At 73.3% G+C, this 48,852-nt stretch carries 45 protein-coding genes and 3 pseudogenes; 15 read left to right on the forward strand and 33 right to left on the reverse strand.

What is annotated here, in order from left to right:
- Positions 1–387: pseudogene (locus ABQ292_RS11550) on the forward strand (hypothetical protein); the annotation flags it as partial.
- Between the two features lie 54 nt (positions 388–441).
- Here the strand turns inward: ABQ292_RS11550 and ABQ292_RS11555 are convergent.
- The 4 genes from ABQ292_RS11555 to ABQ292_RS11570 all read right to left on the reverse strand — a co-directional run bounded on the left by ABQ292_RS11555 (position 442) and on the right by ABQ292_RS11570 (position 5,123).
- On the reverse strand, positions 442–1,473 hold the full coding sequence (locus ABQ292_RS11555; protein WP_369206387.1) for an aldo/keto reductase: 1,032 nt from the start codon (positions 1,471–1,473) through the stop codon (positions 442–444).
- Positions 1,474–1,597: 124 nt separating this feature from the next.
- Positions 1,598–2,998: a TonB-dependent receptor gene (locus tag ABQ292_RS11560; protein ID WP_369206389.1), complete on the reverse strand. Its 1,401-nt coding sequence runs from the start codon at positions 2,996–2,998 to the stop codon at positions 1,598–1,600.
- An 84-nt stretch (positions 2,999–3,082) separates the two neighbouring features.
- Positions 3,083–4,183 carry an AmmeMemoRadiSam system radical SAM enzyme gene (gene amrS / locus ABQ292_RS11565; RefSeq protein WP_369206391.1) on the reverse strand — a complete coding sequence of 367 codons (1,101 nt, stop codon included), beginning with the start codon at positions 4,181–4,183 and terminating at the stop codon, positions 3,083–3,085.
- A 103-nt stretch (positions 4,184–4,286) separates the two neighbouring features.
- A complete protein-coding gene (locus ABQ292_RS11570; protein ID WP_369206393.1) occupies positions 4,287–5,123 on the reverse strand; it encodes an SRPBCC family protein in 837 nt (278 codons plus the stop codon).
- Positions 5,124–5,248: 125 nt separating this feature from the next.
- On the opposite strand from ABQ292_RS11570, the gene ABQ292_RS11575 reads away from it, so the two are divergent.
- Entirely contained in the window at positions 5,249–6,715 is a 1,467-nt protein-coding gene (locus ABQ292_RS11575; protein WP_369206395.1) for a protein adenylyltransferase SelO, read from the forward strand.
- Positions 6,716–6,780: 65 nt separating this feature from the next.
- Here the strand turns inward: ABQ292_RS11575 and ABQ292_RS11580 are convergent, their stop codons facing one another.
- Positions 6,781–7,812, reverse strand: a complete 1,032-nt coding sequence (locus ABQ292_RS11580; RefSeq protein ID WP_369206397.1) for an NAD(P)H-dependent flavin oxidoreductase — start codon at positions 7,810–7,812, stop codon at positions 6,781–6,783.
- A gap of 172 nt (positions 7,813–7,984) precedes the next feature.
- Here ABQ292_RS11580 and ABQ292_RS11585 point away from each other — a divergent pair, with 172 nt between their 5' ends.
- Positions 7,985–8,485, forward strand: coding sequence for an inorganic diphosphatase (locus tag ABQ292_RS11585; protein WP_369206399.1), 501 nt, complete (start codon positions 7,985–7,987; stop codon positions 8,483–8,485).
- A 6-nt stretch (positions 8,486–8,491) separates the two neighbouring features.
- On the opposite strand, the gene ABQ292_RS11590 is transcribed toward ABQ292_RS11585, so the two are convergent.
- The 5 genes from ABQ292_RS11590 to ABQ292_RS11610 all read right to left on the reverse strand — a co-directional run bounded on the left by ABQ292_RS11590 (position 8,492) and on the right by ABQ292_RS11610 (position 15,294).
- Positions 8,492–9,568 carry a DUF2855 family protein gene (locus ABQ292_RS11590; RefSeq protein ID WP_369206401.1) on the reverse strand — a complete coding sequence of 359 codons (1,077 nt, stop codon included), beginning with the start codon at positions 9,566–9,568 and terminating at the stop codon, positions 8,492–8,494.
- A 365-nt stretch (positions 9,569–9,933) separates the two neighbouring features.
- Positions 9,934–10,320 (reverse strand): CD225/dispanin family protein, encoded by a 387-nt coding sequence (locus ABQ292_RS11595; RefSeq protein ID WP_369206403.1) that lies wholly within the window; start codon positions 10,318–10,320, stop codon positions 9,934–9,936.
- 61 nt (positions 10,321–10,381) lie between these two features.
- Positions 10,382–11,227, reverse strand: coding sequence for a TIR domain-containing protein (locus ABQ292_RS11600; RefSeq protein WP_369206405.1), 846 nt, complete (start codon positions 11,225–11,227; stop codon positions 10,382–10,384).
- Between the two features lie 280 nt (positions 11,228–11,507).
- The gene (locus ABQ292_RS11605) at positions 11,508–12,344 is read right to left on the reverse strand and encodes a class I SAM-dependent methyltransferase (RefSeq protein ID WP_369206407.1); all 837 of its coding nucleotides are present in this window, start codon (positions 12,342–12,344) and stop codon (positions 11,508–11,510) included.
- 91 nt (positions 12,345–12,435) lie between these two features.
- Positions 12,436–15,294, reverse strand: coding sequence for an AfsR/SARP family transcriptional regulator (locus ABQ292_RS11610; RefSeq protein ID WP_369206409.1), 2,859 nt, complete (start codon positions 15,292–15,294; stop codon positions 12,436–12,438).
- A gap of 178 nt (positions 15,295–15,472) precedes the next feature.
- On the opposite strand from ABQ292_RS11610, the pseudogene ABQ292_RS11615 reads away from it, so the two are divergent.
- Positions 15,473–15,784, forward strand: a pseudogene (locus ABQ292_RS11615) (LLM class flavin-dependent oxidoreductase); the annotation flags it as partial.
- Positions 15,785–15,902: 118 nt separating this feature from the next.
- A complete protein-coding gene (locus ABQ292_RS11620; protein WP_369206411.1) occupies positions 15,903–16,466 on the forward strand; it encodes an LLM class flavin-dependent oxidoreductase in 564 nt (187 codons plus the stop codon).
- Here ABQ292_RS11620 and ABQ292_RS11625 read toward each other — a convergent pair.
- From ABQ292_RS11625 to ABQ292_RS11635, 3 genes are all read right to left on the reverse strand, one after another.
- Entirely contained in the window at positions 16,452–17,108 is a 657-nt protein-coding gene (locus ABQ292_RS11625; protein WP_369206413.1) for a pyridoxamine 5'-phosphate oxidase family protein, read from the reverse strand. The two genes, ABQ292_RS11620 and ABQ292_RS11625, sit on opposite strands and share 15 nt — an antisense overlap.
- Positions 17,109–17,125: 17 nt before the next feature.
- On the reverse strand, positions 17,126–18,544 hold the full coding sequence (locus tag ABQ292_RS11630; protein ID WP_369206415.1) for an aminotransferase class V-fold PLP-dependent enzyme: 1,419 nt from the start codon (positions 18,542–18,544) through the stop codon (positions 17,126–17,128).
- A 119-nt stretch (positions 18,545–18,663) separates the two neighbouring features.
- Positions 18,664–19,527, reverse strand: coding sequence for a class I SAM-dependent methyltransferase (locus tag ABQ292_RS11635; RefSeq protein ID WP_369206417.1), 864 nt, complete (start codon positions 19,525–19,527; stop codon positions 18,664–18,666).
- Positions 19,528–19,659: 132 nt separating this feature from the next.
- On the opposite strand from ABQ292_RS11635, the gene ABQ292_RS11640 reads away from it, so the two are divergent.
- Together ABQ292_RS11640 and ABQ292_RS11645 are read left to right on the forward strand one after the other, a co-directional pair.
- Entirely contained in the window at positions 19,660–22,503 is a 2,844-nt protein-coding gene (locus ABQ292_RS11640) for a helix-turn-helix transcriptional regulator (protein WP_369206419.1), read from the forward strand.
- Between the two features lie 497 nt (positions 22,504–23,000).
- Positions 23,001–23,405, forward strand: coding sequence for a hypothetical protein (locus ABQ292_RS11645; protein WP_369206421.1), 405 nt, complete (start codon positions 23,001–23,003; stop codon positions 23,403–23,405).
- Between the two features lie 140 nt (positions 23,406–23,545).
- On the opposite strand, the gene ABQ292_RS11650 is transcribed toward ABQ292_RS11645, so the two are convergent.
- From ABQ292_RS11650 to ABQ292_RS11700, 11 genes and pseudogenes are all read right to left on the reverse strand, one after another.
- Positions 23,546–24,235, reverse strand: a complete 690-nt coding sequence (locus tag ABQ292_RS11650; RefSeq protein ID WP_369206423.1) for a hypothetical protein — start codon at positions 24,233–24,235, stop codon at positions 23,546–23,548.
- 38 nt (positions 24,236–24,273) lie between these two features.
- Positions 24,274–24,459 (reverse strand): hypothetical protein, encoded by a 186-nt coding sequence (locus ABQ292_RS11655; protein ID WP_369206425.1) that lies wholly within the window; start codon positions 24,457–24,459, stop codon positions 24,274–24,276.
- 183 nt (positions 24,460–24,642) lie between these two features.
- Positions 24,643–25,056 carry a DUF6640 family protein gene (locus tag ABQ292_RS11660; RefSeq protein WP_369206427.1) on the reverse strand — a complete coding sequence of 138 codons (414 nt, stop codon included), beginning with the start codon at positions 25,054–25,056 and terminating at the stop codon, positions 24,643–24,645.
- A 190-nt stretch (positions 25,057–25,246) separates the two neighbouring features.
- Positions 25,247–27,433: an MMPL family transporter gene (locus tag ABQ292_RS11665; RefSeq protein ID WP_369206429.1), complete on the reverse strand. Its 2,187-nt coding sequence runs from the start codon at positions 27,431–27,433 to the stop codon at positions 25,247–25,249.
- Positions 27,434–27,712: 279 nt separating this feature from the next.
- Positions 27,713–28,213, reverse strand: a complete 501-nt coding sequence (locus ABQ292_RS11670) for a tryptophan-rich sensory protein (protein WP_369206431.1) — start codon at positions 28,211–28,213, stop codon at positions 27,713–27,715.
- A gap of 143 nt (positions 28,214–28,356) precedes the next feature.
- The gene (locus tag ABQ292_RS11675) at positions 28,357–28,881 is read right to left on the reverse strand and encodes a TetR/AcrR family transcriptional regulator (protein WP_369206433.1); all 525 of its coding nucleotides are present in this window, start codon (positions 28,879–28,881) and stop codon (positions 28,357–28,359) included.
- Positions 28,874–29,326 (reverse strand): SRPBCC family protein, encoded by a 453-nt coding sequence (locus ABQ292_RS11680; protein ID WP_369206435.1) that lies wholly within the window; start codon positions 29,324–29,326, stop codon positions 28,874–28,876. The genes ABQ292_RS11675 and ABQ292_RS11680 overlap by 8 nt, the downstream gene beginning before the upstream one ends.
- Positions 29,327–29,499: 173 nt before the next feature.
- On the reverse strand, positions 29,500–29,637 hold the full coding sequence (locus ABQ292_RS11685) for a hypothetical protein (protein WP_369206437.1): 138 nt from the start codon (positions 29,635–29,637) through the stop codon (positions 29,500–29,502).
- A 151-nt stretch (positions 29,638–29,788) separates the two neighbouring features.
- On the reverse strand, positions 29,789–30,055 hold the full coding sequence (locus tag ABQ292_RS11690; protein WP_369206439.1) for a DUF6510 family protein: 267 nt from the start codon (positions 30,053–30,055) through the stop codon (positions 29,789–29,791).
- A gap of 133 nt (positions 30,056–30,188) precedes the next feature.
- Positions 30,189–30,410: pseudogene (locus ABQ292_RS11695) on the reverse strand (hypothetical protein); the annotation flags it as partial.
- Positions 30,410–30,766 (reverse strand): FAD-binding oxidoreductase, encoded by a 357-nt coding sequence (locus ABQ292_RS11700; RefSeq protein WP_369206441.1) that lies wholly within the window; start codon positions 30,764–30,766, stop codon positions 30,410–30,412. The pseudogene ABQ292_RS11695 and the gene ABQ292_RS11700, both read right to left, overlap by 1 nt.
- A 206-nt stretch (positions 30,767–30,972) precedes the next feature.
- On the opposite strand from ABQ292_RS11700, the gene ABQ292_RS11705 reads away from it, so the two are divergent.
- The 4 genes from ABQ292_RS11705 (at position 30,973) to ABQ292_RS11720 (ending at position 34,548) form a co-directional block, all read left to right on the forward strand.
- Positions 30,973–31,416 (forward strand): VOC family protein, encoded by a 444-nt coding sequence (locus tag ABQ292_RS11705; protein WP_369206443.1) that lies wholly within the window; start codon positions 30,973–30,975, stop codon positions 31,414–31,416.
- Between the two features lie 302 nt (positions 31,417–31,718).
- Positions 31,719–31,958 carry a hypothetical protein gene (locus tag ABQ292_RS11710; RefSeq protein WP_369206445.1) on the forward strand — a complete coding sequence of 80 codons (240 nt, stop codon included), beginning with the start codon at positions 31,719–31,721 and terminating at the stop codon, positions 31,956–31,958.
- 123 nt (positions 31,959–32,081) lie between these two features.
- Positions 32,082–33,305: an epoxide hydrolase family protein gene (locus ABQ292_RS11715; protein ID WP_369206447.1), complete on the forward strand. Its 1,224-nt coding sequence runs from the start codon at positions 32,082–32,084 to the stop codon at positions 33,303–33,305.
- A gap of 376 nt (positions 33,306–33,681) precedes the next feature.
- Positions 33,682–34,548 carry an alpha/beta hydrolase gene (locus ABQ292_RS11720; protein WP_369206449.1) on the forward strand — a complete coding sequence of 289 codons (867 nt, stop codon included), beginning with the start codon at positions 33,682–33,684 and terminating at the stop codon, positions 34,546–34,548.
- A 925-nt stretch (positions 34,549–35,473) separates the two neighbouring features.
- Here ABQ292_RS11720 and ABQ292_RS11725 read toward each other — a convergent pair.
- From ABQ292_RS11725 to ABQ292_RS11745, 5 genes are all read right to left on the reverse strand, one after another.
- A complete protein-coding gene (locus ABQ292_RS11725) occupies positions 35,474–36,334 on the reverse strand; it encodes an inositol monophosphatase family protein (protein WP_369206451.1) in 861 nt (286 codons plus the stop codon).
- Positions 36,331–36,840, reverse strand: coding sequence for a GNAT family N-acetyltransferase (locus ABQ292_RS11730; RefSeq protein ID WP_369206453.1), 510 nt, complete (start codon positions 36,838–36,840; stop codon positions 36,331–36,333). The genes ABQ292_RS11725 and ABQ292_RS11730 overlap by 4 nt, the downstream gene beginning before the upstream one ends.
- A 420-nt stretch (positions 36,841–37,260) precedes the next feature.
- Entirely contained in the window at positions 37,261–37,881 is a 621-nt protein-coding gene (locus ABQ292_RS11735) for a dihydrofolate reductase family protein (RefSeq protein ID WP_369206455.1), read from the reverse strand.
- A complete protein-coding gene (locus tag ABQ292_RS11740; protein ID WP_369206457.1) occupies positions 37,881–38,387 on the reverse strand; it encodes an SRPBCC family protein in 507 nt (168 codons plus the stop codon). The genes ABQ292_RS11735 and ABQ292_RS11740 overlap by 1 nt, the downstream gene beginning before the upstream one ends.
- Before the next feature lie 3 nt (positions 38,388–38,390).
- Positions 38,391–38,732, reverse strand: a complete 342-nt coding sequence (locus tag ABQ292_RS11745; RefSeq protein WP_369206459.1) for an ArsR/SmtB family transcription factor — start codon at positions 38,730–38,732, stop codon at positions 38,391–38,393.
- Positions 38,733–39,256: 524 nt separating this feature from the next.
- Between ABQ292_RS11745 and ABQ292_RS11750 the strand changes: the two genes are divergently transcribed.
- Positions 39,257–39,385 (forward strand): hypothetical protein, encoded by a 129-nt coding sequence (locus ABQ292_RS11750; protein ID WP_369206461.1) that lies wholly within the window; start codon positions 39,257–39,259, stop codon positions 39,383–39,385.
- Positions 39,386–39,560: 175 nt separating this feature from the next.
- Here the strand turns inward: ABQ292_RS11750 and ABQ292_RS11755 are convergent, their stop codons facing one another.
- From ABQ292_RS11755 to ABQ292_RS11765, 3 genes are all read right to left on the reverse strand, one after another.
- Positions 39,561–40,253, reverse strand: a complete 693-nt coding sequence (locus tag ABQ292_RS11755) for a potassium channel family protein (protein WP_369206463.1) — start codon at positions 40,251–40,253, stop codon at positions 39,561–39,563.
- Positions 40,254–40,276: 23 nt separating this feature from the next.
- Positions 40,277–41,626 carry a TrkH family potassium uptake protein gene (locus tag ABQ292_RS11760; RefSeq protein ID WP_369206465.1) on the reverse strand — a complete coding sequence of 450 codons (1,350 nt, stop codon included), beginning with the start codon at positions 41,624–41,626 and terminating at the stop codon, positions 40,277–40,279.
- Positions 41,627–41,875: 249 nt separating this feature from the next.
- Positions 41,876–42,127 carry an arginase family protein gene (locus ABQ292_RS11765; protein ID WP_369206467.1) on the reverse strand — a complete coding sequence of 84 codons (252 nt, stop codon included), beginning with the start codon at positions 42,125–42,127 and terminating at the stop codon, positions 41,876–41,878.
- Positions 42,128–42,933: 806 nt separating this feature from the next.
- On the opposite strand from ABQ292_RS11765, the gene ABQ292_RS11770 reads away from it, so the two are divergent.
- Both ABQ292_RS11770 and ABQ292_RS11775 read left to right on the forward strand, forming a co-directional pair.
- Positions 42,934–43,194, forward strand: a complete 261-nt coding sequence (locus ABQ292_RS11770) for a hypothetical protein (protein WP_369206469.1) — start codon at positions 42,934–42,936, stop codon at positions 43,192–43,194.
- Positions 43,191–43,613, forward strand: coding sequence for a type II toxin-antitoxin system VapC family toxin (locus ABQ292_RS11775; protein ID WP_369206471.1), 423 nt, complete (start codon positions 43,191–43,193; stop codon positions 43,611–43,613). The genes ABQ292_RS11770 and ABQ292_RS11775 overlap by 4 nt, the downstream gene beginning before the upstream one ends.
- A 210-nt stretch (positions 43,614–43,823) precedes the next feature.
- Here the strand turns inward: ABQ292_RS11775 and mobF are convergent, their stop codons facing one another.
- Positions 43,824–47,468 (reverse strand): MobF family relaxase, encoded by a 3,645-nt coding sequence (gene mobF / locus ABQ292_RS11780; RefSeq protein ID WP_369206473.1) that lies wholly within the window; start codon positions 47,466–47,468, stop codon positions 43,824–43,826.
- A gap of 351 nt (positions 47,469–47,819) precedes the next feature.
- On the opposite strand from mobF, the gene ABQ292_RS11785 reads away from it, so the two are divergent.
- Positions 47,820–48,098, forward strand: coding sequence for a hypothetical protein (locus ABQ292_RS11785; protein ID WP_369206475.1), 279 nt, complete (start codon positions 47,820–47,822; stop codon positions 48,096–48,098).
- The last annotated feature ends 754 nt before the right edge of the window (positions 48,099–48,852 follow it).

The following is a 48,852-nucleotide window of genomic DNA, read 5'->3' on the forward strand; positions in this document are numbered from 1 at the left end:
GCAGCCGGTCCCCTGCTGGTGGCGACCGGTTCGGCGCTGCAGCACGGGACGAACGCCGGTGTGGAGGCCGCGCGCAGGGCCGTCGACGCCGGCGCCGTGCTCGCGGCCACCGCGGTGTCCAGGGCGGCCGAGGCCGGTGCCGAGCTCGGGCAGACGGGCCTGCGGGCGGCGATGCGGGCCGAGCGCAGGGTCGAGAAGGTCCCCGGGGCGGTCGCCAAGACCGCGCACCGGGTCGAGAAGCGCGCCAAGCGTGCTGCCCGGCTCACCTCCCTGGGCCTGGGCATGGGCACCGGCTACGTCCTCGGCGCGCAGGCCGGGCGGCCGCGGTACGAGCAGATCGTGCAGGCGGTCGGCAAGGCCACCCAGCGGGCCACCGGCCGGGCGTAGCCGCACCACGAGGGCAGGGCGGCCGGGTCCGGGACGGACCCGGCCGCTCCGTCGTCAGGCCCCGGACAGGTCGCGGCTGCGCTGCTCGGCGCCCACCTCGCCGTAGGGGTAGTCGGCCGCGCCCGGGTCGCTGACCGCGTCGAGCCGGGCGGTCTCCTCGCCGTCCAGCACGAGGTCGGCCGCGCCCATGTCGTCGCGCAGCTGCTCCGTCGTCCGGGCGCCCAGGATCACCGACGTCACCGCCGGCCGGGCGGCCAGCCAGGCGAGCGCCACCTGCGCCATCGACGCCCCGCGCGCCTCGGCGACGTCCTGCACCGCCTCCAGCACGTCCCAGGTCCGCTCCTTCGCGCCGACCCGGTCGTAGGCCTCCATGCCCCGGTCGGGGTCCTCGCCGAGCCGGGTGGCGCCCTCCGGCCGCTGGTCACGGGTGTACTTGCCCGACAGCCAGCCCCCGCCGAGGGGCCCCCACGGCAGCACCCCGAGCCCGTTCTCCAGGCAGGCCGGCACGATCTCGTACTCGATCTGGCGCACGAGCAGGCTGTACGACGGCTGCAGCGTGACCGGTACGGCCCAGTGCCGGCGCTCGGCGAGGTCGATCGCCTTCTGCACCTGCCAGCCGGTGAAGTTCGACAGGCCCGGGTAGGCGATCTTCCCGGCGTGCACGGCGTCGTCGAGGAAGCCCAGGGTCTCCTCCAGCGGGGTGTGCGGGTCCCAGGCGTGCAGCTGGTAGAGGTCGACGTGCTCGACGCCGAGCCGGCGCAGCGAGTCGTCGAGCGCCCGGCGCAGGTGGCGGCGCGAGTTGCCGACGCCGTTGGGCTCGGCGGCCATCGGCATCCGGCCCTTGGTGGCGAGGACGACGCGGTCGCGGACGTCGGCCGGGCGCGCGGCGAGCCACCGCCCGACGATCTCCTCCGACGCCCCGGCCGAGTAGACGTCGGCGGTGTCGACCAGCGTGCCGCCGGCCTCCACGAAGACGTCGAGCTGCTCGTGCGCCCCCGCCTCGTCGGTCTCGGCGCCGAAGGTCATCGTGCCCAGGCACAGGGACGAGACCGAGCAGCCGCTGCGGCCGAGGGTGCGGTACTCCACGACGGTGCTCCTGTCCTCGGCGGTCACGGCGCGCCCCGTCCGCGGGACGACGCGCGGGCACGCCCGACGCTGCCGCAGGGTGCGGGGATCCGCCACCGCGAGGCCGGGCGGTCGCGCGGACCCCTCAGCGGTCGCGCCGGTAGCCGAAGAAGCCGCGCTTCTTGATCAGCTCAGCGACCTCGGGCGGCACCATCGACTCCCACGTCTCGTCGTCCGTGGGGATCCGCTTGAGGACGTCCCGGCTGAGGATGGGCAGGTAGTCGGGCTTGTACTGGTCCAGGTGCACGAAGCTGCCGCGTCGCGCCAGGTAGTCGTAGAGCGGCTGCAGCTCCTCGTCGACCGCGACGGTCTCGACCGTGGTGACCTCGCCGTCGCGCAGCATCGGGTAGACGAAGAGCCTGAGGTCGTTCTTGAACAGACGGCCGAAGCTCTCGAGGATCCCGCCGGGCAGATCGGCGTGGCTGGCCTCGTCGAACAGCTCGAGCAGGCTCGGGACGCCCATGACCATCCCGATCCGGCCGTCGGTCCGCCAGGCGAGGTAGGCCGCGAGCCGGTGGTAGGCCACGTAGTCGGAGATGAGCACCGTCATCCCGCACGCGGCCAGCAGGTCCACCCGGGCGAGGAAGTCCCTGCGGTCGACGACGTCACCACCGGCGCGCAGGTTCGCCATGGTCAGCTCGGTGAGCGACAGGACCTCGCGGTCGGCGACGGCGGGATCGGCCTGGAACTCCGCCCGCGCGGCCTCGAGCATGTCGATGTTGACGACCGTGGGCGGGCGGAAGCTGCCGCGCTCGACCAGGATCGCCTTCTTGCGCAGCACCTCACTCGGCTGCAGGACCTGCCGGTCGGGCCCGAACATCGCCGCACCGCTCAGCCCCAGCTGCACGAGCTTGAGTGCCATGACCCGGTTGTCGACCGCCCGGAACTCGATCCCCTTCAGCTCGATCATGTCGATCTCGATGCGGCCGGTCGTCAGCTGGTCGAGCAGGCTCTCCACCAGGCGTTCCGGCTCGTGGTGGTGGAAGAAGGCGGCGTGCAGCAGGTTCACGCCCACGATCCCCAGCGCCTCCTGCTGCTGCGGGGCCTCGTCGTCGAGCATCCGCACGTGGACGACGACCTGGCTGGGCTCGTCACGCGGGTGGGACTGGAACTCCACGCCCATCCAGCCGTGGCACTCGTTCCCGCCGCGGTAGCTGCGCGCCACCACGGTGTCGGCGAAGGCGAAGAAGGCCGTCTCGTCGCCGCGCTGGTCACCCAGCCGGTCGACGTTCAGCTGGAACTCGTGGTCGAGCATCGCCTGCAGGCGGCCCTTGGAGACGTAGCGGTCGGCCTTGCCGTAGACGGCGTCGCTGACCGCCATGTCGTAGGCCGACATCGTCTTCGCCACCGTGCCCGCCGCGCCGCCCGCCCGGAAGAACCACCGGGCGACCTCCTGGCCGGCGCCGATCTCGGCGATCGTGCCGTACCAGCGGGGGTCGAGGTTGATCTGCAGCGCCTTCTGCAGGGTGTCGACGCCGGCGTCCATGGCCGCTCTCCTCGCGCAGGGTGGCGGCGAGCGTAGCCCCGCACGGGGAACGCCGTCGTGGGGACGACCCTCGTCCCGCAGGGGTCAGCTCGTGGCCAGGTGCACCGGGAGCCGCCGCGCTCCCCACCTGCCGACGGGTCCGTCGTAGCGACCCGGGACGGCGGTGCCGCACGCAGCACAGCGCCCGTCGTCGGTGAGCCGGTAGCGCCCGATGACGTACCAGTCCCGCTCCACGACCACCTCGCCGCAGCCGGGGCAGCTGGTGCGGCCGCCCTCGGCGTCGTGGACGTTGCCGGTGTAGACGAACCGCAGCCCGTGGCGCTGGGCGATCCCGCGGGCGCGGGTCAGCGTCGCGGGCGGCGTCGGTGGGACGTCGCGCATCTTGAAGTCCGGGTGGAACGCGGTGAAGTGCAGCGGGACGTCGGTCCCCAGCTCGTCGGCGATCCAGGCGCACTCGGCGTCGATCTCGGCGTCGGAGTCGTTGTACCCCGGGATGAGCAGGGTGGTGATCTCGAACCACACGTCGGTCTCGTGCCGCAGGTGCACCAGGGTGTCGAGCACCGGCTGGAGACGGGCGGCCGCGACCCGCCGGTAGAAGTCGTCGGTGAAGGCCTTGAGGTCGACGTTCGCGGCGTCGACGTGGGCGTACAGCTCCCGCCGCGCGTCGTCGTTCACGTGACCGGCGGTGACCAGCACGGCCTTGATCCCCCGGGCCCGGCAGGCGTCGGCGACGTCCACCGCGTACTCCAGGAAGACCGTCGGGTCGTTGTAGGTCATCGCGACGCTCCGGCACCCCAGTCGCTCGGCGGCCTCGGCGATGTCGTCGGGGCCGGCCGAGTCGGAGAGCCGGTCGATCTCGCGCGACTTGGAGATGTCCCAGTTCTGGCAGAACCGGCAGGACAGGTTGCAGCCGGCGGTCCCGAACGACAGCACCGCACTGCCCGGCAGGAAGTGGTTGAGCGGCTTCTTCTCGATCGGGTCCACGCAGAACCCGCTCGACCGCCCGTAGGACGTCAGCACCACCTGGTCGTCCACGCGGCCGCGCACGAAGCAGAGCCCTCGCTGCCCCTCGTGCAGCCGGCACTCCCGCGGACAGACGTCGCACTGCACCCGACCGTCGTCGAGCCGGTGCCAGTACCGGCCCGGCACCGTGAAGCGGTCCTCGAGGCTGATGTCGGCCGTCATGGCGCCTCCCCGCTCCCCACGATAGGCACCGCGGAGCCTCGCGGGAGGCGCCCCGCCCGGCGGTCGGTGGAGGAGACGTCGGCTCCTCCACCGACCGCCTGGATCAGCGGCTGCCGCCGCCGATCATCGGGTCGTCGCCGTCCGGGCGCACGCCCCGCTCGACGCCCTCGGTCGAGCTGGTGCCGGTGTAGCCCTCGGGGTCGGACTCCGGGACGAGCACGTCGTCGCGCACGACCGCGTCCGGCGGCGGCTGGTCGACGACGGTCACCTCCTGCGACTGGACGACGCCCTCCGGCCGCGCCGGCTGCTCGACCGGCTGCGCCTCCTCGTTACCGCCCGACGACGTGGCCACTGCCGCGGCCGCGGCAGCGACACCGGCCACCGCCGCCACGCCGGCGGCGACGGCCTTGCCCGAGACGCCGGCCTTGCCGCTGTCGCCGTGCGAGCCGTAGGCGTCCCCCGTGGTGGGCGTACCGACGTCGAGGTGCTCGTTGACCGAGCCGCGCCACGCACCGCTGGCGTAGCCCTGGTCCTCGATGAGGCTCTTGAACCGCTCGAGGTCGGACCTCACCTGCCGCTCGACGATGCCGAGCTTGTCGCCGACCTGCTCCACGAGGCCCTCGGGCTCGTACTCGAGCTCCAGGTGCACGATCGTCGACGTCGGCCCGGCGGGCTCGAACCGGACCGCGCCCGCGTTGGTCGCGCCGCCCGTGGCGGCCCAGGCGACCTTCCGGTCGGGCACCTGCTCGAGGACGGCGGCCTCCCACTCGCGCCGGACGCCCGCGATCTCGGCGACCCAGTGCAACCGGTTGTCCGTGAGCTGGCGGACCTCCTTGACCCCGCCCATGAAGTGGGGGAAGTCCTCGAACTGGGTCCACTGGTTGTAGGCCGTGGTCACCGGTACGTCGACCTGGATCGACTTCTCGACCTTCGTGGTCACTGTTCCTCCTCCGTTGCAGGACGCTGGCGCTGGACGTGACCGGCGTTACCCCTGGTCAGGCCTCGCAAGCGCGCAGTTCGTCGTCCGACCCGCCGGGCAGCGGACGGCGACGTACCGTCGGGAGGGTGAGCGTCGCCCCGGCCACCCACGTCCGCCTCGAGAGCCGCTTCGCGCGGGAGCTGCCGGAGATGGCGGTGCCGTGGCAGGCGGCCGACGCTCCCGAGCCGCGGCTGCTCGTGCTCAACGAGCCGCTGGCCACCGAGCTCGGGCTGGACCCCGAGTGGCTCCGCAGCGCCGAGGGGGTCGGCCTGCTGAGCGGCACGCTCGTGCCCGACGATGCCGCGCCGGTGGCGCAGGCCTACGCCGGGCACCAGTTCGGCGGCTTCGTGCCGCGGCTCGGCGACGGGCGCGCGCTGCTGCTGGGCGAGCTGACCGACGCCGAGGGCAGGCTGCGCGACCTGCACCTCAAGGGCTCCGGGCGGACGCCGTTCGCGCGCGGCGGCGCCGACGGCCTGGCCGCGGTGGGCCCGATGCTGCGCGAGTACGTGGTCAGCGAGGCGATGCACGCCCTCGGCCTCCCGACGACGCGGTCGCTCGCCGTCGTCGCGACGGGCCGGACGGTCCGCCGCAAGACACTGCTGCCGGGCGCCGTCCTGGCGCGGGTGGCGAGCAGCCACCTGCGGGTGGGGAGCTTCCAGTACGCGCGGGTGACCGACGACGTCGACCTGCTGCGGCGGCTGGCCGACGTCGCCATCGCCCGGCACCACCCCGGTGCCGCCGACGCAGACAACCGGTACCTGGCGCTGTTCGAGTCGGTGATCGCGGCGCAGGCGTCACTGGTGGCGCGGTGGATGCTCGTCGGGTTCGTGCACGGGGTGATGAACACCGACAACACGACGATCTCCGGCGAGACCATCGACTACGGGCCGTGCGCCTTCCTCGACGCGTTCGACCCGGCGACGGTGTACAGCTCCATCGACCACGGTGGGCGCTACGCCTACGGCAACCAGCCGATCGTGATGGAGTGGAACCTCGCGCGGTTCGCCGAGGCGCTGCTGCCGCTGCTCGCCGACGAGCAGGAGCAGGCGATCGGCCTGGCGGTCGGGGCGCTGGGCGGGTTCCGTCCGGCGTACAACGCGGCCTGGTCGGCCGGCATGCGGCGGAAGCTGGGCCTGCCTGAGGGTCTGGACGACGAGGTGGCGTCGTCGCTGCTCGACGACCTGCTGAAGCTGCTCACCGCCGACCGCGTCGACATGACGTCGTTCCACCGGGGACTGTCCGGTGCGGCGCGCGGTGCGGTCGAGCCGACGCGCGAGCTGTTCCTGGACCTCGCGGGCATCGACGGCTGGCTCGAGCGCTGGCGGGCGCTGGCGCCGGACGCCGACGCGATGGACCGGGTCAACCCCGTGTACACCCCGCGCAACCACCTCGTCGAGGAGGCACTGGAGGCCGCGACGGACGGCGACCTGGGGCCGGTGCAGCAGCTGCTCGAGGCCGTGACGAGGCCGTTCGACGAGCGGCCGGGCCTGGAGCGCTACGCCGCCCCGGCCCCGGAGACGTTCGGCTCCTACACGACCTTCTGCGGCACCTGAGGTCCGGTCCCGCCGCGCGGCGACCGGCGGGACGGCTCGGGAGCCGCGTCGGTGCGACCCGCCGGTCACCTCGCCCGGCTGGTGAGGGCCGCCTGCGCGTCGTCCGCGAGACGGCGGACCAGCTCGCCGGCGGGCAGGGCCTCGACGAGGGGATGGCCCTGACCGGCCCACAGGTTGATCACGTCCGGGTCCCCGGCCTTGCGGGCGGCGGCACGCAGCGGCGTCGTCAGGTGGTGCACCTGCGGGTAGGCCGCCGGAGCGGTGGCGGAGTGCTCGGCGAGGAACCGGTTGACCAGCCCGCGGGCACGCCGGCCGCTGAAGGCCCGGGTCAGCGCCGTCCGGTCGTACGTCGTGAGCGCCTCCCGGTGGACCGGGCTGGTGCCCGCCTCGGGGCAGCGCAAGAACGCCGTGCCCAGCTGCGCCGCCTCCGCGCCGGCGACGTGCACGGCGGCCACCGAGGGGCCGTCCACGAGCCCGCCCGCGGCGACCAGCGGTAGGTCCACGGCCCGGGCGACCAGGCGCAGCAGCGTCAGCAGGCCGTACTCGCCGGCGCCGTCCTGGTCGAGGAAGTCGCCCCGGTGCCCGCCCGCCTCGACGCCCTGCACGGTGAGCGCGTCCGCGCCGACGTCGCGGGCGGCGACCGCCTCCTGCGGCGTCGTGACGGTGACCAGCACCGTGGCGCCGGCGTGGTGCAGCGCGGCGACCATGTCGGGACGCGGCAGGCCGAAGGTGAACGACACGACCGGCACCCGCTCCTCGACGAGCAGGTCGACCTTCGCCTCCCAGGCGTCGTCGTCGGTCCTCGGCTCCCCCAGGTCGACGCCCCACCGCCCGGCGTCGGCCCGCAGCTCCCGCGCGTACCGGCGCACGGCGTCGGCGTCCCCGGGCGGTCCGGGGACGAAGACGTTGACGCCGAACCGCTCGCCGGTCAGCGCCCGGAGCGTGCCGATCTCGTCGGCCACCGCGGACGGCGTCCGGTAGCCGGCGGCGAGGAACCCGAGCCCGCCCGCCTCGGAGACCGCCGCGGCGAGCTCGGGTGTCGACGGGCCCCCCGCCATCGGCGCCTGCACGATCGGCCGCCGCAGCTCCAGCACCATGCCCACTCCCTCCGTCGCCGGATGCGCTCGCGTGCTTGCGAGCGCCGTGGCCGACGTCGCCATGCTGGCACCCGAGTTGACGCGTGGCGGGTGCTCGGTCAGGGTCGGCTGGCGCCGACCCGACCGCGACGGACGCCGTCGCACCGGGGGCCGGCCGCGTGAGGAGGCGTCCGTGCTGGTCGACGTGATCGTCGAGGTCCCCAAGGGGTCGCGGAACAGGTACGAGTACGACCAGCGGCTCGGCCGCATCCGGCTGGACCGGATGCTCTTCACCGCCACCGGCTACCCCGGCGACTACGGGTTCGTCCCCGACACCCTGGCCGAGGACGGCGACCCGATCGACGCGCTGCTGCTCCTCGCCGAGCCCACCTTCCCCGGCTGCATGGTCCGCGCCCGGGTCATCGCCGTGTTCTGGGTCGAGGACACGCGGGGCCCCGACGCCAAGCTGCTGTGCGTGCCGGCGACCGACCCGCGGCAGCTGCACCTGCAGGAACTGGAAGACGTGCCCATGCACCAGATCGCCGAGATCTGGCACTTCTTCGAGATCTACGAGGCGCTGTCGCCGGACAAGTCCGCCGAGACCCGCGGCTGGGAGCGCAAGGCGCAGGCCGTCGCGGCCCTGGAGGACGCCCGGCGCCGCTGGCTCGAGCAGTCCGCCGCGACCTCCGGCTGACGGCGCCTACAGGCTGACCACCAGTCCCCGGCGCGGGTCGACGTCCCCGTCCAGCAGCGCCGACCAGGCCCCGGCCAGGGCGTCGGCGCCGGTCACGTGCTCGAACCGGAGCAGCCCGGGCACCCGGTCGGTGACGAACGCCGCCCACGCCGCCCCGAGCCGGCGGGCGAACGCCGCCGCACCCGACGTGGCAGCCCCCTCCGCGGCCGCGTCCGGTGCGGAGAACACCACCGGCGCCGGACCCGGCAGCCCGCTGCTGTCGCCGGCCCGCGTCCAGTGCGTCGCACCGACCACGACCGAGACCCGCAGCACGTCCTGCGTGCGCTCGTGCACGGCCGCGCGGACCGCGGCGTCACCGGCGACGTCGACCAGGACGACGCCGCGGTCGACCGGCAGCGCGCCGACGTCGTCGTAGGCCAGCACCTGGTCGTAGAGGCCGAGCCCCGCGGTGTCGTCCACCCGCCCGGCCGACGTCAGCCCGATGACCGCCGGTGCGTCGTCGCGCGCCCGGATCGCCGTCGCGGTGCACCAGGCGGTCCGGCTCGACGCCGAGGTCAGCACCACCGCCCCGGCGCCGTGCCAGTCGCGCGCAGCGAGCTGGTCGGCCAGCAGCCACCCGGTCAGGAACAGCGGCCGCAGGACCGCCGCGGCGTCGTCGTGCTCGGGCGGGAAGCCGGTCTCCGGCCGGGCGCGCAGGTAGCGGGTGTAGACCGCCGGCAGGGATGCACGGGCGGCCGAGCGGTCGACGACGCCACCCCCGTCCGCGGCCACCTCCAGGGTGACCCGGCTCGACATCGGCCAGAACCCGAAGAAGCGGTCCCCCACGGCGACGCCGTCGACACCGGAGGCCGCCACCCGGCCGAAGCCCCAGGCGGGGACCCGACCCCAGCCGTCCGGCCCCGGGAAGTGGTCCCAGTAGCGCCACCGGTCGCCCAGGACGGCGTAGGTCAGGTTGTTGGCGGTGAGACCGAAGCGCTCGACGGCGAACTGCACCGTGCCCGCGGCCACGTCGGTCCGCGCCGGCTCACCGGCGTCGACGCGGACGACCCGCAGGTCGTCCCGCCGGACGAGGAGATCGACCACGTCGTGCACTCCTTCACAGTCGAGAGCAGACCTGCGCCGGGCATCCGGCACGGGCCGATGCGGACGCCGCCCTCACCGAGGCCGGTCAGCAGGATGGCCCACACCGAGCGCTTCGACGAGTCCCTGCTGCTGGAGAGTCAGGCCCGCCTCCGGGCGGCCCAGTGCCGTCGCGGGCTCGCCCGCGCAGCCCGAGCACGTCCGGGCGCACGTCGACCTCGGCAACCCGTGCGTCCCGCTGTGAACGCCGTCGGAGGGTCCCGGGGCGCACCCGTCCATCGACAGGGACCCCCGCGGCCGCGGGCAGCGGGGGTACCCGTCGTCGGGCGAGGCCGGCGCGGTCCGGTGTGCCGGACCAGTGGGGCGACTCAGTAGTAGTAGACGGTGCTCTCGCTCGCGGAGACCGCCGCGAGGATCACGATCAGGCCGATGACGATGCCCACGACGTCCAGGACCAACGCCGTGGTCGACGCCTTCTTCGCGCCCTGGACGTCCCCGTTGTCCCAACGGGTCGACACCTGCGCCGAGAAGTACAGGCCGATGCCACCGATCACGAGGGAGCAGAGGACCGCGACGATGGAGAGGGGCCAGTAGGCGGAGGGCTTGGCAGGTGCAGCGGTCGACGGCGGATAGCCGTACACCGAGGGCCCGCTCGGCTGCCCGTACGGCCCGGACGGGCCGGGAGGGGGCGGCGGAGGATAGCGGCGTCCCTGTTGGGTGCCGCTGCCGCCGTTGGGCTGTGGAGGCGTCTGCATGTTCACCTTGTCTCCTCATCTGTGCGGTGGTGATCTCAGGTGTGCGGCGTCGATCGCGGGCTCAGAAGTCGGGGTCCTCGACGACTGAGCCGTAGTCGGACGCGTAGTGGGTCCAGTCGCCGTCGAACCAGCGGAACTGGTGGCGGCGCGAAGGATCCGGGTACCACCCGGGCGGCGTGGTCACCGCCTCGCGCGGAGGACCTGCGACGGGGGTCTCTCCGCTGACGCGCTCCTGCTCGCTCTGCAGCAGCTTCCCCAGTTCGTGCCAGGTCGCGTAGTAGAGGTCACGTCGGCGGTGCAGGGTGCGCAGCAACTCGAGGGCGGCATCGTGCTCGCGCGGACGTCGGAGGGAGACCCGCAGCACGGCCACCAGCGAGAGCTGGTCCTCCAGCGACAGAGTCGGCGCCCGCACCTGGTCCGCCAGACCCGTCAGGTACGACACCGGGACCACTGGCGCGGGCGGTAAGGGCTGGGGCAGCGGAGGAGGCGGCCTGAGCCGGGAGAGGGCCGCAGCGAGCTGGAACGCGTTGAGCTGTGTGACCTGGGTGTAGTCGACGAGTTGGAGGGAGGCCAGATCCGGTGGCAGGAGGTCGGTGATGACCGGAGCGACCAGGACGGGCAACAGTGGCTTACCCAGCTGCCGAGCGTAGGTCCGTTCCTTCGCCGCCGCGTCCGACTCGAGCAGCGTCGGGGAGACCGCGATGATCATGGCGTCGCATGCGCGGATGCGTGCCAGGATCTCGTCCCACCAGTCCTGACCCCCATCGAGCCTGCGATCGATCCAGACCTGGTGGCGCAGGGTCTCGATGCCTTCCTGGACCATGCGCACAGCCTCGAGATCCGCCCGGGCGTACGACATGAACAGGCTCAACCGCCCTCGGGTCGTCGCCTGTTCGAGCGTCGTCATGACGTCCCCCCTCCGTCGTCCTCGGACCTCGATCCGGTGCCTCGTAGCCGCACGGCCCCGGCGACGACGAGGTCACAGGCGCGTACGTGGTCACGTCGGGTTCGGGAGCCCCCACCGACGGATCGGCCATGGGGAGTCCCACCCAGCAGAGGCGGGTCGGGGCTCTCAGATACGGGTGCTGCCACACGGCCGCCGGCCGGTTCGTGCACGGTGCGCCCGGCCTCGGTCAGCGGGCCGGCACCGGTTCCCCGGCGCCGGCCCGCGGGTGGGTGCGCGCCCCTCAGGCGCGGCGCGCGGTCAGGACCAGGTACTCCCAGTCCAGGACGGTCCCTCCGGCGCCACGGTCGTACCGCGCGGCGAGCGCGGCCAGGTCGCGGTCGAGCGCCGCCACCCGCTCGGGGTCGTCGGCGATGTTGCGGTAGGTGGCGATCGTCGGCCCGTAGACGGACTTCCAGTAGTCCCGCCACGCCTCCGGCGTCTCCCAGCCGCTCGTCGTCACGGTCCGCCGCCGCGCGACGACGTCGGTGACCCGGTCGCCGAACAGCCCGCGCACGTGCTGCTCGTCGCCCCACAGCGGCGGCGGCTGCGCGCCGGGCGGCGGCGGGGGCGCGTAGGGCTTCATCGTCCGGAACATCTCGCCGACGAACCCCTCCGGCGTCCAGCTGACGAGGCCGATCCGCCCGCCCGGGCGGCACACCCGCACCAGCTCGTCGGCGGCCTGCTGGTGGTGCGGCGCGAACATCACCCCGACGCAGGACAGGACGACGTCGAAGCTCGCGTCCGCGTAGGGCAGCGCCTCGGCGTCGGCCTCCTCCCACGCGAGCTCCGCGCCCGCGCGTGCCGCGAACTCGCGGCCGGCCGGGAACAGCTCCGGGGTGAGGTCGGAGGCCACGACCTCGGCGCCGGTCAGCGCGGCGGGGACGGCGGCGTTCCCGGTGCCCGCCGCGACGTCCAGGACGCGCTCGCCGCGGCGCACCCCGGCCGCGGCGACCAGGACACGCCCCAGCTCGGGGATCAGGTCCCTCGCCACGGCCGGGTAGTCCCCGAGCCCCCACATCGCGCGGTGCCTGGCCTTCAGTGCGCGATCCGCGGCGGTCGCGTCGACGGTGTCTGTCATGTGTCTGCTCCTCGTCGTCGTGCGGGTCGTCCCGCAGCGCGACGACGGTGGCCCCGGGGCGTTGCAGACCGTCTGCAACGCGGATGCAGGCTCATGCAGTGCCGGTCACGAGGTGCCCGGACACAATGCGGCCCAGCGCCGCGCGGGCGTGCGCGACCGCCGCGGCCTCGGCCGCCCGGGGGTCGCCCCGCGGCGCGTCCGGCGCCGGTCCGAGCGGTGAGGGCTTGCCGGCCGCCACGAGGTGGCCGTGCAGGACGGCGGCGTCCGCCGTCGCCGCCACCCGCTGCAGGAGCCGGGCCACGTAGCGCAGGTTGAGCCACTGCTGCGTGGCGTCGCCGACCCGGTCCCAGTGGGCGAGGACGGCGACCAGCGCGCGTGCGGCCACGACCGGGTCGCCGTGCACCGCCCGGGTGGCCGCCGCCTCCATCATCGCGATGCCCTGCCACCAGAAGTTGCGCACGGCGGCGGCCAGCTCCTCCGCCTCGTCGAACAGCGCCAGGGCGCGGTCGGGGTCGGACTTCTTGAGCACCAGCCCGAGCGCGTAGCGGGCCATCGACTGCGCCGTCGGGTTGGCAGTCGCCTCCGCGACGTCGAGGCTCTCCCGCGCGGCGGGGAGGCCGCGCTCCGGCCGGCGGCGGACCGCCTGGCACACCGCGACGTAGTAGAGCGTCCAGACCAGCCGGATCCGGTCGCCGTCGGCACGGGCCCGCGCCGCCTCGGCCGTGTAGTGCCCGAGCGCGGTGTCGACGTCGCCGTCGTAGAGCGCCACGTCGGCGAGGACGTCGCCCGGGTAGGCGATCCGCGCGGTGCCGGGCAGTGGCCGCCGGCCCCCCGCCAGCCGCGCCGTCGCCGTCGCCTGGGTGAAGTCACCCCGGTTCCACGCGCCGCGGGCGGCGGCGCCGACGGCGGCCGGGTACAGCGGGTGGTCGGGGTCCACCACGTGCAGCAGCTGCTCGGCCCAGGCGTGGGCCTCGTAGCCGACGCGCAGGTGCACCAGCTCGGGCACGGCCGCCACCAGCCGCACGGCCAGGTCCCGGCCGCGGTCGGCAGCGGCCCGGGTGAAGGCCGCCCGCAGGTCGTCGTAGACGCCGAGGGCCTCCGCCGCCCACGCCCGCTCGTCGGGCCCCTGCAGTCCCCGGCCGGCCCGCTCGGCGAACTCGACGTGGTACCCGACGTGCCGCCGGGCCAGCGCGGTGTCCTCACCGGCGGCCTCGGTGCGCGACCGGCCGTAGGCGCGCAGGGTCTCCAGCAGCCGGTAGCGGCTGTGCACCCCGCTCGCGGCCACCACCATCGAGCGGTCGACGAGCCGGGTGAGCCGGTCGAGGACGTCGTCCTCGGTCGCCTGCGGGTCGGCGACGCGGTGCACCGCCCGCAGGTCGGCCCCTCCGGCGAACACCGACATGCCGCGGAACAGCCGCTGCTCGGGCTCGGGCAGCAGCCGGTAGGACCACTCGATGGCGGCCACGAGGCTCTGGTGCCGCGCGACCGGCCCGCGCCCGCCGCCGAGCAGCGGGGTGTCCTCGAGCCGGCGGGCGACCTCGACCGGGCTCATGACGCGCATGCGGGCCGCGGCCAGCTCGATGCCCAGCGGCAGGCCGTCGAGCCGGCCGCAGATGGTGGCCACGGCGTCCGCGGCGGCGGGGTCGAGGCGGAAGTCCGCCGTCGCCGCGCGGGCCCGCTGGACGAACAGCGCGGTGGCGTCCTCGAGCGGCAGGGGCGGCACCGGCCACACCTGTTCACCCTCCACGCCGAGCGGCTCGCGGCTGGTCGCGAGGACCACCACCCGGGGGCACCGCTGCACGACCTCGCCGACGAGCCGGGCCGCGTGCTCCAGCACGTGCTCGCAGTTGTCCACGAGGAGCAGCAGCGAGCGGTCGCGGAGGTAGTCCAGGACCGTCTGCTCGATCGACAGGCCGGACCGCTGCCGGATGCCGAGGGCCGCGGAGACCGCGTCGCCGACCGGGGTCCCGTCGGGCAGGGCGGCGAGCTCGCAGAGCCACACGCCGTCGTCGAAGCGCCCCCGGTCCCGGGCCGCGACTTCCACCGCGAGCCGGGACTTCCCCGTGCCTCCGACACCGGTCAGCGTCACCAGCGGGCCGGCGCGCAGGGCTGCCGTCACCCGCTCGACCTCCCGGTCGCGGCCGACGAACCTGCTCGCCCGCCGCGGGAGGTTCCCGGGAGGCGGCGTGGCGGCCAGGGCGGGGTCGTGGGCGAGGATCCGCCGGTACAGCGCCTGCGCGGGCGCGGCCGGCTCGACCCCCAGCTCCTCGCCGAGCCGGGCCCGCAGCTCGTGGAAGGCGGCGAGCGCCTCGGCCTGGTGTCCGGTCGCGTACCGGGCCCGCATCAGCGTGACCGCGGGCCGCTCCCACGACGGGTGCCGGCGCACCAGCGCCTCGAGCTCGGGCACCGCCTCGGCCGCCCGGCCCAGCTCCACCAGCACGTCGGCGCGGTCGGCGGTGGCGCTCATGCGCAGTTCGGTCAGCCGGGCGGCCTCGGCCGCCGCGAAGTCCTCGTCGGCGAACTCGGCGAGCGCATCCCCCCGCCAGAGGCCGAGCGCGGCGTCGAGGTCGGCCAGCGCCCGCGCGTGGTCCCCCGCGGTCGCGGCCGCCCGGGCGGTCCGGACCCGCTGCTCGAACTCCGCGGCGTCCAGCGTCGCGGCGTCGAGGGACAGGCAGTAGCCGGGCGGGCGGTGGTGGATGGGCGCGGCGGGTCCGAGCACCCCGCGCAGCCGGGAGACGTAGGCCCGCAGCGCGGCCAGCGCCCCGGCGGGCGGGGCGTCCCCCCACAGCGCGGCGACCAGCCGGTCGGCCGACACCACCTCGCCGCGCGCCACGAGCAGGGCGGTGAGCAGGGTGCGCGGCTTGTGGCCGCCGACGGGGACGGGCCCGTCGCCGTCGTCGACCTGCAGCGGCCCCAGGACGCGGACCCGCGCGTGCGGTGCACCTGTCATCCCTGCCTCGCCTGCAAGCGGATTGCAACGGGCGCGGCCGACCCTAGTGGCGGCCCGTCGACGGGGACCAGATGCGAACGGGCGACCTCTGACCGAGCACCACGGTGATCGGGAGCCGGGAGGCAGCACCATGACCACGACCGCAGTCCCCCGGCGCCTGGCCGTCGGGATCACACCGATGGAGACGCGCCCCGACGTCGTCCTGCACCTCGCCGACCGGGCCGAGGCCCTCGGTTACGAGGCGTTCCTGCTGGCCGAGGGCTGGGGTCACGACGCGCCGGTGCTGCTCGGCGTGATCGCCGCGCGGACCCGGCGGATCCGCATCGGCACCGGCGTCCTCAACGTCTGGGGGCGCAGCCCCGCGCACGTGGCGATGCTGGCCCAGTCCCTCGACGTGGTGTCCGGCGGCCGGTTCGTGCTCGGGCTGGGCGCCGGCTCGCCGCAGCTGGCCGAGGGCCTGCACGACGAGCCCTTCACCACCCCGGTCGCGCGCCTGGAGGCGGTGACCCGGCAGGTGCGCGCTCTGCTGGCCGGCGACCGGATGACGCCGTCGCGCGGGTGGGCAGCGGCCGCTGCGGCTGGCCGTCCCTCCTCGGCCGCAGATCCCGGTGCACCTGGCGGCGCTGGGTCCGGCCGCCGTGCGGCTGGCGGGGGCCCTCGCCGACGCCTGGTACCCGTTCCTGCTCCCCCGGTCGGGACTCGCGGACGGCGTGAAGCTGCTCAGCGAGGGTGCCATGGAGGCCGACCGGCCGGTGCCGGTGGTCGGTCCCGGCATCCCGGTGGCCGTGGCGGAGGACCCGGCGACGGCGCGGGCGACGGCGGCCTGGTGGCTGTCGACCTACCTGACGGGGATGGGTCCGCTCTACCCGCGCACGATGCGCCGGCAGGGCCTGGGCGGCGCCGTCGACGCGGTGCTGGCGGCGGACCCGGCCGGCCGCGAGGTCCCGGCGGGCGCGGAGGTGCTGCTCGACGAGCTCCTGCTCTGGGGCGACGCGGACGCCGCCGCGGCGGGGCTCGACGCCTGGTACGCCGCCGGCGCCGAGCTCCCCGTCGTGGTGCTGCCGCCGGGACGGCCCGTGGCCGAGCTGGACGCCGCCCTCGAGACGCTGAGCCCGCAGCGGCGATCCGAGCCGGTCACCCGCCGGAGCGGGACGTCGTCACGCGGGGCCTGAGCACGCGCGGACGTCGGCGCCGCCGTCCACCCACGGACGGGACGAGTGCTTGGCGCGGAAGTGGTCCCCGCCCTTGCGGACCACGTCGTCGGTGCCCCATGCGCGGGGGACCGCGGCACGCTCCACCAGTTGCGGGATGTGCTTGGAGCAGTGGATGTAGGCCTCGACGACGTCCACGCCCACCCAGCACTCCGGCCGGCGACCGCCCTGCTGCCGCAGGCCGGCGAGGACGCCGGCGGGGAGGTCGGCACGGGCCAGCAGCTCGGCGTTCTCCGTCAGCGTGGCCCGGCCGTTGACGTGCAGGCCGATCGCGTCACCGCAGAAGTCGATGAACAGCAGGCCGACGTGGCCGTTCTCGGTGATGTTGCCGAGGCTGCCCATCACGCCGTTCCCCCGGTACTCGGGATAGAGGAGCGTCCGCTCGCCGAGCACGCAGACGAACCCGGGCTCCCCGGCGCGGAAGGAGCAGTCGGCCTCGCCCGAGGCGTCGGCGGTGGCGACGAAGACCATCTCCGCGCGGGCCACGAACGCCTGCATGCGGTCGTTGAGGTGGTCCAGCACCTGGTGGTCGTAGAAGCCGCGGGCGCGGGAGACGGTGCCGTACCGCTCCTGCAGGGCGTGCTCGCCGATCGAGCCGGGCACGGCGCCTCGCTCCCGGGTCACGGGTAGGGCCGCCCTGCTGCGCGCAGTCCGACGCGGCCGATCCGGGCCGGCGCGGTGACGCGCCGCAGGGCCTCCATGGCGCTGTCGACGTCGTCCGGGCTGCTGTACAGGGCGAAGCTCAGCCGACAGCTGCCCGAGGGCACCAGGCCGAGGTCCCGGTGCGCGAGCGTGGCGCAGTGGCAGCCGGCCCGGGACTCCACGCCGAGCTCGTTCAGCCCCTCCGCGATGCGCAGCGGGTCCATCCCCTCGACGGTGAAGGCCACCAGGGGTGAGCGCGGTGCGCCCGGGGGCGGTCCGTACACCGTGAGCCCGGCGACGTCCTGGGCCGAGCGCATCGCCTGCTCGGTCACGGCGGTGGTGTGCCGAGCGACGAGGTCCATCGAGGAGACCACCACGTCCCGCGCGAGGGGCTCCGCGGTCCCGAACCACCGGGGACGGCCCCCGGCGACCAGGTCGAGCAGGAGCCGCAACGCCTGGGCGGACGCGATGACGCCGAGGATGTTCGGCGTCCCGGCGGCGTACTTCCACGGCAGGGCGTTGTAGCTGACGCGGTCCGGCGCGACCTGGCCCTCGGCGATCATGTCGCCGCCGTACAGGAACGGCAGGGCCTGCTCGAGCAGGTGCTCCTTGGCGTAGAGCACGCCGATGCCGAACGGGGCCAGGAGCTTGTGGAAGGAGAAGGCCAGGTAGTCGACGTCGAGGGCCTGGACGTCGACGCTGCTGCTCGGCACCAGCTGCGCGGCGTCGACCAGCAGCAACGACCCGCTGTCGCCGTCTGGGCGTGGGTACCCGCTGTCGTCGGCGATGGCCCGGATGCGGCGCAGCGGCGGTTTCGTGCCGAGGAAGTTCGAGGCCCCGGAGACGCACACGAGCTTCGTGCGGGCGTCGACGAGCTGGGCGAGGTGCTCCAGGTCGAGCTCGCCGGTGACGGGGTCGAAGCGGGCGAGGCGGTGGTCCACCCGGCGGCCGAAGCGCGGCAGGATCTCCCGGCTCAGCGCGTACCAGGGCACGAAGTTCGAGTTGTGCTCCATCGTCGTGGTGACGACGTTGTCGCCGTCGCGGAACTCGCTGAGCAGCGAGTACATGACGGCGTTGATCGCCTCGGTGGTGTTGCGGTAGGTGACGATGCTGCGCCGGCTCCGCGCGTTGAGCCAGGTCGCGATGGTGTCGTAGGACTCCTCGAACAGCCCGGTCATGTGCTGCGAGGCCGACGACTGGCCGCGGTGCACGTTCTCGTACCACGGCGACAGGGAGCGGTAGAGCTCGAGCAGCTCCCGCGGGGGCTGGGTGCTCGCGGCGTTGTTGGTGACCACCCGGCCGGCCGCCGGGAAGTCGAAGTGCTGCCGGATGCGGTGGACGTCCAGGACGGGGGCGGGCCCGCTCGCGGACGGGTCGGGGGCGTGTCGGCGCCACATGGTGCGCCCACCTTCCTGTCGAGGTCCGGGTCGCGTCCTGCGGACGGGATCCCCTGGGGAGACGACGCCCGGTCCTGGCCGACGTCGGCGTGGCGGGGCGACCGCTCGCGGTGGTGCCGTCAGGAGTTCGCGAGCTGGGATCCGCGCCGCTTCTGCTTCCAGGCACCGACCATCAGTGGCCAGACCATGGAGGTGTCGGGGAGGCGCGCGGCGTCCCGGCGGAGCGCGGCGAGCACTGCGTCGGCGTGCTTCGGATCGGTGACGTCGTGGGCGATCGCGGCAGGTAGCACGCTGCGGAACGTCTGTTCGAGGATCCGGTGCCCCTTCGCCAGCGGTTCCACGCGGCCGGTCACGTCGGTGCCGTCCGGTTCGCCGGCGCCGGCCTGGGCGAACATGCCCGGCAGCCGGGCGCCCGCGCGGATGTCGCAGCCGAGGGCGCCGAAGGTGTCGACGACCACCCGTACGACCTCGTCCACGCTGGCCAGCGACGGCACCACGTCCAAGGCGTGCAGGTCGTAGTCCTGCACGACGAGGTGTCCGCCGGGCGCGACGGCGTCCCACAGCCGGCTCAGGACGGGGACCCGCTGCGGCAGGTGGAAGAGGAGCAGTCGCGCGAAGACGAGGTCGTAGGGCGCTCCCGGGACCGGCGCGTCACCGGTGAGCTCGACGGCCCGGACGCGGCACTGCCGGTGACCGGACTCGTGCAGCGCCGTCTCGGCCAGCGTGCCGAGGGCGGCGTCGACGTCGATACCGGTGACGGCGCCGTCCGGGCCGACACGACGCGCCAGCAGCCGCATCGTCTCACCGGGCCCGCAGCCGGCGTCCAGGCACGTGGCGCCCGGCGCGAGGTCGATCCGGTCGAGCACCCGCACGGTCGCGGGCTCCCAGACGAGGGCCTGGGCCCGTAGCCGCTCGTACTCGAGCGGGGTCCGCTGGAGCGCGTAGTCGACCTGGTGCTCGACACCCTCGGTGGTGGTGCTCATCGCCGGCTCCCTGCCTCGAAGGACTGGGAGGAGCGTGGCGCAGGACAGCCGCCGTCAGATCGTGGAGCCGACCACGAGCTTTGGGACGTCGGTCCGTGGTGCAGGACGCCGCGCGAGAACAGACTCGGCGACATGGCGCACGCCTTGCTGGACCGCGAGGCGGAGACGAGTGCGCTCGAGCGGCAGCTCGCCCAGGTGCGGACCGGGGTGGGCTGCACGGTGCTCGTCGACGGGCCGGCCGGCATCGGGAAGTCCACCCTGCTCGGGTACGCGGCTCGGCTGGCCGAGGGTTGGGGGTTCCGGGTGCTGCGCGCCCGCGGCGGCCCCTTGGAACAGAGTGCGGGCTGGGGGATCGCCCGTCAGCTGCTCGCCCCCGTCGTGCGCGGTCCCGAGTGGGACGAGCTGGCGGTCGGCGCGGCCGGCCTGGCCCAGCGTGCCCTCGAGCCCGACCTGGACACACCCGCGCCGGTCGGGGATGCCATGCACGCCGCGGCGCACGGCCTGAGCTGGTTGGTGTCCGGCCTGGCGGAACGGTCGCCGACGGTGCTGGTCGTCGACGACGTCCAGTGGGCGGACCGGCCGTCGCTGCGCTGGCTGGTGCAGCTGACCCGCCAGCTCCCCGACCTGCCCGTCGCCATCGTGTGCGCGGTCCGGACCGGGGAGGGGCCGTCCGAGACCGACGAGCTCACCGAGCTGCTCCTCGCCGTGGCCGGGCCGCCGGTCCGTCCCCGCCCACTGGGGCCGGGGGCGGTGGAGTCCCTCGTGCGGGACCGGCTGCCGGTCGCCGGCGCGTCCTTCGCCCGCGCCTGCCACGCCGTCACCTCCGGCAACCCCTTCCTGCTCCACGCGCTCGTCGACCACCTGCTCGCCGAGGGACTCGAACCGACCGACGAGGTCGCGGCGACGCTGCCCGCGTTCGGGCCGGGACAGGTCGCGCGCAGCGTCCGGCAGCAGCTCTCGCGGTTGCCGGACGGCGCGAGCGACCTGGCGACCGCCTTCGCCGTCCTCGGCCGCGAGGCCCCGCTGCGGCACGCCGGGGCACTGGCCGGGCTCGCGCCGCCGGAGGCCCTGCGGCTGGCCGACGCACTGCGGTCCGCCGGGCTGGTCGAGGCCGACAGCGGCCGGTACGCGTTCGTGCACCCTCTCGTCATGGGCGCCCTCTACAACGCCCTGCCGCCGGGTGAGCGGGCACTCCGGCACAGCCGTGCCGCGCAGCTGTTGGAGCGCGAGCGATCGGATCCGGAGCTCGTGGCGCTGCACCTGCTGCGCACCGAGCCGTTCGGCGATCCCGCCACCGTCGAGCTCCTGCGAGTCGCCGCGAGACACGCCGGCGCCCGCGGGGCGCCGGAGAGCGCCGCGACCTTCCTCCGCCGTGCGCTGGTCGAGCCCCCCGCGCATCCCGCTGAGGAGGCGGACCTGCGCAGCGAGCTCGGGCTGGCGCTCGCGGCCCACCTGCAGCCGGAGGCCCCCGACCTGCTGTGCGACGCCGTCGCCCTCGCCGCCTCGCCGGACCAGCGCGCCCGCATCGCCCTGTCCGGGGCACGCGCCCTGGGCCTCGCCGGGCACTTCGACGCCGCCATCCGCGTCTGCCGTAGCGGCCTGCAACAGTCGGGGGGTACGTCCCCCGCCCTGCTGGCTCGACTCGAGTCGGAGCTGATCGGTAACGCGTGGCTGCACGCCTCGACGATCCCCGAGGCGCGGGACCGCCTGAGCCGGGTCCCCGTGGCCACGCGGACGTCGGGGCTGTGGCGGGTCCACGTCGCCTGGCGAGCCGTGTTCGACGGGCGGCCCGTAGCCGAGGTCCGGGCGGAGCTGGACCCAGCCCTGCGCGACGGCAGTCTCGACGAGCCGGACTCGATCCTCGGGAGCTCCGTGAAGTTCATGCTCGTCGCCTGCGGTGATCTCGACGCCGCCCAGGAGCTGTGCGGGGCCCTGATCGACATGGCACGGCCGCGGGGTTGGTCGATCGCGCTCGCGCACGGCTGTTTCCTGCGTGCGATCGCACTGGTGCAGGCGGGACGGGTCCGCGACGCGGAGGCCGACGCCCGCCTGTCGTTCGACGTGAAGCTGGCAGCCAGTCCCCCGCCCGCCCTGAACTGGTCGCTGTTCCCCCTGGTCGACGCGCTGACCGAGCTGGGCGCGCCGGCCGACGCCGACGCCGCACTCGCCGCGGCCGGCCAGCAGGGCGACCCGCCACCCGGCGCTCTGGCGAGTCCCCTGCTGCTGGAGAGCCGAGCCCGCTTGCGGCTCGCCCAGGGGCGTCCCGTCGATGCGCACGTCGATGCTCAGGCGGCCGGGGACCGCTGGGCGGAGGTGGGGGTCGTCCACCCGGGCGTCGCGGCCTGGCGGGTCGTCGACGCGGAGGCACTGGCCGCCCTCGGCGACCGGGCGTCCGGGCGCCAGCTCGCCACCGAGCACCTCGACCTCGCCGAGCGGCTCACGCTGCCCGGTCCGTACGGCGCGGGCCTGCGCGCGGTGGCCCGTAACGCCGAACGCGACGAGACCGTCGACCTCCTCGAGCGGGCCGTCGCCGTGCTCGCCGGCTCGCCTGCGCAGCTCGAACACGTCCGGGCGCTGGTCGACCTCGGCGCTGCTCTGCGCCGGGCCAACCACCGGGAGGCGGCGAGCGAGGCGCTGCGCCGCGCGCTCGACCTGGCCACCCGTGGTGGCATGCAGCGGCTGGCCCGCCGGAGCCGCGAGGAGCTGTGCGCCTGCGGCGCCCGGCCGCGCCGGAGCGCCGTCAGCGGCATCGAGTCACTCACCCCCGCCGAGCACCGGGTCGCCGCGCTCGCCGCCCGCGGGGAGGGCAACCGCGAGATCGCCCAGCAGCTCTACGTCACCCGGCGCACGGTCGAGACCCACCTGACGCACGTCTTCCAGAAGCTGCGCATCACGACGAGGGTGGAACTGCCCAGGCAACTGACGGCCGCCTCGACGGCCGCACCCGTCGCCACCGCTGCGCGGTCCGACGGGTGACGAGAGCGCCGCGCACCGGCCTCCGGACGATCGAGCGAGGAGCCGGACCGGATCGGCCTGGCGCCGCGCCCCCTGCAGCCCCGCGCGCAACCCGCTGGAGCGAGCTGCGGCCTGGACCCTTCCGGGAGTCCGGAGTCCGGACAGGTGCACCGAGGGCCCGACCGACCGGTCCGGACGGGACGTCGTCACCGGGCTCCGCAGGTGCCCTGAGTAGCCGGGTTGGTGCCGGTGCCCGACCGGCAGCGCGGGTTGGCACGCCACCTGCTGGGTAGCTGCGGGCGACGGGGCACCCTGGCCGCCCACGACAGGAGCAACGGCACGACGCTCGATCGGGGCGCGGCTGGGGAGGGAACGGCAGCCTCGCGTGTCGCCGCGGGCGCTGTCCGTGCCGGACGGGGCTTCGTGCCGTGCTCCCGACGGGCGCGGCAGCCGAGGCGGTGCCTGGAGTGGTTGCCGAGACCGGTGACCGACGAGCGAAGGACGACTGGAGGCAAGTCATGGGCAAGCTGTCGTTGGGGCTCGGCCTGGGGGTCGGGTACGTGCTCGGGGCGCGCGCCGGGCGAGCCCGGTACGAGCAGATCAAGCAGGCCGCGGCCGGCCTCGTGGAGCGACCGGAGGTCCAGCAGGCCCTGGAGCAGGCCAGGACCGTTGCTCCGGCTCCGTTGCAGGGCAGCATCGACAAGCTGTCGGGGCGTGCATCCGGCCCTCAGGGCACCAGCGCCGCGACGGTCGGCGTCGAGACGGTCACCGTCGAGGGGGTCACCGTCGAGGGGGTCGACGTCCCCGTCACGCCGCCCCCGCCGGCGTCGGGCGCGGGCGGGGCGCTCGGGACGGACGCTCCCCTGCCGGACCCGCTGATCCCACCCGCCAAGTCGGGCAACCGCCCCAACAGACGGCCATGACCACGGCGTAGCCGTACTGCAGGTCGCGGCCGCCGTCCACGCCGGTGCGGGTGAGCGGTGTGCTCACCCGCACCGGGCGTGGGATCGGCGCCCACAGTCCGTCGACATCCTGGCCGTGCCGGGCACCGATCACCCCGGCGTCATCGGGCTGCGGGGGGCTCCTGCCGGGTGAGGCCTGTGGGTGGCGGGGAGGCTCGGCAGACGAGCCAGACGAGGGCCGCCTGCCACACGAGGAAGCAGGCGAGGACGCCGAGCCACTCCGCCGGACCCATCCGGGTGAGTGCCGCACGCGGGACCACCGCCACCGAGCACAGGGCGACGACGCCGCACAGCCACAGCACCAGGGCGCTCCAGCGGTAGCGCACGGCCGGGCTGGGACCGACCGCGATGCCCAGTCCGGAGAGGTCCTCGGGAGGGTGCCGGCGGATCATGCGCCGCCGGGACCGGTGGACGGACACCTCGGGATACCGCTCGGCGAGCACCCGCTCCCACCGGCTCCGCCGGCGAGGACCGATGCGGCGAGGGAGGCTGACCGCCACGATGCGCGCCGCCGCGGCCCGGAAGCCCGAATCGCCGAGGATGACGCGGCCACGGGCGGCGATGACCGCCGTCACGTTCCCCCAGCCGGTCCCCAGGCCGGTGTAGCTGGGGTGGTACCAGCCGTACAGTCCGCAGCCACAGCCCCACTGCGGCGGCACGTGCGCCTCGTCGACCGCACACCGGGCCTGCTCGATCGGCCCGCTCCAGGGCCCGGTGCCGAAGTGCACCGGTGGGCACAGCCCGTCCTCGGTCAGGCGGAACCGCCGGTACCCCTGCACCTCTCCGGCCACCAGCGCCGGAGGCCCCTCCGGGAGGCCAGGAGGTGAGGTCACGCGGGAGCGGGCTGGGCCGGCACGGTCGGCGCCGGGTGCTGCGGGGCCGGAGCCGGGTCGGCCACCGGCTCGCACTCGATCTCTCGGCGCTCGACACCGATGTCCCCGGCCACGCACAGCCGCATCAGCGGTCCGGCGACCCGGGTGGCACGGGATGACGGCGAAACGGTGAGCGTGCCCATCTGCGGCTCCTCGCCCGTGGGACTCGACTACTGACCGATCAGCGCGGCGCCGCCGCCGACGAGCCCAGGATCCGCTCGCGCCACGGCGTCCCAGCCAGTGAAGCACCGATCGACCTCCGGACCCACCTCCTGCGAGACCTCGATCTGCACGGCGGGAGATGAGCTCCCTCCGGCCCGCGTGGGCTACAGGCCGCGGCGGTGCAGCAGGTAGCCGAGGGCCGCCACGGCCGGCACGAGGGTCGCGGGGACGAGGTTGAGCGGCACGCCGGCCACGCGCGGCAGGTGCCCGGGCTCGTCCTCGACCGCGGTGCCGGGCGTGGCCAGCGCGGCGAAGAACGGCGCCCACGCGACCGTCGGCAGCAGCGCGGCGGTCCTGGCCGCCAGGTCCTGCTCGGCGGTGGAGGACGCCGGTCGCCACAGCAGCCAGAGTGCGACCAGTTGAGCGCCCGCGACGGTGCCCCAGCCGGCAGCGCCGTGGAAACGGGCGTGTGGGGGCCAGTCGGGGTTGAACACGTGGGTGGCGTTCAGGTCCGCGCGTGCCGTGCCCACGATCGTGCCGACCGCGGCGCCGGTCAGCACCAGCCGGCTCGTCCTCATCGCGCCCCCTCCCGTCTGCGTCGCTCGCCCTGGACGAGGGCGTGGTCGCGGCCTCCCGTCGTCCTCGCCCGCAGCCGGGCGGCGTGCGGACGACCCGCCGACGCCGCGTTCCGACGGGAGCGACGCCGGGAGGTGACCAGCGTGGGGCACTCCCGGCCGGGAGACCAGGGGGTGCTACCGGGCACGTCGGCTAGGCGCTGACCAGCCGCTCCGGTCGGGGCGCCCGCTCCTCCTCGGACTCGCGGATGCCGTAGCGGGCGTAGAGCCGGCCCAGCGGCCCGGGCGCCCACCAGTTGGCCCGGCCGAGCAGCCGCATGGTCGCCGGCACGAGCACCGTCCGCACGACCGTCGCGTCGACGACGATGGCGATGAGCATCGCGATCCCGACCATCTTGATCAGGACGACGCCGGAGGTCGCGAAGGCACCGATCACCACGACGAGCAGCAGCGCCGCGCTGGTGATGATCCCGCCGGTGCGCTGCAGCCCGGTCGCCACGGCCGCGGTGTTGTCGCCGGTGAGGTCGTACTGCTCGCGGATCCGGGACATGAGGAAGACCTCGTAGTCCATGGACAGCCCGAAGACGATGGCCAGCACCAGGATCGGGGACGTGGCCTCCAGGAAGCCGGTCGGCGTGAAGCCCAGGACCCCCGACAGGTGCCCGTCCTGGAAGATCCACACCAGCGCACCGAACGAGGCGCCCAGCGACAGCACGTTCACCGCCATGGCCTTGACCGGCACCACGACCGAGCCGAAGGCCAGGAACAGCAGCACGAACAGCGTGACGGCCACGAGCACGGCCATCCACGGCAGCAGCGAGCCGAGACTGTCGAGCAGGTCGGCGTAGAGAGCGCTCGGTCCGCCGACCAGGACCTCGGCGCCGTCGGGAGGGGACACGGACCGGACCGCGGCCACCAGCTGCCTGCCCTCGGGCCCCACCGGGTCGACGCCGGAGGCGATGGCGACCCGTGCCGTGCTCCCGGCCGCGTCGACGACCGTGGCGCCGTCCACGCCGGGAACGGCGCCGACCGCGGTGACGTATGACTGCAGCGCCGCCCCGCCCTGCGGTGAGTCGGCCGCGCCGGGCAGGGCGACGATCGCCTCGACCGGCCCGGCCGGACTCGGGGGGAAGTCGCGCGCGATCGTCTCCGCGACCACGCGGCTCTCCGCTCCCTCCGGCATGGCGCGTACGTCGATGCCGCCGAACTCCGCCCGCGTGAACGGCAGCGCGAGCGTCACGAGGAGCGCGGTCACCGCAACGGCACAGACGACGGGACGACGCATCACGGCGTGCGCGATCCGGTACCAGGCCCCGTCGCGGTGGGCGGCGTGGGCCGGCCGACGGCCCCGCCGGCGCAGCAGGCGCCGCAGCGAGAGTGCGTCCACCCGGGGCCCCAGCATCCCCAGCAGCGCGGGGAGCAGGGTGAGGGCGGCCAGCATCGCGACGAGGACGGCGCTCATCCCGCCGAAGCCCATCGAGCGGAGGAAGACCTGCGGGAAGAGGAGCAGCCCCGCCAGCGAGATGGCCACGGTGACACCGGAGACGGCGACCGTGCGTCCCGCCGTCGCGAGGGTCCGGGCCAGGGCGTCCTCGACGCTGCGCTGCCCGCGGACCTCCTCGCGGAACCGGCTGACCACGAAGAGCCCGTAGTCGATGGCCAGCCCGAGGCCCAGGACGGTCACCACGTTGACCGCGAAGATCGAGACGTCGGTGACCAGGGCGAACGCACGCAGGGCGGCGAACGAGCCGAGGATCGCGGTCACGCCGATGGCCAGGGGCAGGCTCGCCGCCGCGACGCTGCCGAAGATCACCAGGAGCAGCACCGCGAGGACCGGCAGGGAGATGCTCTCGGCCAGCGTGAGATCCTCGCTGACCTGCTCGTTCATGTCCCGGTTGAGGGTCACGTCCCCGCCGAGCCGCGCCGTCAGCCCGGGTGCGGCCAGGTCGTCCTCGATGGCGTCGAGGACGTCCTCCCGCTCGTCCTCGTCGCCGCGCAGGGTGAGCACGGCGTACGTGCTGCGCCGGTCCTCGCTGACGAGCGAGGGGGCCGGGGTGTCGAAGAAGGACACGGTCCGGAGCACGTCGCCCTGCGGCAGGGCGTCCAGGGTGGAGGTGACCGCCTCGGCGTAGCGGAGGTCGTCGACCGTCAGGCCGTTGCTGGAGTACAGGACGACGACGTCCGCGGCACTGCGGCCCAGTTGGCGCTCGGCCTCCCGGGCGGCCCGCGAGCTCTCGCTGCCGGGGTCGTCGAAGCCCCCGCCGGTCATCTGCCCGAAGACACCCGAACCCCAGACCCCGGCGAGGACGACGAGCACCAGGGAGAGCGCCACCACCCACCGCCGCCGTCGGTACACCAGCCGGCCGAGTCGTTCGAACATGGCCCCTCCTGACTGACCGGCCGGGGCAGAGGCACGGGTCGGCTGGGAGGACAGCCCGGCCCACGGGTCGGTGTCAAGCACTTCACGTCCGCGACCTGGGAGTTCCGGTCGCACGCGGGCTCCGCGGCCGCTCCCGAGGGGAACCGCTCGTGGCCAGGAGGACGGGCCGGACAAAGCGCACACACCCGATGACCGCCACCGCCGGTGTCCGTCCCGCGGTCGGATCGGACGTCGTAGCGGGACGATCAGAGCTGGTGACGGCCGGACGGCGCCGGCTCGTCAGTCGCCGGTTGCGGGGAGGCGCATCCGCCCGCGGGTCGGGTTCAGCCGCCACAGCCGGTAGGTCCACGGCAGGTCGTACACGAGGACGTAGGCCGTGTACGGGGCCAAGGCGTGACGCGAGCGCGCGTCCCCCGCCACCGATCGCTGGAGCGCCACCAGGGGGACGACGAAGGCGCACAGGCCGACGAAGCCGGCACGAGTGCTCCGACGGCCGAAGAAGGCCCCGTTCCAGGCCTCGTTGCCGACGACGACCGCCAGGCTCCACGCGGTGCTCCTGGCGTCGCGGCGGTCGATGCTCCGCGCGAGCACGTAGCCGATGATCCCGTAGTAGAGCCCACCGACGACGAGGAAGGCGGGCAGCGGCAACTGCCGGCGCGGAGCGGTGAGGCCTCGGAACCAGTCCATCGCCGGCTTGCCGACGAAGGCGTTCCCCGCAACCGCGGCCGCGGCTGTGCAGGCACTCGCCTGCAGTACGGATCGCCGCTTCACGTCTCGCATGATGACTCCTGTCCTGCTGTCGCCGACCGCGTCTGCGGTGCGTGCTCGAGTGCACGGCTGGGACGCCGGGGAGGACGACTGCCGGACCCCCGGGGCCGGTCCGAACGGGGCACGCAATCCCCGCACCGCTCAGGTCGGCCGGGTCACTCCTGGCGCTGCATGGCCGCGATACCGGCTTGCCAGGCCTGCTCGGTCATCCCGTCCTTCGGGAGACGGTCCGTCAGCTCGAGCAGGACCATGCCGTGGATGAAGGCCCACGCCGCGCGGGCCCGGGCGGGGCTGCCCGTGGCCCGCTGCAGCGGCGCGGCGGTGCGCTCCTCCAGCCCCGGAGGCAGGTCCGCGCGGGGCAGGGGTCGGTCGGTCATCAGCCGGTACAGGTGCGGGTGTCCGTGAGCGAAGGCGCGATAGGCCCCGACGAAGGCCGCCAGGGGCTCCGGCGCTCCGTCGGTGGCCGCCTCGAACGCGGCGGCGGCCTCCTCGAAGCCCGAGATGACGATGGCGACCTCCAGCGCCTCCTTGCCGGGTAGGTGCTTGTACAGGGACGGGGCCCGGATCCCCAGGACCTCGGCGATCCGGCGCATGGTCAGCGCGTCCGGCCCCTCCCGCTCCAGGACGCCGCGTGCGACGGCCACGATCTCGCGCGCGCGGACCGAGAGCGGGTCAGCCACGGATGCGCGACGCCGTGTGCTCCGCCCGGCTCTTGAGCGCCTCGTTCATCGCCACGAACGCAGGCAGCGTCTTCCGGTCCAGCGACGCGGCGAGGAACGGGACGAGCGCGCCTCGGAAGTCCTCCTGCTGGACCAGCCGGGTGCCGCTCCCCTGCGGCTCGAGGCTGAAGGTGTGGTCGGCATCCATCAGTCCGCGGATCCCCAACGTGCCGCGCCACCGCAGCCGCCGGGGCGCGTCCACGTCGACGAGCCGGGGGCGCAGGGTCGTCGCCCGGCCGCCGACCGGCTGCATGGTCACGGTCAGCCGACGGCCCGGCTCCACGACCCCCTCGGCCCGCACGATGAACGGGTTCCACGCCGGGTACGCGGCGAGATCGGTGAGCACCTCCCACACCTGCTCGGGTGTGGCATCGATGTCGACGTCGGCGAACAGTCGCTTTGCCATGACGCTCCTCCTCGGGCCGGCTAACGTTGTTAGCCCCTACGTTGGCTAACGACGTTAGCCATGTCAAGACCTCGATGCGGACGGTTGCGGGTCAGGCGCCACAGCCGTGTGTGGAGGCCCCCCGTACCCACCCTTCGTGGGAGTGGAGAACCCGTGGGGTGCCCCGTTCTCGGTCACGGAGCCGTCCGCGGGCAGCCGACCGGCGCGATCACGGGCGGCGCGATGGGTCCGCCCCGGCTCGACCGGCCGACCGCGGGGGTGGTCGCCGCGGGGTGGGTCCGGGTCGCCTCGTCGAAGGTGACCATGGCCATCGCGTGCTCCCTCCCCACGGGTCGCACCGACCCGCCGCCCGCCGTCGGCCCTGCTGCCGCCTCACGGGAACCGGGATCCGCCGTGCACGGAGGAGTGGGCACGTCGCGTACCGGCTGGCCGCGGAGGTGGGGTGACAGGCCGACGCGAGGGTCAGCTCGGCCCCACCGAGACCTCCATCGTGACCGCCCCCGGGAAACCGATCCACGCGCGCGCCTCGGCCCGGACGATCGTCACCAGGGCGTGGTCGCAGTGCGCACACCGCAGCACCATGCCGGCGCCTGGGAATGCGTGCGCCGACCCCATCGGCTCGCGGGCGCCGCACTGCGCGCATCTGCCGATCGCCGTCGTCATGTCGCCGGCGAAGACCTCGCCGAGCAGGCCGGCGACCGCGTTGCCGTCGAGCATCGTCTCGTCCATCTCGATCTCCGGTCGGTCCGAAGCGTTCGGTCCTGATGGCCTGTGGCCGATGCCCGAGTCGCAGGAGCGCCTCGGCGACACTCTCGACGAACGACGTCCGCCCACAGACGTAGACGTGGGGCTGGTCGGCCGGACCGGGACCGACCTGGGCGAGCATCTCTGCATCGACCCGGCGGGCATGACCGGTCCATCCCGGCGGCTGCGACTGCGTCAACATGTGCACCACCACGCGGCCGTGCCCGGTCAGTCGCTCGAGTTCGTCGCGGAAGATGATGTCGTCCCAGTCGCGCGAGGACATCAACAGCCGCGCACCCACCTCGACCCCGGTCTTGGCGTGCAGTCGGAGCATCGCCATCAGCGGAGCGACACCGGAGCCGCCGCCACGAGGAGCAGCGGACCACCCTGCGCCGGCCCCCACACGAAGTAGCCGCCGATGGGGCCCCGGAGTTCGATCCGGTCGCCGGGATGCCGGTCTCCGGTCAGGTACGGGGAGACCTCGCCGTCGTCGATGCGCACGATGGTGAGCTCGACGCGCGTACCGACGTCCGGCGCCGAGGCGATCGAGTAGCTGCGCTGAGCCTGGTAGGCGTCCGCGGCGGTCAGCCGCACGTCCACGTGCTGCCCGGCCCGGTGGCCGGGCCGGCCGGGCACGTCGAACACGAGCGTCGTGGCACGGGGGGTCTCCGTGATCACGTCGACCACGTGGGCCATGCGAGTCCTCCCCCTCGGACACGGCCTCGGCCACGCCAGGGAGACCGGCCGTAGTCCCCGACGGCGGCGTCATCCCGCGCCAGGGCGTCCCCGGTGGACCAGGCGTGGATCCAGGGAGTCTGCCTGGGGCGAGCGACCGCGAGGCGCGGCACGGTGGTCACGCCGGCATCCGGTCCGGTTCGTCCGCAGACCGAGGAGGTCTCACCATGGACCTGAGACTCGAGGTCGTGATCCTGCCCGTCTCCGACGTCGACCGCACCAAGGACTTCTACAAGGGCCTGGGGTGGCGCGAGGACGCCGACATCGTGGCCGGCCAAGACCTCCGCATCGTGCAGCTCACGCCGCCCGGGTCGGCCTGCTCGGTCAGTTTCGGCATCGGCGTCACGACCATGACCCCTGGATCGCAGCAGGGACTGCTGCTCGTCACGGACGACATCGCGGCCGCCCGCGCCGAGCTGGTCGAGCGCGGCGCCCCGGTGAGTGAGGTCTTCCACGGCGCGGCCGGGCGGTTCCACCCCGAAGAGGAGAGCGTGCGGCAGCCGGGGCGGGACCCCGAAGGCCAGGGCTACCAGTCCCACGCGGTGTTCAGCGACCCCGACGGCAACGGGTGGGTCCTCCAGGAGATCACCCAGCGCCTGCCCGGCCGCTGACATCCGTGCCCGTGGCGCGGACCCGTCGGACGTGGCGCACACCGCCGCGCCGCTGGTGCTGCTCACCGGCGCCCTGATCGACCACTTCGGCCGACGCCGCGTCCTGATCGCGGGCTGCTCGGTGTGCTCGGTGGTCTGCGCGGCCGTGCCGACGACGGGCACCCTCGTCGCGGCGAGGCTGGTCCAGGGCGTGGACGCGGGCCGACGGGGCGCGACCCCCAGGAGCAGAGCCCGTGGTCTTCCCGGGCGCGAGCACGCGTTCCCGGTGCGACGGTCGTGCCGCCGTGAGGGGAGGTGAACTCGTGGACAGTGCGCCCGTACTCCTGGCCGTCGCGGGAAGTCGTGTGGAGGCGGACCTGATCGTCGGGCTGCTGCGCACTCACGGCCTGCGAGCGGCCGTGGTGACCGACGACGCCGGAGGCCAGGAGCCGCAGCTGCAACTGCAGGGCGGGGTTCGCGTGCTCGTCGCCGCGTCCGAAGAAGCCTCGGCCCGTCGGCTCCTCGCCGCCGCACCAGTGGCCGCACCAGTGGACAGCAGCTGATCGGGCCTCGGCGGCCGTCAGCCTCGCCTGATCCGACCCGGCGACGCCCGACGACCCCGGCTCTGCCTCCGCCGAACCGACACCACGCGGCACACCGCCGCCCCGAACGGAACGGAGTCCGTCATGAGCAGCACTCTCGAGGCCCCAGTCGAAATCCGTCCCTTCCACGTCGACATCCCGGATGCGGCGCTGGAAGACCTCCGTCGACGCATCGCGGCCACGAACTGGCCCGAGAAGGAGACCGTCGAGGACCAGTCCCAGGGCCTGCCCCTCGCCATGATGCAGAGGCTCGCCGACCACTGGATGACGGACTACGACTGGCGCAGCTGCGAGACGAGGCTGAACACCCTGCCGCACTTCATCACCGAGCTGGACGGTCTGGACATCCACTTCATCCACGCTCGCTCGCCGCACGAGGACGCGCTGCCGATCGTCGTCAATCACGGCTGGCCTGGCTCGATCATCGAGCAGCTCAAGATCATCGACCGGCTGACCGATCCCACGGCGCACGGTGGCAGCGCCGCGGACGCGTTCCACGTGGTCGTCCCCTCCATGCCCGGCTACGGGTTCTCTGGTAAGCCGACCAGCACCGGATGGGGGCCCGAGCGGATGGGCCGAGCCTGGGCAGAGCTGATGCACCGCCTCGGCTACGGCCGCTACGTCGCCCAAGGCGGCGACTGGGGCGCCTTCGTCGTCGACCAGATGGGCCTGCAGGCGCCTCCAGGACTACTCGCCATCCACACCAACATGCCCGCCACCGTTCCGGCAGACATCGACAGGGCACTGGAGCACGGCGAACCGGCGCCGTCCGGTCTCTCCGCGGAGGAGGGACGTGCCTATGCCCAGCTGGAGAGGACGTTCAAGCAGGTGGAGTACGCCCGCATGATGGCGGCGCGCCCGCAGACCTTGTACGGCATCGCGGATTCCCCTGTCGGCCTGGCCGCCTGGCTCCTCGACCACAACGACGCCGACGGGCAGCCGGCCGCCGCAGTCACGGCTGCGCTCGACCGGGCCTCGAGCGCCACGGGCGAACTGACGCGCGACGAGGTCCTGGACAACATCACGCTGTACTGGTTGACAAACACGGGAGTCTCTGCGTCTCGCCTCTACTGGGAGTACCGGGGTGGGTTCTTCAACGCGAAGGGCGTCACCATCCCCGTGGCCACCACTGTCTTCCCCGGTGAGCAGTACCAGGCGCCGCGCAGTTGGGCCGAGCGCGCCTACCCCGGCCTCATCTACTACAACCAGGTCGACCGGGGTGGCCACTTCGCCGCGTGGGAGCAACCGCAGCTCTTCGCCGAGGAGCTCCGCGCAGCTCTCCGCTCGCTGCGCCAGCGACAGCGGTGACGGCGCCCGCTGACCGACCTGAGCACCGGTCGGTCAGCGGGCGGCGGACGAGTCGACCTGTACCCCGGTGATGCCAGCGCGTCACCGCGAGACTGGCCTGGGCGGCTTCGGTGGGCTGCCGTGCCCGGCACCAGGTGACCACTTCCGCCATACCCCGGGCGGTACTCCTGCTCAGGAGGCCAGGCATGACCAGGGAGTCCCACGGGCGCGATGCGACCTCAGGCACCGCGACCCTGATGACCAGATACCGCGTAGGAGGGAGCACACGGTCCACGGGGGCAGCGGCCACCTACTCCCCCTGCACCGACCGCGGGCGGCTGTACGCGGACCTACTCACCTCCATCGACCCCGGACCGCACGAGAGGACACACCTGCCGTGACCGGAACTCGCCCGAACCACGTGGTGCTCATCCACGGCCTCTGGGTCACCCCCCGCAGCTGGGAGAACTGGGTGCCCTACCTCGAGGGCAAGGGCTTCACCGTGCACACCCCCGCCTATCCCGGTTTCGAGATCGAGGTGGAGGCCCTCCGAGAGGACACCGACAGGATCGCGAGCGTCACGGTCCGCGAGACCCTTGCCCATCTGGCCGGCATGATCGGCACCCTGGACAGTCCGCCGATCATCGTCGGCCACTCGTTCGGCGGCACTCTCACCCAACTGCTGCTCGCCCGTGGACTCGGCGCCGCCGGTGTGGCCATCAACTCGGCCCCGACCGAAGGCGTCCGGGTCAGCCCGCCGGCCCAGGCCAAGGCGCTGTTCCCCGTACTGAAGAACCCGGCCAACCGGCGGAAGGCGGTGGGGTTCACCCCCGAGGAGTTCCACAACGCCTTCACCAACACCCTCACCGCCGAGGAGTCCAAGGGCATCTGGGACCGCTACGCCATCCCGGCCCCCGGCTACTGGGTGTGGGAGTACGGGATCCTCGCCAACTTCAAGCCTGGCCACCAGGACACCTGGGTCGACTACTCCGCCGACCGTGCACCCCTGCTCTTCATCGCCGGCGGGAAGGACCACACCATGCCGCCGGCGGTGAACCGGTCGAACGCCAAGCACTACAAGCGGTCCCGGGCCATCACCGAGTACCACGAGTTCGAGGGCCGGGACCACTGGACCTGCGGGGCGCCCGGATGGGAGGCGGTCGCGGACCGTGCGCTGGACTGGGCGCTGGCTCACGCCACCGGCTCGACGCGTCCAGCCGCAACGACCGCCCGACCAGCGATCCAGCGTCATGGGTCCGCCTGAGCCTCGTACTGGACGTGGACTCGCAGGAGTTCACGGGCCGCAGAACTGCGCTTCCACACCGATTCACACGGTGAAGCGGAACGAATCCGGGGTCATCGGACGACGTTGACGAGCGGATCGGCGGTGATGGGCCCCGATCGACCGTTCTGCGGACCGTGTGCGGACTGCCCGTGGCTCGGCGCACCCTCCACACGCTCCATGCGCTCGGTGCCGGCAGCGCTGGTGTCCGGTCGTGTCCCTCACGGGGTCCCTGCTGCCGACCGAGCCTGGAAAGGCATGGTCAGCTCCTTGCTGAGGTACGGCTCGACGTCGCCGAGTTGGTCGGCGAGCACGCGTGCCAGGAAGCTGGTACCGCGTCAGCCGACGTTCGCCCTGAGCGGCACACCATGGGACAGGCTCGGCTTCAACCCCCTCCACACGTGCATCGATGTCGACCAGAGCCAGCACCTCCTGCTCCAATTCGCGTCCGACGGCCAGGGCCGTTGCCATCTCCTCGGCGCATACCTCAGTCGTCACGTTGAGCTGAGCGGTGTCGGTCTTGTCGCGCCAGACGCAGATGTCCTCGTCATCAGGGCCGAACCCCTCGAGGGCGTTCATGATGGACTCGTCCAACGGTCGATGTGCAACGACGAGATCCACTGCGACCCGGCGGTCCCCTCCCGCGCGCGCGTGGCTGCAGCAGACACCTCGGGCACGGTGAGCACACGAGCAGTCTCACCGGCTGGGGCGCCGCTTCCGGCGCACGGACGGCTCTTCCACTCACCTCCTCGGTGTCATCCGGCAGGGATCCCCGCGGTACATCGGCAGCCGAGATGCCGACAGGTTCCGGACGTCGCCGTAGCGGGTCCGATGTGCGGATCGCCGCAGCCGCCGATGGCAGGGCGGCCGAAGGCTCCTGGATCTCAGCAGCGCAGCGTGTCCGGGATCAGGGATCAGGCCTTGATCGGTGTGCGCCGTCGCTCAGGCTCGGGGGGTGGATCGCTCGGTGATCCGTATCCCGACCCGGCGGTCGAGGATCCACCGGGTAGTGCAGTGAGGCCAGTAGCGGACCGTGCAGGATGGCGTTCGAGTACAGGCCGCCGCCCTGATCGCTCGCACGCCCACCCGTTCGATCGGTGAAGCGCCCGCCGGCCTCCTCGACGAGGAGGATCCACGGCGCGTGGTCCCACGTGTGGTAGCGCTCTGCCAGGAAGGCATCCAGCTCACCACGAACCAGCTCCACCAGCGGCAGGGGGCTCGCCGGTGCGCGAGCCGCACCAGGTGGGAGGCGAGCCCTGGACTCGTCGTCCAGAGCATCGAGGACGGCATCAGCGAGCGTCGAGGTCGTGCTGACCTGCAGGCGCCGCGTGTTGCTCTCCTCGCGTGGCCAGGACGACTCGAAGGAGCCGCCGCCTCGGGTCGCCCACCAACAGCGCCGCAGCGCAGGAGAGGTGACGAGCGCGACCTCGGTGACCCCGTGCACCTCCAGAGCGATGTGGATCCGCCAGTTCGCATCACCCCGACTGAAGAACCCGGTCCCGTCGATCGGGTCGAGGATCCAGACACGATCGGACTCACCGAGTCGACCGAGTTCCTCGCCGAGGAACGCATCGCCGGGCCGGGCCTCCGACAACGTCTCCCGGAGCAAGCGCTCGACCGCCCGGTCGGCCTCGGTGACCGGTGTGCCGTCTGCCTTCAGCGTCGCCGAGGCGCCAGCCTCGAAGTGAGCGAGGGCGAGCTCCGCCGCCTGCTCCGAGGCGTCGAACGCCAGTTGGAGATCATGAGCGCTGTCGTCGTAGCCGCTCATCGCGCCGGCCCGTCGGCCGCCGACAGCGGCTTGGTCACGTGCACCAGCACCACGCCCCGGCTCAGTCGCTCGCGTCGCTGCTCGCAGTAGCCGCGACGGGTGTACATCGCCAGGTTGGCTCCGCTGAGGTGTCCGGTGAACAGCGCCGCGGCGTCCACCTCGTCGCCGTGGTGGTTCTCGACCGCGGTCAACAGGCGTGAGCCGATGCCGCGTCCCTGCCAGTCAGGAGCCACGGTCAGGCGCCCGACGTGCAGCACCGCCCCCTCCACGTGGGCACGGACCGCGCCGACGATGCGGTGACCGACGCTGGCCTTCAACGCGGTGGCCACGGCCAGTTCGGCCTGCAGCTCGGGCAGGGTCTGGGTCAGCGCGGGCAGTTCCGGGTCGCCGTAGATGCGCGCTTCGGTGGCGTAGGCGGCGCGCTGCAGCGTCAGCAGCTCACCGGCGTCCTCGGCCACCACCGGCGCAATGACCACATCGCAGAGCGGAACCTGATCGGCGTGCACGGAGCTCCTTCGGATCGGCTCCCCACAGCGGGTCACGAAGGAGGCATCGCCCGGCCGGCTGCTGGAAGCGGCGGCCTGGACAGGGTGCAGCGCGCGCTCGCTACGCGAGGCGCCACCAGCGGCGGTCGACGGACGTCGGCACGAAGGGGAACCTAGCCCCACAGGCGACGACCCGCACACTTCCCGGCCGTCCGGGATGTCGCTGTCTCGGCTCACGGTCCGGGGCCCGTTTCGGGCCGTTCCGCCTGGTGAGTCGTCCCTCATGGGCACCGAGCGGGCCCGGTGCCACCGGATCCTGCGTGCTCCTTCCCGGCCACCCAGCAGGTGGGCCGGTCATCCCGGCAGGAGAACCGTCTGGGTGCCGACCGCGTGGGTGTTCGTCCGCCGTCCGCCGTCCGCCGTGTGTCCTCCGCCGTGCGCCTACCGCTCACGGACCGCGTAGGTCAGGTGGGTCACCCGCTGCGTCGGCTCCGCGCGGACCGGCTCCAGGGCCACGCGGCCCGCGTCCACGCCCTCGAACAGGCGGATCCCGGAGCCGAACAGCACGGGCGACAGCGCGATCGAGAACTCGTCGATCAGGCCGGCGTTCACGTACTCCAGGATCGTCGCGCCGCCACCCGCGATGCGGACGTCGCGGTCGCCGGCGGCCTCGCGGGCCTGGTCGAGCGCGGACTCGATTCCGTCGTCGACGAAGTGGAAGGTGGTTCCACCCGGCCGCTCCCAGGGGTTCCGCTTCTCGTGCGTCACGACGAAGACCGGCGTGTGGAACGGCGCCTTCTCCGGCCATGCCTGCTCGCCGGCGTCGAACATGCGCTTGCCCATCACGCTCGCGCCGGTGCGCTCGAACGTCTCCCGCACGATGTCGTTGTCGCGCCCCTCCTCGCCGCCCCCGCCGAGCTCCAGGTTCTCCCGGAAGAACCGCTGCGGGAAGATCCACTGCTGCAGTTCCATCCACTGCCGCCCCATGAGGTCCCCGAGGGACGCGGGCGCGATGAACCCGTCCAGCGACATCGACACGCTGAAGAACACCTTCCCGGCCATCAGCCCTCCGCCCCCGTCCGAACGACCTCGGTGACGTAGTCAGCCAGGTTGCTCAGGGTCTGCCGGCCGCCCTCGATCGCGTGGTACCTCTCGACCGCCTCGTCGCGCAGTTCCTTGGTGGGGAACACCGTGCGCATCTCGATCCGGGTCGCCGTCCCGTCGGGCTCGAACGTCAGGACCGACTCGAAGGCGTTCGGGTCGCCGCGGGACTCACCGTGCAGCAGCGCGATCCGCTCCGGCGGGGTGATCTCGGTCCAGGAGATCCACTCGGTGTAGTCCGTCCCGTCCGGTCCGTGCATCACGAAGTCCCACTCCCCGCCGACGCGGAACTCGAACGACTGCGTGGTCGTGGTGAACCCGTCCGGTCCCCACCACCGCGACAGGTGCCGGACCTCGGTGAACGCCTCGAACACCAGCTCCCGTGGGGCGTCGATGACCCGGGAAATGACGATCTCGCGGTCGGCCGTCGCGGACCGCGCCGGCGCTCCTCGTCCCGTCGCGCTCATCAGCTACTCCTCCTGTCCTGCCTGCTTCAGGTCCTGCACGTATGCGTCCAGCCGGTCGAAGCTCTCGTTCCAGAACCGCTCGAATCCGCCGGTCCACTCGTGGACCGGCCGCAGCCCGCGGGCGTCGAGGCCGTAGAGGCGCTGCTTGCCCGCCTTGCGGTCCCGCACCAGCCCGACCTCCCGGAGCACCCGCAGGTGCTTGGACGCCCGCGGCTGAGTCATCCCCAGCTCCTGGGCCAGGTCGGTCACCGGCCGCTCACCCGCCCGCAGCAGCACCAGGATGTCCCGGCGCTGCGGCTCGGCGATCGCGTTGAACGCGTCCGACGTCGTCGCTGCTCGTGCCATGGCGCCATCGTATGCCTATATGGGCATGCGTCAAGGCGGGATGGACCAGGCGGCTCCTGCCAGAGGACGATCACGACCCTTGTCTCCCGCTAGGGATCGGTCCACGGCACGGTGCACCGCCACGTTCCTCGGTGACAGGGTCGTCGCGTGGTGAGCCGGGTGGTCGTCCTGGGCAGCTGCGGAGGGTGGCCGGAGGCCGGCCGGGCCTGCAGCGGCTTCTTGCTCGAGCACGAAGACACCCGGGTCATCGGGGCGGTGGCGTTCGGTCCCCGTAATGACGACCTCAGCGGGGTGAACTCAGCGGTCCAGCATCACCGGATCCCGTGATCAGCCGGCGCTTCCTCAGGCGGCCGTCAGCCCGTCCCGCTGATCGATCGCTCCGCGGGGCCCCTGAAGACTCCGGCAGCCGGTCCGGCACCCCCACCCAACGACATGGAGGCAGTGTGGCCAACGAAGGTCCGACACCAGGCAGACCGGCGCGCCGACCGGTGACTCAGCGCGGAGGAGTTGCCGCTGCTCGACGCATGTGGGCGGGCCCCTTCGTCCCGATCTCCTTCGTCGTCGTCCTGACCGTGACTCTGCTGATCCAGGCGAGTGTCATCCGCCGCTACGGCGAGGGTGATGACACCCCGGCCGCGCCCAGGCAGCCCTGAAGCTGCCCTCGGGGTGAGCCAGCCCGGTTGTCCCGTAGCGGCCCACCATGGAACGCACCGACGTGTGCCTCGAGCGACCCTCAACGTCGCAACCGCGGTGGCGTGGGGTGACGTGCGTACCCAGATGTCGTCTCGTGGCGCGTCCGAGACGTGGGGCGGCAGGGCCTCGGTCGACTCAGCTCAGCTCGCTGAACTTCTCCACCGCGCGCGGCAGACCGGACGCGATCACGACGTCCCCGCTCTCGAGAACGGTGTCCCCGGTGGCGTGCGTGAAAGCGCTGCCCGGTCGTTTCACGCCCACGATCGTCACCCCGTGTCTGCGACGTACGCCGGTCTCCGACAGCGGTCTGCCGAGCAGCATGGCCGGAGGCGCTGTCTTGACCATCGCGTAGTCGGGCTCGAACTGGATGAAGTCGAGCATGCAGCCCATGACCAGGTGTGCCACTCGGCGGCCCATGTCGTTCTCGGGGTAGACGACGTGGTCGATGCCGAGCTGGTCGAGGATCCGCCCGTGCGCCTCGCTGATCGCCTTCGCCCAGACGTTCCCGACGCCCAGGGTCTTGAGCAGCGACGCGGTCAGCATGTTGGCCTCGATGTTGGTCCCGATGCCGACGACCGCCCGTTTGAACTCGTGGATGCCGAGCTGCCGCAGCGCGTCCTCGCGCGTGCTGTCAGCACGCACGCAGTGCGTGACCTTGGTGCTCATCTCCTGCACGATCCGCTCGCTGGAGTCGATGCCGAGCACCTCGACGTCGGACGCCATGAGTTCGAGCGCCACCGCGCTGCCGAAGCGACCCAGGCCGATGATCGCGACGCTGTCGCCGCCGCGCGACGCGTTCTGCCTCCCGAGGGAGAAGCGCTCCGGCATGTGTTCCCTCCTGGCGGTGGTACCTACCCGATGATCGGGCGCTCCTGCGGCAGCTCGTAGAGGCGGGGGCGTGACCGCAGGGCCAGCGCCGACGCCAGCGTGATCGGCCCCAGGCGTCCGATGAACATGAGCACGACGAGCAGCAGTGTGCCTGGCGTTCCAAGGTCACCGGTGATCCCGGTCGACAGCCCCACCGTCGCGAACGCCGAGATCACCTCGAGGAGCACATGGTCGAGCGGGAACGGCGTGAGCACCATCAGCGCGCCCGTCCCGCCGATGACGCCGGCCACACTGAGCAGTGCGACGGTCAGCGCCTGCCGCTGGGCATCGGAGGGTATGTGCCGGTGGAACGCGACGACGCTGCGGTCCGCTCGGATCTCGGTGAGGATGACGAAGAGCAGCACGGTGAAGGTCGTCACCTTGATGCCGCCCGCCGTGCCGGCGCTACCGCCGCCGATGAACATGAGCACGTCGGTCAGCAGGAGGGACTCGGCGTGCAGCTCGCCGGTCGGCACGGTGTTGAGGCCGCCGCTGCGCGGCATCACGGCGAGGAAGAACCCGGCGAGCGCCTTGCCGCCGACGCCGAGCGGGCCGAGCGTGGCGGGGTTGTTCCACTCGAGCGCCAGGAAGGCGAACATGCCGACGGAGAGCAGGACCGAGGTCGCGAGCACCACGATCTTGGTGTGCACCGTCCACCGGCGGGGTGTCCGCCACGCCCGGTACAGCTCGAACAGCACGGGGAAGCCCAGTCCGCCCGTGATCACCAGCGTGCACGCGGTGAGGCTCACCACGGGGTCGGTCACGAAGCGGCTCAGGCTGTCGCTGAAGAGCGCGAACCCTCCGTTGTTGAACGCCGAGACGGAGTGGAAGAGCCCGAGCCACAGCGCACGGCCCCACGGCTCGTCGTAGGCAGTTCCCAACCGGACGCTGAGCACCACCGCCCCGGCGGCCTCGAGGAACAGGCTGGTGCGCGCCACGCCCACGAGGACGCGCCGGACGTCGCCGATGCCGAGCGTCTTGGTCTCCGCCGCCGTGCTCAGCCGCATCCGCAGCCCCAGCCGGTGCGACACCAGCAGGCCGAGCAACGTCGCCAGCGACATGATGCCGAAGCCGCCGATCTGGATGAGCAGCAGGATCACGACGTGGCCGAAGCCGGACCAGTAGGTGGGCGTGTCCACCGTGTTGAGGCCCGTGATGGTGACCGCGGAGGTCGCGGTGAAGAGCGCGTCGACGACCGGCGCACCGTCGCGGTCGGCCCGGGACACAGGGAGCAGCAGCAGCAGGGTGCCCAGCACCACCGCCATCCCGAACGCCAGGACGACGACCTGCGCCGGGTGCACGGGTCGCGGCAGGGCGAGCGGGCGGGACCTCATCGGGAGCTCCGCCAGGGCACGCAGAGACGGTATTCGGAACGTGCTCTCGAGGCTCGAGCGCGGACAGAGGCAACCGTCCCCGATCGGGCTGGGGTCTGCGCTGCTGGCGCTGACCGCCCCCGTCCCTGAACGACTCCATGAGAGTCGGACCCTGACAGGGTCTCCGTTCGCGACCTGCTGGCCGGCCTTTGCGGCCGGGTCGGACCGGTCGCGCCTGGTCGTCCAGGGGTCGCAGACTTCTCACGGCGCCTACCGGGTGAGGATGGGGTCGAGCATGGCCACCAGGTCGTCGGCCGTGGCGTCGCCATCGCCCTCGAACTCGGCCACCTCGATGCCGATGACCTCGCTGCCGGCCACCGCGGTGGCGCAGGCGCGCAGGTCGTCGAGGGTGAGGCCATCGGGGACGACGTAGTCGGTGGTGAACAGGCCCGGGTCGTGCACGTCGCAGTCGATGTGCAGGTGGACCGGCCGTCCGGCGATCGCCGCGGCCAGCCCGCTCACCGATGCCGTCCCCGACCGGGACCAGTGCCACGCGCCCGGCCTCGATGTGTGCGGCCTCCGCGGCGTCGAGGTCCCGTGCGCCGACCAGCACCACCTGGTCCTCGGGCAGCCCGGCACCCAGTCCGGAGTCCCACCAGCCCATCGGCCCGGACAGGGCCATGTCCCCGAGGCCGGCGATCGAGCTGCGCGCACCGGAGTACGGCAGCGAGCGGCAGGTGTCCCTCGCGCCGTCACTGGTCGACCTGCTCGCCCGGCACGTCATCACCGTCCAGCGGGCTCCCGGGCACACCAGCGCCACCACGACACTGAACAGCTACAGCCACCTCTGGCCCGCCGCGGAGGGCCACACGAGGCGGGCCGCGGGAGAACTCCTCGCGGACAGCTGGGGACTCGGTGCGGACTCGCCACCTCGACGAGCGGCTGACCTGGACGGATGCCGCCACCTACACGTTGAAGCGGAACGTCCCCGGCGTGAATGAGTGATCTTGGACATGACTGGAAACCCGGGCTGACCTGCACATACGTGGTTGGGCGATAGTGGGCGTCGACGGACTGGATTGGCAGTCCTGTGGACTGGGTGTGGACTGACGTCCACGCGCTCGGGCGTGTCGAGATCGGCGAATCGCGCGACGTGAAGGGCCTCATGGCTCCGGCTGTGGTGCACCGATCCCGGCTCGGCGGGGCTCCGCCCGGAGCGGCCCAAACCGCACCTCCTGGGAACCGACGCAGCCGGCACGCCGACCCGGACGGGTAACGGCCCACCGACGTCGGACCCATCCCCCGAGGTTCTCGATATCCTGCTGATCATGAGCTCCGCCGACGGATGGGACCTGACCGTCCCGGAGGACGCGGCCGAGCTGCTCGCCGAGCTGCGCCGCCACGGCGTGCGGCCCGGTCAGCGCTTGCACGTGGTGCGGGCTGCGGAAGCCCCGGCTGAGCTACCGGACAGCGCTCCTGCACCGCCGGAGCGCCGTGAGTTGGACCTCATCGGGTCGGTCCACGGCGGTCCTGACGACCTGTCCATCCGGACCGAGGAGTACCTCCGGCGCGGCTTCAGCCGCGAGTGATCCTCTTCGACACCAACATCCTCGTCGCTGCTGCCCGGACCGCGGACGTCAACCACCGCATCGCGGTGCGGCTGCTCAACACCATGAGCGAACCGCGACTGGTCCCGCCCACCGTGGTCGTCGAGGTCTGTGACCTCCTCAGCGAGTGGGGCGGCCCGGACGCCGAGGTTCGGTTCCTACGGGACTTCCGGCCCGGCGGCCTGCGGCTGGCCGAGCTGACCGACACTGACGTCGCTCGGATGGCCGACCTCGCCGAGCGTTACGCCGACCTCCGCCTCGGCGGCACCGACGCCTCGCTCGTCGCGATCGCTGAGCGCCTCGGCATCGAGCGCGTCGCCACCTTCGACCGGCGCCACTTCACGGTCGTCCGGCCCGCCCACATCGATGCCTTCGTGCTGCTGCTCGAGGCCGTGTCCTGACCCGGCCGTTGCTCGGTCAGTCCAAGAGATCGGTGAAGCCAGCAGCCGAACGCCTGACTGCCTCCCCTGGTGCCGTCCCGCCGACGGCCTGTCGAGTCCTTGCCGCGCTCTGAGTCTTCGCTGGGGCCTCTGGCACCGCCGCCCTCCCGCCAGCCCCTGGATCGGTCGGGCGCGCCTTGCTGAGACGGGCGTGGGCTTAGTTGTGTCGGGTCACCGTCCGAGGCCGGGTTGCACGCCGGGACGCTTTGCGGGCTGCCTGTCGTGCTCTGGCCGCGGGACGTGGATGCCGGGTCGAGGCTGCAGTCCTGCCGGTCGGCGCGGAACGCCATAAGCCCCTTGTCCTGCCTGCCAAGTGTCACGCTCCCGGACGAGGAGGTCGGCCGGCTGACTGAGTAGCGCCGGCTCCGTCGCCAGTCGCCAGAGGCGCGCTCGGACGGCAGTCAGCTCTTCGGTCGCGACGGCGATGTCGCGCTCGGCGTAGGCCAGTCCGTCTGCTGGGTCGAGGATCCGGCCGAGCGCGCCGAACCGGCTCAGCTCGTCATCGTGCCGCCGGCCGGCCTCGGCCAACGCACCTCGTGCTCGTTCGTGCGCCTGGCGAGCGGTGTCGGCGACCGCATGCAGGACGGCGTGCTCGGGTTGGGCCTGTTCGGCGGCGCGGCGGGCGGCGGCACCGAACGCAAGCGCCAGCGCCGGCCGGTCATCGCTCCGGTCGGCGTACTGGGCGAGCCGGCCGGGGTCGGCGGGCAGGGTGGGTAGCTGTGGGCGCCACCGGTCGGCCCAGTCGGTGAGGTCCCCGCTGGCGGGGGTGACGGCGGCCCGCCGCAGCCGCAGCCGGCCCGGGCCGTCGAGCACGACCCGGGCCGCGGCGCGGGCCACGTCGCGGTCGCGGTCCCAGCGACCGAGCAGGTCATCGCGCATCCGCGCCGCCTCCTCGGTGACGGCCGTGCCCCTGACCTCGGCGCGCTGTAAGGCCCGTGCGGCGGCCAGGGACGTCGTCCGGCACCGGGCCTCCAGGGCTGCGAGCTCGTCGGCGTGGCCGGCATGGAGCGCGACGACCTCGCGCAGTCGGTCGCGCATCGGCTGCCACAGGGCGAGCCGGTCCAGGCAGCGCTGCTCCGCTGCCCACGCCTGGTGCAGCTCCGTGAGGACCTGCTCAAGTGGGCGGGGTGCGGCGTAAGAGGCGGCCTGAGCGGCAGCGAGTTCGGCGGCGTGGCCCGGGCCCAGGTCGGCCCGGTCGCGGCCGAACACGGCGATCCACTGCTCCCGCGCCTGGGCCAGGTCCTCGGCGACCAGGTGGGCGGTGTTGGCGGTGCGGCCGCGGGTCATCCCGACGTAGGCCGACGCCGCGCCGGTGTGCTCGCCGATCACCACGTGCGCCGCCTGCACGGTGTCACCCTGCACACCGTGGGCGGTGCTGGCGTAGGCCAGCTCCACGTGAGAGGTGACGTAGCCGGAAGGCAGCACCCACCGCCGCGCCGTCGCCGGGGTGACACCGGCACGGACGGCGTCGGTAAGGGTGACAGTGGCCGGGATGACAGCCAGCTCGCCGTGGCGTCCGACGGCGGCGACGGTCCAGACGTCGCGGTTGGCCACCCCGATGTCGCCGTCGTTGCGGCGGGTGACCACCTGGTCCCCGGCGCCGATCCGCTGCCCGGCGCGGGTGGTGACCGCGGCGCGGTCGTCGACGCAGCCATCAGCGACCAGCCGCGCCCGGAAGGCGGCGCTCAGCTCGGCGGCCTGCTCCCGGGTGTCGACCACCACGGCCAGGCGCCCGCCCTCATGGTGATGGGCGGCGGCGACCGCGGCCAGCCCCTGCTGCAGGTCCGCGGGGTCGGCGTGTAGGCGGACCTGGCCGCGGGCCACCAGGGCATCGAACACCGCGCCCGGGTCCTCGCCGGTGCGCATGGCCAAGGTCAGCTGGGCGTACTCGGCGTCGGGGACGGTGACGCCCGTGCCGTCGGTGCTGGTGAAGCGGTGCACGTTCTCCAGGGTCAGGTGGCCGGTGGGGTCGACGTGGCGTGCGGCGATGTCCAGTACGCCGCCGCGGCCGACTGCGGCCAGCTGATGCCGATCGCCGAGCAGCGCCACGCGGACGCGGCACTGGTCGGCAATGGTGAGCAGGGCGCGGGCGGTGTCCTGGTCGAGCATCCCGGCCTCGTCCACCACCAGCAGGTCCCCCGCGCGCAGCCGCGCTCCCTGCGCCGGCTCGGCATAGACGCCGCCGGTGAGCGGGTCGACGGCACCGGCGGCCAGCCGGGTCCAGGCCCCGTCGTCGGTCCAGCGCCAGCCGTGTTGGTGAGCCAGCCACGCCGCCGACCCCGCCACGGTGTCAATCTCGGCGGCAGCCACCTTGGCCGCCTTCAGCGTCGGGGTCACCACCGTCAGCCGGCGGCCCTGGTCCTGGAGCAGGTCGCGGGCGGCGGCCAGCAGGGTGGTCTTGCCCGCGCCGGCCGCGCCCTCGATGACGATCAGTGCCTGGTCACCGGCCAGTGAGGCAGCCGCGGCTGCCTGGCCGGTATCCAGCTGCGCGAGGGCGGACAACGACAGCTCGGGCGCTCGCTGCTGATCGGCTGCGGCGGGACGAGCGCTGCGGGCGGCCAACCGGGCCGTGAGGTCGTCTTCGACGTCGAGCACCGGCTGGGAGGTCCACGCCCGGATGTGCTCAGGCACCACACCACGAGCACCGTCGCGGTTGATCAGCGGCACACACCGCGCCATGGCGCGAGCGGTGAGGTCCTCCGCCAGCTCGAGGCGGACCGCGGCGTCGACGACGACGCCCGTGGCGGCGAGCAGCTGCTCGACCTCACCGCGGACATCGGCGGCGTTCCACGCCGAGCGCCCGGCGGCCAGCCGGACCAACACGGTCCCCACTGCCGCTTCCCGGTCGATGGCGGCCACCAGCGCCGGCGCCAGATCCACCGGGCGGTCGCGGTCGCGATAGCCCAGGGCGGCCAGTTCACCGACCCATCTGGCGGTGAGGTCCGCGCCCGGTTGCGGGGTGATCTTGTCCGGGCGGCCCTCGGCCCACGCCCGGGCGTCCCACGCCCGCCGCAGCGCCGGGCCCGGCGTCTGGCCGGGGTGCGCCTGCGTCCATCCGTGTTCGTAGCGGTCCAGGTTGCGGCCGATCTGGGCCGCCCGGGCGCTGAACGCACCCACGTACTCGGCCAGCTGCCGTATCTCTCCGGTGCCGTCGAGGGTGTAGCCGTGCGCGGCCAGCGCGGCGCGGAACTGCGGGTCGCAGGCGACCGCGGCGTGCCCGATCCCGTTGATCGCGGCGAGGAAGTCGCGCACGCCCACGGTGTGCAGCCCCCGCCATCTCCCGGCGGCGAACACCCGGGCGTTGACCTGCAGGTGCAGATGCCGGTGCGGATCCCCGGCGCGGGAGGTGTGGTGGCGCACCGTCACCGCCTCCAACACCTCGACCGGGACCTGCAGCTGCCCACCGCGCGGCCCGACCCGGGTGGTGGCGTGCTCGGCCAGCCAGCCGATGATCTGGGTCGCGGCGCGGTCCTGCGCGGCGTCGTAGGCCGCGGCGACGTCCGGGTGCAACGCAGCAGCAAGTGACCAGGACTTCGGGCCGTTGACCACGACCTCGACGAACCGCACCGCCCGCTGATCGGTGCGCAGCCGACCGCGGGCCGTTCCGGTGTCGGGGTCCAGGCCGGCGACCCACGCCTGGTAGCCGTCGCCGGCCAGCGTGGCGAGCTCGGCCACCCTGCCGTCGCCGGCGGTGTAGCGCCGGGCGATCCCGGTGCCCTCGGTGAGGTAGTAGTCATCGGCCCGGCCCCGGCCGGTCTCCACGTAGTGCCGGGCCGCCGCCGGCACCCCGGCGTACACCTTCATTCCGCCGTGCATTTATCAACGCCACCCAACAATGACCAACACGCCACCCCAAGAAACGGCAGTGGGCCCCGCGAAGCGGGGCCCGGACTACCCCTATGGGTAGCATGCGTACCGTTCTTCAGTAAAGGCTTGAGTATTAGCGGTAAGGGTTGGGGCTTACGGTGCGAAAGTCGTCATGGGCGTCATCTTTTGGTCGTCGATGGCGGTTGTCGATCGCGTGTGGGATGCCGACTGCCAGGTTCCCATGCTGATGGCATTGCGCTCTGCAGCGCTTTTGCCGCGTTGGGACACGCTGTCGGCGGGCTGGACCTGGATCTCGCCGGCTAGGCGCTGGGCGACGTGGCCCGCGCGGGGTTGGTCACCGTGATGGACGTCGCCGTCCATGACCGGCTACTGCGTCGCTACCCGGAGCTGACCAAAGTCGTGCGGCAACCCGGCACCCCGTTGCCGTCAACGCTGCGGCTTGGACTGACAGTCGTGCTAGGCACCCGTGCGCGGCTATCCAGTCCGGTCTGCCGGGCCGATCCGGAGGGGTGCGTGGTGTTCATCGAAGCCGCACTCGCACCGTTCAGCTGGACGCTGAGCTTCCTGGAGCCCGGACTGCGGTCGCTGCCGCACACCGCCGACGTTCTCGGTGGCTGAACCACGGCCAAAACCATCGCCCGACACATGCCCAGCTTGAGCTGCCGGTCCGCGCGGTGGTCTCACCGACCCCGGGCGACTACCGACCAGCCTCGCTGATCGAGGCGGACCTTCCCACCGACACGTAGCCGTTGCGATCGGGAGACGTGGCCGGCCCACCGGCCGGCCATCTTGAGCAGGCAACCTTGGCGCCGCCGATAGCCGATCACTTGCGGGATGGCCAGCCGGTCCATGCCCAGCGCTAGATGCGTCGATAGCCGTTCGGCTTGCGAGACAGGGCTGCGTGTCGTCGATGAATAACGACCTCGTGCATGGTTAGCGGCGGGCCGTCGTTCACCTGTTCAGGATCAGTTCGATCACGCGGTGGTGCCGGCTGGTAAGGCTTTCGGTGAGCGGTGGAGCGGTTCGGGTCGTGAGGCTCGTTCCTGGCTGGAGACCAAGCCGGCGACCGCGGGCAGCACCGTCTCGAGATGCTCGCGCGGGCCGAGGTGTCGAGACAGAGCCCGCCAGTTCTTCAGGTGACTGATGCCGTGCTCGACGCGGATGCGCTTGGAGGCGTGAGCTCTGCGTTCGGCCTCGTGGGCGGCGGCGAGGGTGGGTGGAACCGGTAGCTGGTTCCTCCGCCGGGCCGGTCTGGGGGTGATGTGTCCCGCCCCGGGTTCAGTGGAGGCTCGGAACTGACGCGGCGACGGTAGCCGCCGCGGTGTTGTGCCGGTAGAAGACGTCCTCGTGCTCGGCCGGTGGAACGAGGCCG

The organism is Geodermatophilus maliterrae, from assembly GCF_041018925.1.
GTDB lineage: Bacteria > Actinomycetota > Actinomycetes > Mycobacteriales > Geodermatophilaceae > Geodermatophilus > Geodermatophilus maliterrae.

Excerpts from the sequence above, each read along its gene's own strand:
- ABQ292_RS11655 (WP_369206425.1), bottom strand. The coding sequence starts at position 24,459 with ATGGGCACGCTCACCGTTTCGCCGTCATCCCGTGCCACCCGGGTCGCC.
- ABQ292_RS11670 (WP_369206431.1), bottom strand. The coding sequence starts at position 28,213 with ATGCGAGACGTGAAGCGGCGATCCGTACTGCAGGCGAGTGCCTGCACA.
- ABQ292_RS11685 (WP_369206437.1), bottom strand. The coding sequence starts at position 29,637 with ATGGCCATGGTCACCTTCGACGAGGCGACCCGGACCCACCCCGCGGCG.
- ABQ292_RS11735 (WP_369206455.1), bottom strand. The coding sequence starts at position 37,881 with ATGGCCGGGAAGGTGTTCTTCAGCGTGTCGATGTCGCTGGACGGGTTC.
- ABQ292_RS11770 (WP_369206469.1), top strand. The coding sequence starts at position 42,934 with ATGAGCTCCGCCGACGGATGGGACCTGACCGTCCCGGAGGACGCGGCC.
- ABQ292_RS11690 (WP_369206439.1), bottom strand. The coding sequence starts at position 30,055 with ATGGACGAGACGATGCTCGACGGCAACGCGGTCGCCGGCCTGCTCGGC.
- amrS (WP_369206391.1), bottom strand. The coding sequence starts at position 4,183 with ATGACGGCCGACATCAGCCTCGAGGACCGCTTCACGGTGCCGGGCCGG.
- ABQ292_RS11595 (WP_369206403.1), bottom strand. The coding sequence starts at position 10,320 with ATGCAGACGCCTCCACAGCCCAACGGCGGCAGCGGCACCCAACAGGGA.
- ABQ292_RS11600 (WP_369206405.1), bottom strand. The coding sequence starts at position 11,227 with ATGACGACGCTCGAACAGGCGACGACCCGAGGGCGGTTGAGCCTGTTC.
- ABQ292_RS11640 (WP_369206419.1), top strand. The coding sequence starts at position 19,660 with ATGGCGCACGCCTTGCTGGACCGCGAGGCGGAGACGAGTGCGCTCGAG.
- ABQ292_RS11580 (WP_369206397.1), bottom strand. The coding sequence starts at position 7,812 with ATGGTGCTGGAGCTGCGGCGGCCGATCGTGCAGGCGCCGATGGCGGGG.
- ABQ292_RS11610 (WP_369206409.1), bottom strand. The coding sequence starts at position 15,294 with ATGACAGGTGCACCGCACGCGCGGGTCCGCGTCCTGGGGCCGCTGCAG.
- ABQ292_RS11725 (WP_369206451.1), bottom strand. The coding sequence starts at position 36,334 with ATGAGCGGCTACGACGACAGCGCTCATGATCTCCAACTGGCGTTCGAC.
- ABQ292_RS11630 (WP_369206415.1), bottom strand. The coding sequence starts at position 18,544 with ATGTGGCGCCGACACGCCCCCGACCCGTCCGCGAGCGGGCCCGCCCCC.
- ABQ292_RS11700 (WP_369206441.1), bottom strand. The coding sequence starts at position 30,766 with ATGGCCCACGTGGTCGACGTGATCACGGAGACCCCCCGTGCCACGACG.
- ABQ292_RS11705 (WP_369206443.1), top strand. The coding sequence starts at position 30,973 with ATGGACCTGAGACTCGAGGTCGTGATCCTGCCCGTCTCCGACGTCGAC.
- ABQ292_RS11750 (WP_369206461.1), top strand. The coding sequence starts at position 39,257 with ATGTGGGCGGGCCCCTTCGTCCCGATCTCCTTCGTCGTCGTCCTGACC.
- ABQ292_RS11605 (WP_369206407.1), bottom strand. The coding sequence starts at position 12,344 with ATGACAGACACCGTCGACGCGACCGCCGCGGATCGCGCACTGAAGGCC.
- ABQ292_RS11715 (WP_369206447.1), top strand. The coding sequence starts at position 32,082 with ATGAGCAGCACTCTCGAGGCCCCAGTCGAAATCCGTCCCTTCCACGTC.
- mobF (WP_369206473.1), bottom strand. The coding sequence starts at position 47,468 with ATGCACGGCGGAATGAAGGTGTACGCCGGGGTGCCGGCGGCGGCCCGG.
- ABQ292_RS11635 (WP_369206417.1), bottom strand. The coding sequence starts at position 19,527 with ATGAGCACCACCACCGAGGGTGTCGAGCACCAGGTCGACTACGCGCTC.
- ABQ292_RS11680 (WP_369206435.1), bottom strand. The coding sequence starts at position 29,326 with ATGGCAAAGCGACTGTTCGCCGACGTCGACATCGATGCCACACCCGAG.
- ABQ292_RS11645 (WP_369206421.1), top strand. The coding sequence starts at position 23,001 with ATGGGCAAGCTGTCGTTGGGGCTCGGCCTGGGGGTCGGGTACGTGCTC.
- ABQ292_RS11660 (WP_369206427.1), bottom strand. The coding sequence starts at position 25,056 with ATGAGGACGAGCCGGCTGGTGCTGACCGGCGCCGCGGTCGGCACGATC.
- ABQ292_RS11560 (WP_369206389.1), bottom strand. The coding sequence starts at position 2,998 with ATGGACGCCGGCGTCGACACCCTGCAGAAGGCGCTGCAGATCAACCTC.
- ABQ292_RS11745 (WP_369206459.1), bottom strand. The coding sequence starts at position 38,732 with ATGGCACGAGCAGCGACGACGTCGGACGCGTTCAACGCGATCGCCGAG.
- ABQ292_RS11740 (WP_369206457.1), bottom strand. The coding sequence starts at position 38,387 with ATGAGCGCGACGGGACGAGGAGCGCCGGCGCGGTCCGCGACGGCCGAC.
- ABQ292_RS11760 (WP_369206465.1), bottom strand. The coding sequence starts at position 41,626 with ATGAGGTCCCGCCCGCTCGCCCTGCCGCGACCCGTGCACCCGGCGCAG.
- ABQ292_RS11755 (WP_369206463.1), bottom strand. The coding sequence starts at position 40,253 with ATGCCGGAGCGCTTCTCCCTCGGGAGGCAGAACGCGTCGCGCGGCGGC.
- ABQ292_RS11665 (WP_369206429.1), bottom strand. The coding sequence starts at position 27,433 with ATGTTCGAACGACTCGGCCGGCTGGTGTACCGACGGCGGCGGTGGGTG.